The organism is Parvularculales bacterium, assembly GCA_036881865.1.
Lineage (GTDB): Bacteria > Pseudomonadota > Alphaproteobacteria > JAPOUT01 > JBAJNM01 > JBAJNM01.
In genome coordinates, this window is sequence record JBAJNM010000011.1 from 1 (window position 1) to 47299 (window position 47299).

At 50.7% G+C, this 47299-nt stretch carries 43 protein-coding genes; 23 read left to right on the forward strand and 20 right to left on the reverse strand.

The window, feature by feature from the left end:
* Positions 1–65 precede the first annotated feature (65 nt).
* Positions 66–1691 carry a malate synthase A gene (gene aceB / locus V6Z81_04155; protein MEG9861679.1) on the reverse strand — a complete coding sequence of 542 codons (1626 nt, stop codon included), beginning with the start codon at positions 1689–1691 and terminating at the stop codon, positions 66–68.
* A gap of 189 nt (positions 1692–1880) precedes the next feature.
* Between aceB and V6Z81_04160 the strand changes: the two genes are divergently transcribed.
* The 4 genes from V6Z81_04160 to hisG all read left to right on the forward strand — a co-directional run bounded on the left by V6Z81_04160 (position 1881) and on the right by hisG (position 6489).
* Positions 1881–2576 (forward strand): energy transducer TonB, encoded by a 696-nt coding sequence (locus tag V6Z81_04160; GenBank protein ID MEG9861680.1) that lies wholly within the window; start codon positions 1881–1883, stop codon positions 2574–2576.
* A 170-nt stretch (positions 2577–2746) separates the two neighbouring features.
* Entirely contained in the window at positions 2747–4270 is a 1524-nt protein-coding gene (hisS, locus tag V6Z81_04165) for a histidine--tRNA ligase (protein MEG9861681.1), read from the forward strand.
* A 19-nt stretch (positions 4271–4289) separates the two neighbouring features.
* Complete coding sequence (locus V6Z81_04170) at positions 4290–5477, forward strand: ATP phosphoribosyltransferase regulatory subunit (GenBank protein MEG9861682.1); 1188 nt, start codon at positions 4290–4292, stop codon at positions 5475–5477.
* A gap of 19 nt (positions 5478–5496) precedes the next feature.
* Positions 5497–6489 (forward strand): ATP phosphoribosyltransferase, encoded by a 993-nt coding sequence (gene hisG / locus V6Z81_04175; protein MEG9861683.1) that lies wholly within the window; start codon positions 5497–5499, stop codon positions 6487–6489.
* 182 nt (positions 6490–6671) lie between these two features.
* Here the strand turns inward: hisG and groL are convergent, their stop codons facing one another.
* Both groL and V6Z81_04185 read right to left on the reverse strand, forming a co-directional pair.
* Positions 6672–8306, reverse strand: a complete 1635-nt coding sequence (gene groL / locus V6Z81_04180; GenBank protein MEG9861684.1) for a chaperonin GroEL — start codon at positions 8304–8306, stop codon at positions 6672–6674.
* 85 nt (positions 8307–8391) lie between these two features.
* A complete protein-coding gene (locus tag V6Z81_04185; GenBank protein ID MEG9861685.1) occupies positions 8392–8715 on the reverse strand; it encodes a co-chaperone GroES in 324 nt (107 codons plus the stop codon).
* A gap of 314 nt (positions 8716–9029) precedes the next feature.
* Between V6Z81_04185 and V6Z81_04190 the strand changes: the two genes are divergently transcribed.
* Positions 9030–10217, forward strand: a complete 1188-nt coding sequence (locus tag V6Z81_04190; protein MEG9861686.1) for a DSD1 family PLP-dependent enzyme — start codon at positions 9030–9032, stop codon at positions 10215–10217.
* Here V6Z81_04190 and V6Z81_04195 read toward each other — a convergent pair.
* Together V6Z81_04195 and V6Z81_04200 are read right to left on the reverse strand one after the other, a co-directional pair.
* Positions 10211–10648: a PaaI family thioesterase gene (locus V6Z81_04195; protein MEG9861687.1), complete on the reverse strand. Its 438-nt coding sequence runs from the start codon at positions 10646–10648 to the stop codon at positions 10211–10213. The genes V6Z81_04190 and V6Z81_04195 overlap by 7 nt on opposite strands.
* A 22-nt stretch (positions 10649–10670) precedes the next feature.
* The gene (locus V6Z81_04200; GenBank protein MEG9861688.1) at positions 10671–11447 is read right to left on the reverse strand and encodes an SDR family oxidoreductase; all 777 of its coding nucleotides are present in this window, start codon (positions 11445–11447) and stop codon (positions 10671–10673) included.
* 137 nt (positions 11448–11584) lie between these two features.
* On the opposite strand from V6Z81_04200, the gene V6Z81_04205 reads away from it, so the two are divergent.
* The 8 genes from V6Z81_04205 (at position 11585) to mutL (ending at position 22404) form a co-directional block, all read left to right on the forward strand.
* Positions 11585–12499 (forward strand): TIGR01459 family HAD-type hydrolase, encoded by a 915-nt coding sequence (locus V6Z81_04205; protein ID MEG9861689.1) that lies wholly within the window; start codon positions 11585–11587, stop codon positions 12497–12499.
* Positions 12500–12524: 25 nt separating this feature from the next.
* Complete coding sequence (locus V6Z81_04210) at positions 12525–13499, forward strand: bifunctional riboflavin kinase/FAD synthetase (protein MEG9861690.1); 975 nt, start codon at positions 12525–12527, stop codon at positions 13497–13499.
* A 45-nt stretch (positions 13500–13544) separates the two neighbouring features.
* Positions 13545–16526 carry an isoleucine--tRNA ligase gene (gene ileS, locus V6Z81_04215; protein ID MEG9861691.1) on the forward strand — a complete coding sequence of 994 codons (2982 nt, stop codon included), beginning with the start codon at positions 13545–13547 and terminating at the stop codon, positions 16524–16526.
* A 4-nt stretch (positions 16527–16530) separates the two neighbouring features.
* On the forward strand, positions 16531–17043 hold the full coding sequence (gene lspA, locus V6Z81_04220) for a signal peptidase II (GenBank protein MEG9861692.1): 513 nt from the start codon (positions 16531–16533) through the stop codon (positions 17041–17043).
* Between the two features lie 18 nt (positions 17044–17061).
* Positions 17062–17475 carry a DUF3035 domain-containing protein gene (locus tag V6Z81_04225; protein ID MEG9861693.1) on the forward strand — a complete coding sequence of 138 codons (414 nt, stop codon included), beginning with the start codon at positions 17062–17064 and terminating at the stop codon, positions 17473–17475.
* Positions 17476–17714: 239 nt separating this feature from the next.
* Positions 17715–19115 carry a pitrilysin family protein gene (locus tag V6Z81_04230; protein ID MEG9861694.1) on the forward strand — a complete coding sequence of 467 codons (1401 nt, stop codon included), beginning with the start codon at positions 17715–17717 and terminating at the stop codon, positions 19113–19115.
* Positions 19116–19118: 3 nt separating this feature from the next.
* Complete coding sequence (locus tag V6Z81_04235) at positions 19119–20456, forward strand: pitrilysin family protein (protein MEG9861695.1); 1338 nt, start codon at positions 19119–19121, stop codon at positions 20454–20456.
* Between the two features lie 82 nt (positions 20457–20538).
* Positions 20539–22404: a DNA mismatch repair endonuclease MutL gene (gene mutL / locus V6Z81_04240; protein MEG9861696.1), complete on the forward strand. Its 1866-nt coding sequence runs from the start codon at positions 20539–20541 to the stop codon at positions 22402–22404.
* 5 nt (positions 22405–22409) lie between these two features.
* On the opposite strand, the gene rsmD is transcribed toward mutL, so the two are convergent.
* Positions 22410–22976, reverse strand: coding sequence for a 16S rRNA (guanine(966)-N(2))-methyltransferase RsmD (rsmD, locus tag V6Z81_04245; protein MEG9861697.1), 567 nt, complete (start codon positions 22974–22976; stop codon positions 22410–22412).
* A complete protein-coding gene (locus V6Z81_04250) occupies positions 22967–23719 on the reverse strand; it encodes a pseudouridine synthase (protein MEG9861698.1) in 753 nt (250 codons plus the stop codon). The genes rsmD and V6Z81_04250 overlap by 10 nt, the downstream gene beginning before the upstream one ends.
* Positions 23720–23810: 91 nt before the next feature.
* Here V6Z81_04250 and V6Z81_04255 point away from each other — a divergent pair, with 91 nt between their 5' ends.
* Both V6Z81_04255 and V6Z81_04260 read left to right on the forward strand, forming a co-directional pair.
* A complete protein-coding gene (locus V6Z81_04255) occupies positions 23811–24332 on the forward strand; it encodes a nucleoside deaminase (GenBank protein ID MEG9861699.1) in 522 nt (173 codons plus the stop codon).
* 57 nt (positions 24333–24389) lie between these two features.
* Entirely contained in the window at positions 24390–25634 is a 1245-nt protein-coding gene (locus V6Z81_04260; GenBank protein MEG9861700.1) for an acyl-CoA dehydrogenase family protein, read from the forward strand.
* 50 nt (positions 25635–25684) lie between these two features.
* On the opposite strand, the gene V6Z81_04265 is transcribed toward V6Z81_04260, so the two are convergent.
* Both V6Z81_04265 and V6Z81_04270 read right to left on the reverse strand, forming a co-directional pair.
* On the reverse strand, positions 25685–26092 hold the full coding sequence (locus V6Z81_04265; GenBank protein MEG9861701.1) for a GFA family protein: 408 nt from the start codon (positions 26090–26092) through the stop codon (positions 25685–25687).
* A 47-nt stretch (positions 26093–26139) separates the two neighbouring features.
* The gene (locus V6Z81_04270) at positions 26140–27390 is read right to left on the reverse strand and encodes a serine hydrolase domain-containing protein (GenBank protein ID MEG9861702.1); all 1251 of its coding nucleotides are present in this window, start codon (positions 27388–27390) and stop codon (positions 26140–26142) included.
* A 225-nt stretch (positions 27391–27615) separates the two neighbouring features.
* Here V6Z81_04270 and V6Z81_04275 point away from each other — a divergent pair, with 225 nt between their 5' ends.
* A complete protein-coding gene (locus V6Z81_04275) occupies positions 27616–28590 on the forward strand; it encodes an SDR family NAD(P)-dependent oxidoreductase (protein ID MEG9861703.1) in 975 nt (324 codons plus the stop codon).
* Between the two features lie 4 nt (positions 28591–28594).
* On the opposite strand, the gene V6Z81_04280 is transcribed toward V6Z81_04275, so the two are convergent.
* The 4 genes from V6Z81_04280 to V6Z81_04295 all read right to left on the reverse strand — a co-directional run bounded on the left by V6Z81_04280 (position 28595) and on the right by V6Z81_04295 (position 33207).
* Positions 28595–30718, reverse strand: coding sequence for a S9 family peptidase (locus V6Z81_04280; protein ID MEG9861704.1), 2124 nt, complete (start codon positions 30716–30718; stop codon positions 28595–28597).
* On the reverse strand, positions 30702–31097 hold the full coding sequence (msrB, locus tag V6Z81_04285) for a peptide-methionine (R)-S-oxide reductase MsrB (GenBank protein MEG9861705.1): 396 nt from the start codon (positions 31095–31097) through the stop codon (positions 30702–30704). The genes V6Z81_04280 and msrB overlap by 17 nt, the downstream gene beginning before the upstream one ends.
* Before the next feature lie 12 nt (positions 31098–31109).
* A complete protein-coding gene (locus V6Z81_04290) occupies positions 31110–31562 on the reverse strand; it encodes a MaoC family dehydratase (protein MEG9861706.1) in 453 nt (150 codons plus the stop codon).
* 85 nt (positions 31563–31647) lie between these two features.
* Positions 31648–33207 (reverse strand): AMP-binding protein, encoded by a 1560-nt coding sequence (locus V6Z81_04295; protein ID MEG9861707.1) that lies wholly within the window; start codon positions 33205–33207, stop codon positions 31648–31650.
* A 142-nt stretch (positions 33208–33349) separates the two neighbouring features.
* On the opposite strand from V6Z81_04295, the gene V6Z81_04300 reads away from it, so the two are divergent.
* Positions 33350–34252: a crotonase/enoyl-CoA hydratase family protein gene (locus V6Z81_04300; protein MEG9861708.1), complete on the forward strand. Its 903-nt coding sequence runs from the start codon at positions 33350–33352 to the stop codon at positions 34250–34252.
* Between the two features lie 31 nt (positions 34253–34283).
* On the opposite strand, the gene V6Z81_04305 is transcribed toward V6Z81_04300, so the two are convergent.
* From V6Z81_04305 to V6Z81_04320, 4 genes are all read right to left on the reverse strand, one after another.
* Positions 34284–35555, reverse strand: a complete 1272-nt coding sequence (locus tag V6Z81_04305) for an MFS transporter (protein ID MEG9861709.1) — start codon at positions 35553–35555, stop codon at positions 34284–34286.
* An 87-nt stretch (positions 35556–35642) separates the two neighbouring features.
* Positions 35643–35921, reverse strand: a complete 279-nt coding sequence (locus tag V6Z81_04310) for a hypothetical protein (protein MEG9861710.1) — start codon at positions 35919–35921, stop codon at positions 35643–35645.
* 17 nt (positions 35922–35938) lie between these two features.
* Positions 35939–38032: a DUF262 and DUF1524 domain-containing protein gene (locus V6Z81_04315; GenBank protein MEG9861711.1), complete on the reverse strand. Its 2094-nt coding sequence runs from the start codon at positions 38030–38032 to the stop codon at positions 35939–35941.
* Positions 38033–38154: 122 nt separating this feature from the next.
* On the reverse strand, positions 38155–38622 hold the full coding sequence (locus V6Z81_04320; GenBank protein MEG9861712.1) for a SufE family protein: 468 nt from the start codon (positions 38620–38622) through the stop codon (positions 38155–38157).
* Between the two features lie 121 nt (positions 38623–38743).
* On the opposite strand from V6Z81_04320, the gene V6Z81_04325 reads away from it, so the two are divergent.
* A complete protein-coding gene (locus tag V6Z81_04325) occupies positions 38744–39925 on the forward strand; it encodes a mechanosensitive ion channel family protein (protein MEG9861713.1) in 1182 nt (393 codons plus the stop codon).
* 51 nt (positions 39926–39976) lie between these two features.
* Positions 39977–41266: a D-amino acid dehydrogenase gene (locus V6Z81_04330; protein MEG9861714.1), complete on the forward strand. Its 1290-nt coding sequence runs from the start codon at positions 39977–39979 to the stop codon at positions 41264–41266.
* 92 nt (positions 41267–41358) lie between these two features.
* On the opposite strand, the gene V6Z81_04335 is transcribed toward V6Z81_04330, so the two are convergent.
* From V6Z81_04335 to V6Z81_04345, 3 genes are read right to left on the reverse strand one after another with little or no spacing between them, the layout of a single operon-like run.
* Positions 41359–41865, reverse strand: coding sequence for a DUF934 domain-containing protein (locus tag V6Z81_04335; GenBank protein ID MEG9861715.1), 507 nt, complete (start codon positions 41863–41865; stop codon positions 41359–41361).
* A complete protein-coding gene (locus V6Z81_04340; protein ID MEG9861716.1) occupies positions 41852–43510 on the reverse strand; it encodes a nitrite/sulfite reductase in 1659 nt (552 codons plus the stop codon). The genes V6Z81_04335 and V6Z81_04340 overlap by 14 nt, the downstream gene beginning before the upstream one ends.
* 6 nt (positions 43511–43516) lie before the next feature.
* A complete protein-coding gene (locus tag V6Z81_04345) occupies positions 43517–43837 on the reverse strand; it encodes a DUF2849 domain-containing protein (GenBank protein MEG9861717.1) in 321 nt (106 codons plus the stop codon).
* 168 nt (positions 43838–44005) lie between these two features.
* Here V6Z81_04345 and V6Z81_04350 point away from each other — a divergent pair, with 168 nt between their 5' ends.
* From V6Z81_04350 to V6Z81_04365, 4 genes are all read left to right on the forward strand, one after another.
* Positions 44006–44497 carry a YcgN family cysteine cluster protein gene (locus V6Z81_04350; protein MEG9861718.1) on the forward strand — a complete coding sequence of 164 codons (492 nt, stop codon included), beginning with the start codon at positions 44006–44008 and terminating at the stop codon, positions 44495–44497.
* Positions 44498–44582: 85 nt separating this feature from the next.
* Entirely contained in the window at positions 44583–45770 is a 1188-nt protein-coding gene (locus V6Z81_04355) for an acyl-CoA dehydrogenase family protein (protein MEG9861719.1), read from the forward strand.
* A gap of 5 nt (positions 45771–45775) precedes the next feature.
* Entirely contained in the window at positions 45776–46906 is a 1131-nt protein-coding gene (locus tag V6Z81_04360; GenBank protein ID MEG9861720.1) for an acyl-CoA dehydrogenase, read from the forward strand.
* Positions 46893–47299: nitroreductase family protein (locus V6Z81_04365; protein MEG9861721.1), on the forward strand; the 407-nt coding region annotated here is incomplete at its 3' end. The genes V6Z81_04360 and V6Z81_04365, both read left to right, overlap by 14 nt.

The following is a 47299-nucleotide window of genomic DNA, read 5'->3' on the forward strand; positions in this document are numbered from 1 at the left end:
ATAACGGGTTTTCTGTTTATACTCAAGGGTGGGGCGCTAATAGCCCCGCTAATTTGCACTTCTGCCTAAGCCTTGATGGTCTCTCCTTCCAGCAAAAGACCGTAAGCGGGCAAGGTAAGAAACTCCTCGCAATCAGAGGAGATCACTATCCGGTCAAAGAGGCTAATGGCTTTCTCAAAATGACCGCCCATCCATCGAGTTTCTCCCAAAGTCTTGCGCAGAGTGTTCATCTCATCGGTCAACAGATCATAGAACAACTGCCGGTCTACGGTACGACCATCTTCAAGGCTGGCCCCATGGAGCAGCCATTGCCATAACTGAGAGCGACAGATTTCTGCCGTAGCCGCATCCTCCATCAGATTGTAAAGCGGCACGGCCCCCCGACCCCCAAGCCAAGCCTCAATATATTGCACCCCAACGCGGATACATTCACGCAACCCCTCCTCGGTGCGAGTGCCTTCATGCACCTCCAGCATATCGGCCTGGGTAATGTTGACGTCGTCTCGCTTCTTATCTAACTGATTGGCGGAGGGCATCATTTGGTCAAAAACCTCCATTGCCACCGGTACAAGGCCCGGATGGGCTACCCATGTGCCATCATGACCATCGCGGGCCTCACGTTCTTTGTCAGCGCGCACCTTGGCGAAGGCAGCATCGTTGGCATCTGCATCACCCTTAACCGGTATTTGCGCCGCCATGCCTCCCATAGCAAAGGCACCACGCTGGTGACAGGTTTTAATCAGTAGCAGGGAGTACGCTCCAAGAAATGCTTTTCCCATCACTACTTTGGAGCGGTCAGGAAGAATATAATTTGGGTTGCGACCCAATCGTTTGATATAGCTGAAAATATAATCCCACCGTCCACAGTTCAACCCGACAATATGGTCGCGCATTTCATAGAGGATTTCATCCATCTCAAAAGCCGCCGGCAGGGTTTCAATGAGAATAGTCGCACGGCACGTACCAACCTCAACTCCTAACGCCTTCTGAGCATGGATAAACACATCGTTCCAAAGACGTGCTTCCAGATGGTTTTCCATTTTCGGAAGATAAAAATAAGGACCGCTTCCTTTGGCCTTTATGTTTTTGACGTTGTGAAAGAAGTAGAGGCCAAAATCAAACAAAGAACCAGACATAGGCCTGCCGTCTACCTCTAGGTGGGCCTCTTCTAAATGCCAACCTCGTGGTCGCACCAGCAGTGTGGCGGGATTGGGTTTAAGTGCGTAGTTTTTTCCGTTTGAAGGATCGGTGAAGTCGATAGTGCCGCGCCATAAATCCATCAGATTTCGCTGGCCCTGGAGAAGATTGTCCCACGTGGGCGAGCTGGCATCTTCAAAGTCAGTCATAAACGTCCGCGCACCAGAATTAAGGGCGTTGATTACCATTTTCCTGTCAACGGGGCCGGTGATTTCCACGCGCCGATCCTGGAGGTCGGCGGGTATGGGAGCTACTTTCCAGTCGCTTTCGCGTATGTCGGCCGTTTCCGGCAAAAAGTCAGGCAACTCTCCTGCATCAAACCGCTTTTGCCGTGCTTGCCGAGCCTCCAGAAGCCGTTTCCGTTCTGCACCAAACCTGCGCTCTAAGTCTGCTATAAAAGCTACCGCATCCGGTGTTAGAATGCTCTCATGGTTCTGTTTAACAAGGCCTTTGATGGAAATGCCGACATCATTGGTCATGGGTTTGCTACTCACTATGTTGATTTTCCTGAATTGAGTTTTTTCTTTTCGGTGTTACTAACTCCCGAAAATATGTCAGATGAGTATAGGTAGCCTTCCCCACAAAGCAACCATTAAGCCTGTCAGAAGGCGCTCTGATTTCACGAAGGTGCTGTGGTAGGGTTGGGATGTAAAAAATAACACTGAGAATACCAAAAAAACACGGTGAAAACGGAAACAGACATATCTCCATTGCCCCCTGATGGGCGTTACTTATGGCTTCTGGCGCTACTAGTAGCGATGGTGCTACATGGTGGTATCCTGTGGCTTCTAGCGGCTGTAATTACCTCCCCGGCAGGTTTGTCTTTGTCAGATAAAGGAGCAGGGCAGGTCATCCGGCTCTCTGTGTTATCATCTCCGATGCCATTTCTTGAGGAACCGGTGTCTGAAGAGGAGGGAGAGGTGTCTTTTGAGCTGCCTCCCCCCGAAATCCCGGCCCCTAAAAACCGGCCTGTCGCTCATGCACCAGCAAAAGAAACCCCACCACCCCCGGCCAGTGAAATCACCGCTACAATATCACCCCACAGCACCTTCTCCACAACAAACGCTCAAACACAAGATCAGCAAAAGAGAGATAACTATCTAGCCCAAGTGGAAATGCATCTCAGAAAATATCTACGCTATCCACGTATCGCTCGCATAAACGGCGTAGAAGGGACCGTCGTGGTGCGCTTCACCCTGAACCGGCATGGAGAACTGATAAAACATCAACTCATAGAAAAGTCAGGCGTTGCTCTGCTTGACCGTGAGGCCTTAGCGATGCTGAAGCGGGCATCTCCTATGCCGCCCTTTCCTGATGAACTTACAGTTTCTTTTGAGGATATTATCATGCCGGTGGTTTTTGCGCCGAAGGGAGAGTAAGCCATTCGTCAAGAGGAGGCGTGGGAGAAGGATGCACCGTATTCTTCATTGTCCTTCATCAGAAATAACATCAGGAACGCAAGCGGCAAGCATAGTTCGGACGAACGTCTTGCCCGGTCATGGCGGATAGGCTACCACGTGTTGTATTACGTCCGAAAAGGCGGTTTTCTATGACCCAAAAAGATACCATATCTCGCCCGAAGGCTCGCATACCACGGGGCCTAAGGGATATTGACGCTGACGAGGCCCGTGGCCTCTCGGCGATGCTGGCGGTCGTCTCACAGGTCTATGAATCTTGGGGTTTTGAGCCGCTAGACACCGCCATTCTGGAATATGCGGATGCCTTAGGACATTTTTTGCCAGACCAAGATAGGCCCAACGAGGGTGTGTTTGCCCTGCAAGATGATGATGGCCAATGGTTGGCATTGCGCTATGATTTGACGGCCCCTTTAGCGCGCTATGTAGCGGCTCACTATGATGAATTACCCAAACCATTTCGACGGTATCAGTGGGGGACTGTGTTTCGGAATGAAAAGCCCGGGCCCGGGAGATTTCGCCAGTTTATGCAAATTGATGCGGATTCTGTCGGTGCGCCAGTCATGGTAGCCGATGCTGAATTATGCGCTGTGGCCGCCGCCTGTATGGAATCGCTGGGGGTGCCAAGGAGACGTTACGTCGTGGGCCTCAATAACCGACAGGTGCTGGACGGGGTGTTGGAAACTCTGGGCCTTGACCCTAAGGCCGCGGATTTTGCTGCCCGTCGCCTTGGAGTACTACGTGCCATAGATAAATGGGATCGCTTAGGAGAAAAAGGTGTAGCAGATTTGCTAGGGGAAGGTCGTAAGGATGCCTCCGGTGATTTTACCCCCGGTGCTTGTCTTGACGCAGGCTCAATTGACAAAGTGCTAGCTTTCGTACGCCTCAAAGGAGTATCACACGGTAATCTCTGTGATCAGTTAGAAGCTCTAGTGGGCAATAGCGAAACAGGTCGTGCTGGAGTTATGGCTCTGCGCGAGATAATAGATTTGCTCCCTGCTTTTGGATGTGATGCTAGATGTGTGGCCATTGACCCCTCCATTGTACGGGGGCTGGGGTATTATACCGGACCAGTCTTTGAGGTGCGCTTGGGGGAGGGGCGTGTTCAGGATGCCGTTGGTGGTGGTGGCCGCTACGATGATATGGTGCGCCGATTTAAGGGGATAAGTGTTCCCGCCGTGGGATTCTCTATGGGAGTAAGCCGTCTTTATGCCGCCTTGCAAGAGCAGAAAATGAAAAAAGAAAACCTGCTTCAAGGGCCGGTTGTTGTTTTACGGCTGGGGGAGGAGAATGCCGCCTCCAGCGTTACCATGGCACAAGAACTCCGTGTAGCTGGCATTCGAGCTGAAGCTTACGTAGGTGGCGGAGGCATGCGTGCCCAACTAAAATATGCGGATAAACGCGCTGCCCCCATAGCCGTTATTGAGGGTGATGATGAGCGCGCCCGGCAATCTGTTACCGTGAAAGACCTAGCTCTCGGCGCATCTCTGGCCATCGATATCAGCGACAATGAAGAATGGCGTACCACAGGTGTAGCCCAGACATCTCTGCCACGAGCTCAACTGGTTGAGGGTGTGCGAGCCATCTTAGACCGACAACGCGAAACTGCATCATCTGTTGATAGCACAAGCACAGTTTCGTCTGATAAGTGCACTTGAAATTTAAGGAATTTTTGTCATGCCTAAAAAGGCGCACAACAAAAAAATATCAAGTGACGATATCATGAGCGATACGGTCAGCGATGAGGCCGTTCTCACGTCTGTTCGTAAGGTGTTTCACAACGCCGGATGCCAGCCTGTAGTACCACCCATGCTCCAGCCCTTGGATGCTTTTCTGGATTTGCTAGGTGAAGATATTCGCCACCGTCTCTACATGGTAACGGGCGATGGTGAGGAAGCCTGTTTGCGGCCTGACATGACCATTCCCACCTGTAGGCTTTATCTAGAGTCCTACACTACTGGAGAAAAAGCGCACTTATGCTATGAGGGAACCGTCTTTCGTCAGCAGCCTGATGGCAGTGAGCGCCCAACAGAGTTTCTTCAAACAGGTATTGAATGTCTAGGCGATGGAGACCGGGAGGCTATGGATGCCGAAGTAATGGCGCTCGCTGTAGATGCAGTGAAAGAGGCGGGGTTGCCAGAACTGAAGATTGAGATGGGCGACCTTGCTTTATTTGACGCGCTAGTAGAGGCGCTGGAATTACCTCATGTGTGGGGCGCCCGATTGCGGCGGTATACGCGCAATCCGTCGCGGTTTCGCGAAGTGTTGGCTACTATGGCCAGCGATAAGACAACGGCAGCGGAGGAAGGGTTTCTTCAGGCTTTGGCCTCTCTTGATGGTAATCAGGCGCAACGATTGGTGCAGGATATTTTGGGCTTTGCTGATATAGGCCCGTTGGGGGGGCGGACTATTGATGATATTGCTGAGCGATTTTTGGAGCAAGCCGTTGACAATCTATCATATGCTCTGCCGGAGGATGCTGCGGTTATGCTATCGCGCTTTTTGGAAATATCAGGCCCGCCAGAAGAAGCAGTCAAGGCGTTGCGTAAACTGTGCGCGAGAACCGGCGTTGCACTGGACAAAGCACTGGATGCTCTTGAGAGGCGACTCAGCTTGGTTACAGAGCGCGGTATATCCCTAAAACGGGCGCGTTTTTCTGCCGAATTCGGACGTAATCTGGATTATTATTCCGGTTTTGTTTTTGAATTACAAATTGATAAACCCGTGCGTGAGTCACGGGTTTTGGGTGGTGGTGGCCGCTATGATCGGTTACTCACGGTATTGGGCTCTCCGGAGCCAGTCCCGGCTGTGGGTTGTACCTTGCGGCCTGACAGAATAACCCTTGCCATCAAAAAAGACGCATAACACAAAGGCTGACCACCCTATGAATGACTCTATGAACAACGATACGCTGGTGATAGGGCTACCCTCCAAAGGTCGCTTGGAAGCAAATAGTCTAACCTATTTTGCTCGTGCGGGTTTAGGCGTCGTTAAGCAAGACGGCCGTGGCTATAATGGTCGCTTGCAAGGCGTTAATAATGTCGAGGTGGTATTTTTATCAGCCGATGAAATAGCCCAACGGCTCGGTAATGGCGGGTTACACATGGGAGTGACCGGCGAAGATTTGATTTATGAGCGCATTGAAAAGCCAGAGCTATCTGTAGAACCTATGGCGAGGCTTGGCTTTGGTCATGCTACCGTCGCCGTCGCTGTGCCAAAAAGCTGGATTGATGTGCGTCTTATGGTTGATCTTGATGAGGTCGCTTGGGGTTTTCGCACCCGCTATGGTCGCCAGATGCGAATTGCTACCAAATATACTCGCTTAACCCGCAACTTTCTTAGCCGACACGGTGTTACAAACTACAGAATTGTAGAAAGCGCTGGCGCTACGGAAGGCGCTCCCGGTATTGGCTCAGCAGAATTTATTGTGGATATCACTTCAACGGGAGCTACTCTTGCTGCTAACAATCTCAAACTCCTTGAAGATGGGGTAATCCTGAAAAGTGAAGCTGTCTTGATGGCTTGTCTTGTGGCATCATGGAGTACGCCGACTCTGACCGCTGCCGCCGAAGTTTTAGCCATGATAATGGCACGTAAGCGGGCTGCCAGTATGGTCGAAGTGCGATTTGTTCACAAAGGTGTGGATGTCGGCTTCTTATCATCCCTGACAGAGCGTTTTGGGGTCATGACGTCTTTTCCCCGAGAGGGCACAGCACAGGATGTAGTGATAGTTTATTGTCCTCGTGAGCAACTCCACCCATTAGTAGCGTGGCTACAGAAGGATGGGAGCCAAACTGTTACAGCATCGTTTCCTGATTATATTTTTACTGCAGATAATGAGGGGTATGACCGCCTTCTCGCTCGTCTTAACGGCTGAAACAAAAAACCACTGCCCAGTCAATGATTAGCGGTGGTTTATGTTTTTAGGTACTTCGGTTTCGTGTACAAGAAACTCACTAATATCTAATCTGAAATCCGACCGCTAATAATTTAGAGAAATAAAGGGGCGACGCTTATAAAACGCCGCCCCGAAAATTAATCTGGCTTTTGATGCCGAGTTTACATCATACCGCCCATATCCGGCATGCCACCGCCGCCCATCGGAGGGGCTTTGGGCTCTGGCTTATCGGCTACCATGGCCTCGGTGGAGATCATCAGACCGGCAACAGAGGCCGCATTTTGCAAAGATATGCGGACTACTTTTGTCGGGTCAATGATGCCTTTTTGCACCATGTCCACATAAGTTTCTTTTTGTGCGTCAAACCCAAAAGAGGCATCTTTGCCATCAAGGATTTTGCCGACAATGATAGAGCCTTCCAGACCGGCGTTTTCGGCAATCTGCCGAACCGGAGCCTGCAAGGCGCGAAGCACAATGTTGATGCCTGACTGAATATCAGGGTTTTTATCACTCAAGCGCTTGACGGCTTTTGTGCAGAGCAACAGCGCTGTGCCGCCGCCCGGTACTATGCCCGCCTCAACAGCAGCCCGTGTTGCGTTGAGAGCGTCGTCTACGCGGTCTTTGCGTTCTTTGACTTCCACCTCAGTAGCACCGCCAACCTTTATGACAGCTACGCCACCTGCTAGTTTGGCAACACGCTCTTGAAGTTTTTCCCGATCATAATCGGAGGATGTTTCCTCAATCTGACCTCTTATCTGACCAACGCGGGCTTCAATGTCCTTTTTGCTTCCGCTACCACCTACGATGGTTGTGTCGTCCTTGGTAATGCGGATGCGTTTGGCGCTACCAAGCATGGCCTGAGTTACATTCTCCAGTTTTATACCGAGGTCTTCGGAAACAAGCTGTCCGCCTGTTAAAACGGCGATGTCTTCAAGCATGGCCTTACGACGATCGCCAAAACCCGGTGCTTTGACCGCAGCGATTTTCATCCCCCCGCGCAATTTGTTGACCACAAGAGTAGCTAACGCTTCGCCCTCAATGTCTTCAGCGATGATCAGCAACGCACGACCCGCCTGCACCACCGATTCAAGAACCGGTAGCATAGACTGCAAATTAGATAGTTTTTTCTCGTGCAACAGGATAAGCGGATCATCCAACTCGGCTACCATCTTCTCAGCGTTGGTGATGAAGTAAGGCGACAGATAACCACGGTCAAATTGCATACCTTCTACAACATCCAACTCGCTCTCAAGGCTTTTGGCTTCTTCAACCGTAATCACGCCTTCGTTGCCCACTTTATCCACGGCTTTGGAAATCATTTCACCGATCTCCCGTTCGCCGTTAGAGGAAATAGTGCCTACTTGTGTGATTTCCGCCGGAGATTTAATTTTTTTGGAGCGTTTTTCCAAATCTTCAATGGCAACCTTAACGGCTATATCCACACCGCGGCGAATATCCATAGGGTTCATTCCCGCCGCTACTGCCTTGGCACCCTCACGGGCTATAGATTGAGCAAGAACGGTCGCCGTTGTGGTGCCATCCCCGGCTTCGTCATTGGTTCGAGACGCCACTTCGCGCACCATCTGCGCGCCCATGTTCTCAAACTTGTCTTCCAACTCAATTTCCTTGGCTACCGTGACGCCATCTTTGGTTGTCCGGGGGGAACCAAATGATTTATCAATCACAACATTACGGCCCTTAGGACCAAGGGTGACGCGTACCGCATCGGCTAATACGTCTACGCCATGCAGCATGCTTTCACGAGCTTCGGCGCTGAATTTCACTTCTTTTGGCATTTTATCCTCTCCAAAATATTCAAATGTTTACTGGCATGTTTCATCACGCCTGATGTTTAACGGGTAGGGCAGGAGTCAAGATGGCTTACGCAGCTCTTTTGCCTTTTCTACCTTTGCCTGTCCCCTCAACAATACCCATGATGTCGCTTTCTTTCATGATAAGAAGGTCGTCTCCATCAAGGGTAATTTCAGTGCCGGACCATTTGCCGAACAAAATACGATCACCGGCTTTTACATCTAAGGCGTGCGTCTTACCGTCATCGCCTGTGATGCCCGGCCCAACAGATACCACAAGGCCCTCTGATGGTTTTTCTTGCGCTGTATCAGGAATAATAATACCGCCAGCGGTCATAGTTTCTTCCTCTACGCGCCGAACCAGAACACGGTCGTGCAACGGACGAAATTTCATAATTGAATCCTCCTTCTCTATGGTGGATAAGTGAACCCCGTAGGCAATATCCGAAAAGCCGCCTTCTGTTGTGCCTTAATCTACTTTGTCTTATCGTCATATCCTGCAAGGGATAAGTATCTGAATTAAGACAAAAGAGCGGGTGAACAGGGTAGAAGACCTCGTCTTGCTGTAGGGGCTAAAGTTTGACGATCGCTGTTAGCGCTCACCGAAGGGGAGTGCTAACAGCCTCGCGGGGATACATAGGCATCCGGTGAATGTCTGTCAAGGCCTACAGGGAAAAAAGGTGAAAAAAGGAGAAAAGGGGGCAGGAAATGGCGAGAGAAAAAGAGAAGATAGTGAATAAAAGTCAGAAAAATACTCAATTTTTCAATAAGCCTATAGGAGAGGCTTTGATAAGCCAGTCCGGGTCGCGTTTTGCTTTGCCCACACCAGTGTTAGTGTTGGATTATGATATTTTTACCGCCAATGTGAAGCGGATGGCAAGGGTGTGTGGGGAAAAAGGCATGGCGCTGCGGCCCCATGCCAAAACACATAAATCGGCTACCATTGCGAAAATTCAGATAGAGGCTGGGGCGGTTGGGGTGTGTTGTGCCAAGATAGGGGAGGCTGAGGCACTGGCGGCCCAGGGCGTTGATGGCATACTGATTACTTCGCCGGTGGCCTCGGAGCAGGCTATCAGGCGGATCGTAGCACTCAACGGGCTGCTTGAGGAGTTGACTGTGGTGGTAGACCATGTTGCAACCGCCGAGGCTTTGGCACTGGCGGCCTCTCAGGGGGGCTTGCGGGTCTTGATTGATTTAGATGTGGGGTTGCACCGTACAGGGGTAGCCCCTGGGCCTGTAGCTCTTGATTTATTAGCAAGAATATCAACGTTGCCATCTCTTGCGTTTCTTGGATTTCAGGCTTATGCAGGCCACCTTATGCATGTGGAGGATTTCACCGAGCGACGCACTCACGCTCTGAAAGTATTAGCGCAAGTGGTGGAGATGCGAGATGCGGCTCGCTCAGCGGGCCATGAGTGCACCATTCTTTCCGGTGGGGGTACGGGAACCTATGACATTGATGTGGAGGCAGGCGTGTTCACAGAACTTCAAGCCGGATCTTATATTTTCATGGATGGGCAGTATGGTGCTGTAAAAGATGCAGAGGCTGCGGGATTGCCTTTTGGCGTAGCGCTGATGGTGCAGATGAGTGTCGTTTCTTCCAATACGGCGGGGTTGGCTACAACGGATGCGGGGTATAAATCATTTTCCGCCGATGCCGATGCCCCGCGTCTTCTCTCTGGCGTGCCGGAGGGTACGAAATACTTTTTCTTCGGTGATGAACATGGTGGTTTGAAACTACCGTCCGGCGTTAATGGCCTAACGCCGGGCCATATGGCTTCTGCCATCACGCCTCATTGTGATCCTACCGTTAATCTTTATGACTATTACCACGTTGTGCGTGGCGACACGCTGATAGACATCTGGCCTATTGAGGCCAGAGGACGCTCCTACTGAGGTTGTGTCTCTAATATCCGTTGCAAGGCGCTTGCCTTGACGGCTAATTTGCCATCATCAAGGGTAAGCAACGTCTCTATGAACAACTGGCTGCGGCTTTGGTTGATAATTTTAGATTCACACAAAAGACGTCCACTTAGCACAGGGCGAAAAAATATAACTCGTAAATCTTGCGTTGTGAAATCTTGATTGTCCTTTAACACCGTCATGGCTGTGGTAGCGCTGATATAATCCGCCAGCGCTGACAGATAACCGCCAAACACCACGGTTGGATTCTTATAGCGTTCATCCACCATCCAATCATATGTAACATGACCCGGCGCTTTGATGGCAATTTGCCCCGCACCAAAATTAAGAGTGTGAATATGAGGAGGGGCCTTGCTGACATCACCTGCCGCAAGGTGTTTCACAATACTAGACCAACGAGGCATAGCGTTTTAGGCCCGAGGGGTTTTATTCATCAATGCCAGCACCTGTGACGCCACCATCAATAACCATCTTTTGACCGGTCATAAAAGCTCCTGCGGGACTTGCCAGAAATACAGCTGCACCGGCAATTTCATCAGGCATCCCGATGCGCTTAAGCGGTGCGTTAGCCGTTGAGCGCCTAAGGATGTCTGGATTATCCCACAAGGCCTTGGCAAAATACGTCTTAATAAGGCCCGGGGCGATGCAGTTCACGCGGATGTTGTCTCCTCCATATTCTGTTGCCAGATTGCGGGCCAGTTGAAAATCAGCCGCCTTGGAAATACAGTATGCACCAATAATGGGCGAGCCACGCAAGCCTCCAATGGAGGAAATGATAATAATTGACCCATCTTTGCGTTCTGTCATCTGCGGTAATACCATGTGACACAGCCAATGATTGGAGCGCACATTGGACCCCATAATGCGGTCAAAGGCTTCATCGGGAATATCTTTTGACGGACCAAAATATGGATTAACGGCCGCATTGCACACCAGAGTGTCAATCCGTCCCCATGTGTTCATGGTTTTGTCTACCAGAGCTTGCAATTGCTCCTTGTGTGCAATGTTGCACGGAATAGCAATGGCTTGTTCTGGGTGATTCTCATTGATTTCTGCTGCTATCTTGTCGCAAGCGTCAGCCTTGCGGCTGGAGACAACAACCTTCGCGCCATGCTCCGCCATGCGTTTAACAATGGCCTCGCCAATACCTTTCGTAGAACCTGTCACCAGCGCAACTTTGCCGGTTAAGTCAAAAAGCGTCATGAGTTACCCCTCTCCTATCTTATTTGCTCATTCATTCATGCTAGATGTTTTCACAGAAGACCTCTCTTGACAACACCCCTCTCCGGGAGAAGGAAGCAGGAACTTGACGAAAGTAGCCGAGACGGTTAGAGCCGGTTATGGCTGAATATCCATCAAAGAGTTTCAGGTCGCCGTCTATCTCTCTGTTGGCGGGGTTGGCAGGGCTGGTAGGTCGCTACGAGGCCTTGTTGTGTGATGTGTGGGGTGTTGTCCACAATGGCGTACGGATCTGGCCTGAAGCGCTGGAGGCGCTTATCCGGTTTCGTGCGGGAGGAGGTGTTGTGTTATTGCTTTCCAATGCGCCGCGCCCGGGGGAGGAAGTCAGGGCGCAGCTCGTAGCCATGGGATTTCCCAACGAGGCCATAGATGGCTTGCTTACGTCAGGAGATGCAGTGCGGGTGGCTTTGGAAAAACAACTTTATGGTCCTGTGTTTTGGCATATAGGTCCGGCGCGTGATGTACCTCTCATGGCTGGGCTACCCTTCCGTCAAGCAGCAACGTCGGAGGAGGCCAGCTTTATTGTGTGTAGCGGGCTTTATGACGACACCAAAGAGACACCTGATGACTATAAGGCGTCTTTTGGGCCTCTCATTAAGCGCGATATACCCATGGTGTGCGCTAATCCTGATTTAATTGTGGAGCGTGGTGACGAGATAATCTATTGTGCCGGAGCGCTGGCGGCTCTCTATGAGACTATGGGCGGACGGGTGATATATTTTGGCAAGCCCCATGCGCCAATCTATGAAACTGCCCTTGCAAGGGTCGCCTATCTGGCCGGAGCACGAGGGTTGGCAGCACCTGATAAAACGCGAGTGCTCGCGGTGGGAGATGGTATGATAACCGATATGCGCGGAGCACATGCTCAAGGATTGGATGCTCTTTTTATCACTGGTGGCATATTAGCTGATGAACTGGGCGAAACACCCCTGACCCCAGACCCGCAGCGTCTTGCTGACTTATGCGCTCAGGAAGGGGTGCAACCTATCGGCGCTTTGGCTCGCCTTGTTTGGTGATGCCTAATTTTACAGCGTAGGGATTATGAAAATCATCCGCCACTTTGATACTGTAGCGCCCGACCTGAAGGGGGCTTGTTTTGCGCTAGGCAATTTTGACGGCGTTCATCGGGGGCATTGCGCAGTTATTCGTGAGGCTGCTACAGCCGCCCGCTCGCGCAGCGTTCCTCTTGGGGTGTTGGTGTTTGAGCCTCATCCACGGCGCTATTTTAAGCCTGACGAACCATTCTTTCAGCTGACACCATTTCGGGTGCGTACTCATCTGTTAAAACAACTCGGCGTGGATATACTGGCCGCCCTGCCGTTTGACCACTCCATGGCAACCCGCAGTGCTGAATCTTTTGTGTGCGATGTATTAAGCAATGGTCTTGGTGCGTCTCATGCAGCGGTGGGGTATGATTTTGCATTTGGTCAGGGGCGTGATGGGGATAGCGCGGCTCTTGAGAAGCTCGGCAAGCAATACGGGTTTTCGGTTAGCGTGTGCAAACCGGTTAGCGTGAACGGAATGGCGTATTCATCAACGCGCATCCGGGTCGCTCTGCAAGAAGGCAGGCCTGAAGAGGCCGCTCGTCTTTTGGGCCGCTGGTGGCGCATAGAAGGGCGCGTCATTAAAGGTGATCAGCGTGGCCGCACATTAGGGTTTCCCACCGCCAATGTATCTCTGGAGGGGTATGTAGAGCCGGCTCACGGTGTTTATGCGGTGCAGGTTGATATTATGGACGGCCCCCATAAAGGACGACAGGTAGGTGTTGCTAATCTGGGGCGGCGGCCCACTTTTAACAAAGATCAAACCATGCTGGAGGTTCATCTGTTTGATTGGGATGCGGACATATACGGAGCGCATCTCTCTGTAGCCTTTGCTGGCCTTTTGAGGCCGGAGCGCAAGTTTGATGGTCTGGAGAGTCTCAAGGCGCAAATCGCTGAGGATAGCATCAAAGCACGTGCTCTCATGGGCGGTATGGCTGATGAAGAGACACTATTTGGCGCGTTTGATCTGTAACTTGGTCTGTAACAAAGATCGGGTGTGTGTTAAACCTTGTCCGCTATGGCTACTTCATCTGGAACGAACTCTGATAAATCTCACTCCTCTGGAGAGAGCGACGGCGATTATCGCGATACATTGTTTCTGCCACGCACTGATTTTCCTATGAAGGCGGGGCTTACGCGCAGGGAGCCGGAACTTTTAGCACGCTGGCAAGCCATGGGCCTGCATCAGAAAATGCGTAAAGCCACAAAAGGACGAGACAAATATATTCTCCATGATGGACCGCCTTACGCCAATGGTAACCTTCATTTGGGTCATGCCCTCAATAAGATATTGAAAGATTCAGTTGTGCGCTCTCGTCAGATGATGGGTTATGATGCGGTTTATGTGCCCGGGTGGGATTGTCATGGTCTTCCTATTGAATGGAAAATAGAAGAGCAATACCGCGCTCAGGGAAAAAACAAAGACGATGCACCGGTGTTAGATTTTCGCGCTGAATGTAGAGCCTTCGCCGAACATTGGATTGAGGTTCAAAAAGAAGAATTTCAACGTCTTGGCATAGAAGGTGAGTGGGAGAACCCCTACACCACCATGTCTGCTGACGCCGAAGGGCGCATCATTTGTGAATTACATAGGTTTATCGCCAACGGTTTGCTCTACCGTGGTTCGCAACCGGTTATGTGGTCTGTTGTTGAAAAAACCGCCCTTGCTGAGGCAGAGGTGGAATATCATGATTATGTGTCTGATACGATTTGGGTGAAATTTCCGCTTGTTGTTGACGGTGGGTCGGGTCTTGCTGAAAACTCTTTACGCTCCAGTGCTATCATTTGGACAACAACGCCGTGGACGATACCTGGCAATCGTGCCATCGCTTTTTCCGACACCATGGACTATGGCCTGTACGCTATCAAAAGTTTGTCGTCTGATAGCAAAGCGCAAGCAGAGGTGGGAGAGCAGGTTGTGGTGGCCATGTCACGTGCGGATATTTTGGCTGAGACCGCCGATGTTGAGTTGTCTTTGGTAAGAAAGGTTGAATCTTTTGAGTTGGCGCAATGTCGGTGTGCGCATCCTCTGCGGGAGGCAGGGTTGGGGGGATATGATTTTGATGTGCCTCTCTTGGCTGCTGCTCATGTAACAGATGATACCGGAACGGGGTTTGTTCATACCGCCCCGGGTCATGGTAGAGAGGATTTTGAACTCTGGATGGCCAGTGGTGCACTTTTAGACTCGTGGGGTGTATCGCGAACTATTCCCGCCACCGTAGATGCCGAAGGTTGTTTTACAAAAGATGCCCCTGGGTTTGAAGGAATGTGCATTTTTACGGCAGAAGGTGAAAAGGGCGATGCCAATAAAAACGTAACAATAGCCTTGCATGAGGCCGGTTGCTTGTTGGCACGGGGCCGGCTGCGTCATCAATATCCTCATTCCTGGCGCTCCAAAAAGCCGATCATTTTCCGTAACACACCGCAATGGTTTATCGCCATGGACAAACCGTTTTCGCCACAGCCTGATATGCCCGCTAAAACGCTACGCGAGTATGCTCTCGAGGCTATTGAGGCTACGGCCTTTACACCGGAGACAGGACGTGCACGACTCTTAGCTATGGTTAAGAGCCGTCCCGATTGGGTGATTTCCCGGCAGCGAAGCTGGGGGGTTCCAATTGCAGTTTTTGTTCACCGCGAGACAGCACAAGTGCTCGCTCATGAGGGTGTTAATCAACGCATTGCGGAGGCTTTTAAACAAGAAGGCGCTGATGTGTGGTTTAAGCCTGATGTCCGTGCGCGCTTTCTTGGTGGTCTGGATGATGTGAACCCTGACGAATGGGAGCAGGTGATAGATATTCTTGATGTGTGGTTTGAGAGCGGATGCACTCATAATTTTGTTTTGGAGCATCGCCCGGATCTTGCATGGCCTGCCAATCTTTATCTGGAAGGCTCGGATCAGCATCGCGGTTGGTTTCAATCTTCATTGTTGGAGTCGTGTGCTACCAGAGGTCATGCGCCCTATGATGGCGTACTCACCCATGGCTTTTTTGTGGATGAAGAAGGTCGCAAGATGTCTAAATCGCAGGGCGATGCGCTGGCGCCACAAAAAATAATCGATCAGCATGGCGCCGACATTCTCCGCTTGTGGGTGGTGAATGCCGATTATAGCGAGGACATGCGCATCAGCCAGAAAATAGTTAAGTCCAACGTTGATGCCTACCGAAAAATACGAAATTGTTTTCGCTTCTTGTTGGGTAATCTTGCCGATTTTGATGGCACACACACCATGTCCGTTTCTGGTATGCCCTCCCTTGAGCGGTGGGTCCTGCACCGTCTGGCCGAATTGGACCAGAGTGTGCGCGGCAATTATAAGTACTTTGATTTCAAACGTGTCATTCAAGCCGTTTTCAACTTTATAACGTTGGATTTATCGTCGTTCTATTTTGATATCCGTAAAGATGCTCTATATTGCGACGAGATGAGTGCGCCTCACCGTCAGGCATGCCAGATAGTACTGAACGAGGTTTTTCATTGCCTAACGGCGTGGCTTGCACCTTTGTTGTGTTTTACGGCAGAGGAAGTGTGGCTTGCACGTTTCCCTGATGACAAGGGCTCAGTTCATCTGCGTAAATTTCCTGATATACCGGCAGACTGGTTTGATAAGAGTAATACTCTGGTAGAACAATGGCACAGAGTACGAACAGTGCGGCGGGTTGTCACAAACGCTCTTGAAATTGAACGGCGGGAGAAACGTATAGGCTCAAGCTTGGAGGCCGCACCGGAAATTTACGTAAGCGATGTGCAGGATGCAGAAGCTATAGCGGGTCTTGATATGGCTGAGATTTGTATTACATCGTCCGTTAGCCTTAAACGGGCTTCCCCTCCAGCGAATGCGTTCAGGTTGGAGGAGGACGATACCATGGCCGTTGTTCCCCTTAAAGCATCTGGTGAAAAATGCGCCCGGTGTTGGAAATATCTGACGGACGTAGGGGACAACAAAAGCCACCCGGATTTATGTGGTCGTTGCATTGGTGTTGTCAGTTCAGATAACGGGTGACAAAGTGATAGTCATAAACCGGATGTGGGGGCCTGCAAGTCCAACAGGATTTTTAATTGCAAGTCTCGGTTTTGTCACAGACTGGCTCTCAAAATACTGGCTACTCTCTGTGTTGCAAAGCAAACCAATAGGCACACGTATCACTATTACTCCCTTCATGGATGTGGTTCTGGTATGGAATACCGGTGTTAGCTACGGCCTGTTTACCAACAATAGCGAGGTGGGGCGATGGTTTTTGATCATCCTCATTGTGGCCATCATAGCGGTTGTTATTGTATGGCTGGCGCGAGTTCAGGGGTGGTTGCTGGCTTTGGCATTGGGTTTAATTATTGGAGGGGCTTTGGGTAATCTGTATGATCGGCTGGTTTATGGTGCGGTGGCTGATTTCTTTAGTTTGCATGCATGGGGCTATTATTGGTATGTGTTCAATCTGGCTGATGTTTGGATTGTAGTTGGGGCCGCTCTTATGGTATGGAACAGTGTCAGGTTGTTTTCTGCCGGTGAGAATCAGAATTAAAAATATGAGAAAAAAGTCATGAAATCTATTCAATACCCTTTGCCTTATCCTTTGTCATTGTGGCAGGCAGAATCAGGTAAGACCGCCTATGCCATAGCCATATTGGCAAGTTTTGCGCTGGTACTAGCAGGGTGCGGGGGAGGAGATAGCCTGTTAGGATACAGCAAGAACGCTCCCGACGAATTTTCCGTGACCACTTATAATCCTCTTGTTTTACCTCCGGATTATAATTTACGCCCCCCAAAAACTAAAACAGAAAATGGTGGGAATGGAACTGGGGCCGGAACTGACGAAAGTGAGACAGGTGCCACAAACAATGAAGTACCGATAGTACGGCCTACCTCTAAAGCACCTGCCAGCAAAGGAGAGTTAGCGTTGTTGAAGCAGGTTAAGGCTTCTACGCTCACCCCCACTCCCGAACCGGCTCCGTAAGTCTCTACTCCCTCTGAAAACAAGAAAGAGATGAGGTTGCTGAAACGCCTAAACTTAAAAGAGCCAATCCTTCTCAGCGATGGCACTGGCGGTTAAAAAATAACGTGATACTAGGATTTCTGATCTTATGGAGAAAATAATCTTCATTTTTGTTTAAGGGGCCGCAAGTCATAAATAAATTAAGTGTCACTCCAGCACTAATGCGTAATACCGAACGCACTCCATAGATAAATACAACGATGACTTCTCGCCATAGCCGCTTCTGGATAAATCTTGCTGCCTTATCGGGTCTCGCCATGGGGGGGCTTGGCTGTGGGGCAGTGCAGAATACTCAGCCCTACGCCAGGTCTCATGACGGTTCTATGCCAGAGGTGCAAAACTTCACGCTGGACAATGGCATGTATGTCATTGTCATCCCCGACCATCGCGCACCGGTTGTAACCCACATGATCTGGTATCGTGTTGGGGCTGCCGATGAGCCATCTGGCCAATCAGGAGTGGCACATTTTTTAGAACATTTGATGTTTAAAGGTACGGAAAAAACACCTCAATGGGAGTTCTCTAAAACCGTTGCTCGTCAGGGCGGTCAGGATAATGCGTTCACAGGACAAGATTTCACGGCTTATTTTCAGTTGATTGCCCGCGACCGTTTGCCTTTGGTTATGGACTTGGAAGCTGACAGAATGACCAACATCAACCCCACAGAGCGTGATGTGACTACAGAGCGTGATGTAGTGTTGGAGGAACGCCGGGGCCAACTGACAGATCGTCCTTTGACTTTATTGGGTGCAAAAATGCAAGCGGCTCTCTACGGAGACCACCCTTACGGCATTCCTGTTATAGGTTTTACTGAAGAAACGGCAGCCCTTACCCGTGATGATGTGTTATCTTTTTATGAAATTTTTTACGCACCGAATAATGCGGCATTGGTTATAGCGGGTGATGTGACCGTTGATGAAGTGCGTGCGCTGGCGATGCGTTATTATGGTCCTATTCCGGCGCATAAAGGGATCCCCCTGCGTGAGAGAGGGGATATCGCAGAACTCAGTAAGCCAGTGCATATTGTTCACCGCGACCGGCGGGTTAAACAACCCTCATTGCAACGCATATATCTGGCAGACAGTTACAACAGCGCAGGCTTGCCTCAAGCGACAGCCATTGACATGCTAGTTGATATTTTGGGTGGAGGCACAACAGCGCGTTTATATCAGGCGTTGGTGGTAGATAAAGAACTTGCCGTTGACGCGGGGGCGTGGTCTGTCACTGAGGTTGAAGATAGAGGGCGGATTGGCTTTTATGCTACTCCCCGTGAGGGCATAAGTCTTGAGCGGCTGGAAACGGCTCTTGATGAAGAAATTAATCGGCTGCGCACTGAGGGCGTTAGACAAGAAGAGGTGGAGCGCGCCCAACGTCGTATTGTTGCGCAACAGGTTTATGCGCGGGACAATCAACAGGATAGAGCGCATACTTATGGTATCGCATGGGCAACCGGCACATCTCCGGAAGAGATGATGAGATGGCCTGAAGTAGCCCGCACGATAACGGCGGATAAGGTGACCGAGGCAGCACGGCGTTATTTTAACCCTCAACAGGCGGTTACCGGTTGGCTCATGCCGGAAGATGAAAGAGGGGGGCGGTGAGTCATGAGTATGGTCCCTCTAGTGTTTTTGAAACAGAGTGTAGTGACAGCGGCAGTACTTCTGTCATTGACGGGTACAGCGCATGCAGTAGATATTCAGCGCATAGTAAGTCCGGGTGGTATTGAAGCGTGGTTGGTGGAAGATTATAGCGTACCGCTTATTGCTTTGCGGGCTGCTTGGGACAGGGGATGGGTTGCAGACCCTTCTGATAAAGTGGGGTTGACTAATCTGGGAATTAATCTTTTGTGGGAAGGGGCGGGAGATTACGATGCAACAGAGTTTCAGGAACAAGTTGAAGGGTTGAACATTCGGCTTCGGGTTTCAGCCGGACGGGATAATATACAGGTGGGGTTGGAGATTTTGGTGGAAAATCAGAATGTAGCTTTTGGCTTGTTACGTCTGGCCTTAACGGACCCCCGCTTTGATGATGATGCTATTGGACGGGTGCGTGACCAAATCGTGACATCCATTAGGTGGGATGAGCAAAATCCGGGCCGCATTGCCAATCAGGAATGGTTTAAGGCTTACTTCGGGGATCACCCTTATGGCCGTGATGGACGAGGTACCGAGGAGAGTTTAGCGACTCTTCAAAAATTTGACCTCAAAGTATGGCATCAAGAGGCTTTAACGAGGGATAACTTATATGTGGTTGTGGTGGGCGCGATTGATGCAGATAGCCTCAAGCCGATTCTGGATGACGTTTTCGGGGGGTTACCTGCAACAGCACCTCCTCTCGCAGTGACAAACATAACCCACAGCGAGCCCCGAACGATTGTTGTGCCTCTTGATACCGCTCAGACGGCCATCACCTATGGTGCGTTGGGCCTTAAGCTGGATGATCCGGATTTTTTGGCGGCATTTGTGATGAACTACATTCTGGGGGATGCTGGTTTGTCGTCCAGACTTATAGAAGAATTACGTGAAAAACGTGGGATCGTTTATGAGGCGTATTCATATCTTTCGCCTTTTGATCAGGAGGGCGTTTTTATAGGGTTTATGGCAACGGAAAACGATAACGTATCTGAGGCTATGACCGTTGTGCGTGACGAACTCGCCCGCATTGCTGAGGAAGGTGTTAGTAAGGAAGAACTTAATGATGCCAAAACCTATCTTACGGGCGCTTATCCCTTGCGGTTTACCTCTAATATTGCCATAGCCGACCAACTTATCGGTATTAGGGTGGAAAATCTCGGCATTGATTATGTAGCCCGCCGCAATGATATGGTGAACGCTGTAAGCCTTGATGACATTCAACGGGCAGCACAGCGTATTCTGGGTTCGGGCGACTTGACGGTTGTTATGGTAGGCGCACCGGAAGGGGTTTCTGGTTCTACGCCATAACTTCAATTATTCACGTAAGGCCCTACCCGTGGTATGCTCTGACTCATGATACACTAAAAGTCAGAACGAAAGAGGGTCTTCTATGTCTGTTATTAAGCGCCTGTCTGAAGATGCCGTTAATCGTATCGCCGCCGGTGAAGTGGTGGAGCGCCCGGCAAGTGTGGTGCGAGAACTCACAGAAAATTCTCTGGATGCCGGTGCACGACAGATTGATATCACCATAGAAGAAGGTGGCCTGCAGGCCATCGTCATTGACGATGATGGTTGCGGTATGGATAAAGACGATCTCGCTTTATGTGTTGAGCGTCATGCAACGTCAAAATTGTCTATTGATGGTGGTCGCGATGACATTTTGAATATCCGCACGTTGGGATTTCGCGGTGAAGCGTTGCCCTCTATTGGGTCTGTAGCGCGGCTTGTTATCATCAGCTGCACTAGCCGGGAAGAGACAGCCTATAGTATCACGGTGGACAATGGTACGGCGCATTCTGCCCGGCCAGCAGCCGGTGGACGGGGGACTCACGTTGAGGTGCGGGATATTTTTCGTAACTTACCCGCCCGCCTTAAGTTTATGAAATCCACCCGCGCTGAGGCCGGGGCTATTGGCGATGTAGTGCGCCGTCTTGCTATGGCTCACAATGAGGTTGGTTTTAGGTTGATGTCCGGTGGACGGGCCATCGTGGATTGTCCTCCTGATGACAGTTCTGAAGAACGCCTCAGGCGCATCATGGGGGCTGAGTTTATGGATAACGCTCTACCGGTAGATGCCACCCGCGAGGGAATCCGGTTTAGCGGATATGCAGGACTGCCTACATATAATCGGGCCAATGCTCAAATGCAGTTTTTGTTTGTTAATGGGCGTCCTGTTCGTGACCGCTTGCTGGCGGGTGCTGTGCGGGGGGCATATGCTGATGTGCTGGCTCGCAATCGGCATCCGGCATTGGTTATGTTTCTCACCCTGCCACCCCATGAAGTGGACGTTAATGTGCATCCCACTAAGGCTGAGGTGCGGTTTCGTGTGCCCGCTGCGGTACGAGGGTTGGTGGTAAGTGCCTTGCATCATACGCTGGTAAGTGCTGGACATAAAGCCGCTACCAGTGTTAGTCAGGCAGCCGTTGGAGCTTTGCGGCAGGGCGGGGGTGTGCCTTATTCAGGTCATCGTGGTGGGAGGGCAAGGGGTGCGTCGCCTAATCTTATGGGGTTGGGTGAACAGGCCTCTGTTGGGGTGCCGGGTGGGGAGCAACAACCAAATTTTGGTATGTCTTCTGCTCCCGCTATGCCTGGCCTTGAGCGGGCAGATATTTATAGTGGTCGTGTTGAGGGTGATGGCGGAAATGAAGGAGTTAGCACACAAGAATTACCGGATGGTATGCCTTTAGGGGTTGCCAGAGCGCAGGTGCATGAGACGTATATTGTAGCGCAAACCCATGATGGCATTGTTATTGTTGACCAGCATGCAGCTCATGAAAGACTTGTTCATGAGCGCTTCAAGCATTCTCTTGCTGTGTCTGGTGTTGAGCGTCAGACATTATTAACACCGGAAGTGGTTGAGTTGGATGCCGCTGTGGTAGAGCAGTTGATGCAGCGGGCTGGTGAGCTAGCAGATCTGGGGTTAGTGATTGAACGGTTTGGGGAGGATGCCATTGTGGTGCGGGAGACGCCGGCTTTGTTGGGGCCGTGTGATGCTGCGGCTTTGGTACGTGATTTGGCCGACGATGTAGCGGAGTTAGGTGAGGCGTTGAGCTTAAAAGAACAGTTGGAGGAGATTTCAGGAACCATGGCTTGTCACGGCAGTGTGCGTGCAGGTCGTCGGTTGAGTGCTGATGAGATGAATGCTCTTCTGCGGGAGATGGAGGCAACGCCGTTGTCCGGTCAATGCAATCATGGTCGTCCTACGTATGTAGAGATGAAATTGGGCGACATTGAGCGCTTGTTTGGTAGGCGCTGATTTCATTAAGAAGGACGCATCAAAAGAAACTGCGTGGTGCCCTGCACTCGCCTGTCAATCAACTCAAACTCCGGCGGTGGGTCAAGAGCGACGTGGGCAGCCTCTTCCAGAACACACACGGCGTTTGGGCTAAGACACCCGCCTTTATGAATGGCACTCAATGCCCTATAACCAAGATTACGCCGCCAGGGAGGATCACAAAATACCAAATGGAATCCCTCAGTTGGGGCAATTCTGTCGGGGAGCGTTCTTAGGCGGCTCGCATCACGCCTTAGAACATGTGCACTATCAAGCAGAGATAAACGCGCAAGATTTTCTTCTATAAGAGAGCAGGCGGTTTTATCTTGCTCAACAAACAGAGCAAACGTCGCCCCGCGCGATAAAGCCTCAAGACCCAAAAGACCTGTACCTGCAAATAAATCCAGAACAGAACAGGGGGTAAAATCATCAATAAGCCCATGGGCTAAAACATTAAACAAACTCTCCCGCGCTTGGTCGCGGGTAGGCCGGATATGTTTCCCACGGGGAGCCTTTACCGGCCTGCCGGCAAGTCGTCCTCCGGTTAAGCGCATGAGTTTGAGGTAGCTTTCAAAACATCGCGCAGGGCGCGAGCGGGAACTATAGCAATCTCACCGGAAGCCAGACGCCCCAACTGGTAAGGCCCGTAAGATGCGCGAATAAGACGGTTAACCCGCAATCCCAAAGACTCCATCAAACGTTTTACTTCGCGGTTTTTGCCTTCGGCCAGATTAACTGTCAGCCATAAATTAGAACCTTGAGCACGGTCAAGACGCGCCTCAACGGAGCCAAACATAAAACCATCAATGTTCCCACCGTCCTTAAGGCTATCCAGCGCCTTTTGGGTGATAGATCCAAACGCCCGCACCCGGTAGCGTCGCATGAAGCCATTTGACGGGCGCTCCAGCGTTCGCGCCAACCCCCCATCATTGGTCAGGAGTAATAATCCTTCGGTGTTGATGTCAAGCCGGCCCACGGTCATCAGACGGGGTAGATCTTTGGGTAAAGCATCAAATACTGTCGGACGATTTTGAGGATCACGGTTGGTGGTCACAAGACCACGCGGCTTGTGATAACGCCACAAGCGGGTCGGCGGGGGCTCGGTCAAAGGGGTGCCATCAACTATTACCGCTTGATCAGGTGTGACAACCACCGCTGGAGAGGTGAGGATGACATTATCCACCGTGACCCGTCCTTCCATAATCCAGCGCTCGGCCTCACGTCTGGAGCACAATCCTGCCCGTGCCATGCGTCGGGCAATGCGTTCTCCATTTCGGGCTGTTTCAGGCGAGGTCATCCTGTGTTTTGACAGGGCACAGAAATCAGGTCAAGAGGCAGGGGATGCTTGATTTACCATCAGGATTTGAACAAGATAGGGTGATAACTCCATGAAACATTCTACTGCTCCCCATATTTTATCTCTGCCTGAGCCCATGGCGCGGGCGCTGGCCGAGGCGCAGGCTGCCGGTCTGCGGGGTGAAGTACCTGTTGGGGCCGCTGTGGTTGACGGACAGGGCAATATTATAGCGGCAGCGGGAAACAATCATCACCGGTTATATGATCCCACCGCTCATGCGGAAATACTGGCACTACGGGAGGCTGCACATTATTTAGGTTGCACCCGCCTTGATGGTTGCGATTTATACGTAAGTTTGGAACCATGCGCCATGTGTGCAGGGGCTATATCTTTGGCGCGTATTCGGCGGCTTTATTATGGGGCGGAGGATATCAAAGGGGGCGCTGTGGATAACGGTCCGCGTTTTTTTGAGCAAACAACCTGTCAACATGCGCCGGATGTTTATGGTGGTATAGGGGCGCAGGAGGCAGCCCACCTTTTGCGGAATTTCTTTGCTGGATTACGCGATAAATCCGGAGTTTCTAGACCAGACTCGCCTTGGCAGCCCCAGTAATGCTATAGTGCTAACGTTAGATTTTGTTGGAAGAGAATAACGAGCCGGAGGCCTCTCATGATTTTTGAGCATAACGAAAAAACCCGTGAACTGATTAGTCGGGTGCAGAGTTTCATGGATGAGCATATCTATCCGGCGGAGCCGGTATATGCTCAACAGATGGAAGCATTTGGCGATAATCGCTGGCAGGTGCCTCAGATACTTGAAGACTTGAAACCCAAAGCCAGAGCGGCGGGTTTGTGGAACTTGTTTCTGCCGGAATCATCTCTGGGCGGCGGCTTGACCAATATGGAATACGCACCCTTGTGTGAAATCATGGGGCATGTAGGGTTTGCTTCTGAAGTCTTTAACTGCTCGGCGCCTGATACCGGCAATATGGAAGTGCTGGAGCGTTACGGCAGTGAAGAGCATAAAAACCAATGGCTCAAACCTTTGCTGGAAGGAGAAATTCGTTCAGCCTTTTTGATGACAGAGCCGGGCGTTGCCTCCTCGGATGCCACCAACATCTGCACCCGCATTGAAAGAGATGGTGATGAGTATGTCATCAATGGGCGCAAATGGTGGTCGTCAGGTGTGGGTGATCCTCGATGCAAAATTGCCATTGTTATGGGCAAGACAGATCCTGATGCTCCACGGCACAAACAGCAATCTCAGATTTTGGTGCCTCTGGATGCCCCGGGCGTTGAGATTGTGCGTATGTTGCCGGTGTTTGGTTATGATGATGCACCCCACGGTCATGCGGAGGTTATACTGAACAATGTACGCGTACCGGCCTCTAATCTTATTTTGGGCGAAGGTCGTGGTTTTGAAATTGCCCAAGGGCGTCTTGGGCCTGGCCGCATTCACCATTGCATGCGCACTATTGGTGTTACCGAGAGGGCGCTGGAGAAAATGTGTCACCGGCTTCTAACCCGTGAAGCGTTTGGTAAAAAAATCTCCGAGCATTCTGTCTGGGAGCAACGTGTGGCAGAAGCCCGTATTGATATTGAAATGACGAGGCTTCTAACCCTCAAGGCAGCCTACATGATGGATACGGTGGGCAACAAAGTAGCGCGTGCCGAGATTGCCATGATTAAGGTGGCGGCCCCTCGTGTTGCTCTTAAGGTGATTGATGATGCTATTCAGGCCTTCGGCGGAGCAGGGGTTACAAGCGACCCGGGCTTGGCGCGGTCTTATGCCTCTATGCGCACACTGCGTTTAGCGGATGGTCCGGATGAAGTCCATTGCCGCACCATTGCACGGTTGGAATATGCCAAGCACGCCAATCCGGGCCCCGATGAGAGGCGCGCGGCGGCTGAGTAACAGGATAGCCATCTAAGGAGCGCATTTGGTGGCACTCCTGTTAAGTTGTGCTAACCGGGGAAAGTTTCAAAAGCGGGAACACCCTCCGGCAGGACGTGAAAGTCTTGCTTGTCTTTGGTGTAAATAACCGCCTGAGGGCCTTCGAAGACGGCGGGGTTATCCAGAGAGCCTATTTTCAGCAAGACAACACCCGGCACTCCGGGGGCTAGAGAGGCAAGAGGAGTTCCGCACTCGCCGCAAAACTCACGGGTTACCGGATTTTCCAGATCTGACCGGGAGAATGTCTTAGGCGTTCCTTGGGTGTATTCAAAACCACTCTCCGGAATACCCATAGTGAAATTATGTGCACCACCTGCAATGTGCTGACATTCCCGACAATTACACTGAATTTTCATGGCTGGCTCGCCCGTGATTTTATAGCGCACCGCGCCACAATAGCATCCACCTGTTTCGTTCATAATGAGTCTCCTTTACAAAAGTGCCACAAGGGCATGGTGAGGTGATATTAGTCGTCAATAGCCGCATACGCCAGTTGCTGAAGTTGGGGCCTCAGAGGGTAATAGTCAGACGGCATGAACTGGGTCATCAGAATGGCGATGAGTTCTTCCTCCGGGTCTATCCAAAAATAAGTACTGGCTGCCCCACCCCAGGAATACATGCCGGGAGAGCCGGGCATACGGGCGTCTGACGGGTCCATGACCACCGAGAAGCCAAGGCCGAAACCGGTTCCCTCAAAACGGTTTTCGGTAAACGATCCTATGCCAATGTCTTGCAGGGTGGCGCCATTGGGCAGGTGATTGGCAGTCATGAGTTCCACCGTTTTGCGAGAGATTAAGCGTGTGTCGTCCAGCGTGCCGCCGTTTAGCATCATCTGGCAGAAGCGGTAATAATCCGTGATAGTGGAGACTAGCCCCCCACCGCCGGATAAAAACTTGCGAGGGTGAGCGTAGGGGCTTTCTGTGCTGCCGGGGTCTACGGTGCGGAGCTTTTTGTTTTTTGGGTCACGCTCATAATTGGAGGCAAATCGGGAGAGTTTATCCTCCGGCACCATAAAGCCGGTATCGTTCATGTTGAGGGGGTTAAAGATTCGGGTAGAGAAAAATTCGTCCAGCGTCTGTCCTGAGAGGACCTCTACGAGACGGCCGCACATATCTGTGGCGATGGAGTAATTCCAGTGGGTTCCCGGTTGAAACATGAGGGGGATTTCGGTCACGCGTTCAGCCATTTCGCCGGATGTCATATCGGGGTTGGCGCTGGTTATTCCGTTACGGCGGTAGAGTCTGTCAACGGGATGCCAGTTCATGAAGTCATACGTTAGACCGGAGGTATGGGTCATGAGGTCCAGGATGGTTATTTCGCGCAAGGCGGGCTCGGTTGCGTGAATCATGTTAGTTCCGCTTTTCCAGACGCGGCAGTTGGCAAAGGACGGAATGTATCGGGAGACGGGGTGTTCCAGTAGAAAGCGTCCTTCTTCAAACAGCATCATCAGGGCGAGGGAGGTGATGGGCTTGGTCATGGAATAAATGCGGAAGATAGTATCCGGCTTTATAGGATCGGTTGTTGTTGTGTCTTTGACACCTTGGCATGAGAGGTGAGCGACTTGTTCATCGCGGGCGATGAGGATAGACAGGCCGGCGAGTTTGCCTTTATTTATATAATTACTGAAGAATTGAGGGATGCGGTCAAGGCGTTCGGCTGAGAGTCCGGTTTCTTCCGGGCTTGCGGTTTGTTCTGCGAGTAGCGTTACGGTGCTCATGATATCTCTCTCTCCTGTATGTTATGGGCATCATAGCCCGCCTTTAGGGCTTTCGCATCTTTTTTGTGGGGAGTAATGAGTATGTGGAGGTGTAAGTGCCCTCCGGCGGTGTTTCTGCCACTCTGAAATCTCACTCGGCGCAAAAATACTGACCTGCGGTGTAGACATCATTACCGCTCAGCATCATACTAGAAACAATCAAAAAAACAAAAAGAAGAAGTCAGCATGACGATCTCCCCGCAACAAAAACCTCTTAACTCCGGCTTCGGCCCGAAATCCGAACCGGAAGATATTCTGGCCAATGTAGACCTCAGCGGAAAAAATGTACTCGTAACCGGCGGATACTCCGGTATCGGCTTTGAGGCCGTCAAAGCGCTTGTGGGTGCAGGCGCTCATGTCACCGTTCCCGCACGAGATAAAACACGTGCCGTAAAAACCCTTCAGGGCATTCTCCCTGCTGACGACATCCCCGAAATGGATCTTAGCGATCTTACATCCGTTGATCGCTTTACAAAAGAATTTGCCGAAAACTGTGGAGCCCTTCACCTCATCATCGCTAATGCCGGTGTTATGGCGTGCCCAGAACAAAAAACTGCGCAAGGGTTAGAATATCAACTTGGTGTCAATCACTTCGGTCACTTCGTCATGATAACCGGCCTTCTTGATAACTTAATCGCGGCCGAGGGAGCACGGGTGGTTAACCTCTCATCCATTGCTCATCGCGTAAGCGGTATGATTTTTGACGACATGCAATTCTCCAGCAACAAATACGAAAAATGGACTGCATACGGACAATCAAAGACCGCGCAATCCCTTATGGCAGTCCATATGGACAAACTATATCAAGACCAACATATCAGATGCTTCAGCGTGCACCCGGGTGGAATCTTCACGCCTCTACAACGGCATCTGCAAAACGAAGAAATGGTCACACTCGGCTGGACAAAAGAAGATGGTTCTCCAACCGACCTCGCCGCTCAATTCTTCAAAACCCCTACACAGGGCTGCACAACAAGTCTGTTTTGTGCAACTTCAGGTCAGTTGGACAATATGGGTGGTGTTTATTGCGAAGATGCCGATATTGCTAAGCAGGTTCCTGCCGATGACCAGTCTCCCATGGGGGTGCGTCCATGGGCCGTTGACCGGAACGATGCAGAGCGCCTATGGGCGGAAACTGAAAAGACTCTGGCCACCCTGTAATGCTCTAATCTTTGGAGTAGGGCATTGTCTCCATGCGGTTGTGAATCATAAGGGCGAATGCATAAAGACGCGCCACCTCTTTTAAACGGTCAAACCTCCCCGAGGCTCCCCCATGGCCCGCACCCATATTCATGTGCAGCAGGGTAAGACCATTATCGCTGCGCGCGGCACGTAAGCGCGCTACCCATTTGGCAGGTTCCCAATAACACACACGCGGGTCTGTTAGGCCACCGGTTGCAAAAATATGCGGATAGGCCTGTTTCTCTACATTATCCACCGGCGAATATGATGCAATCACCTCATACGCTACTTTATCTGTTATGGGATTACCCCACTCAGGCCATTCCGGTGGGGTAAGGGGTAGTGTTTCATCGAGCATGGTGGTGAGCACATCCACAAATGGCACCTCCGCAATAATGCCGCAAAAAAGATGCGGTGCACGATTGGCAACCGCTCCCATTAACAGCCCGCCGGCACTGCCTCCGTGGGCGGTTAGGGCACCCTCGCGGGTTAGACCTTCGCTTACCAAATGATGCGCTACCGCAATAAAGTCTCTAAATGTGTTGGTTTTCTTGTTCCCCCGCCCCTCCATATACCAGTGATACCCTCGCTCCATACCACCACGAATATGCGCTATGGCATAAATGAAACCACGATCTGTCAGGCTAAAACGAGTCGTGGAAAAACTGGCCGGAATGGTAATGCCATAAGCGCCATACCCATAAAGCAACACCGGTGCCGAGCCATCCAGAGGAGTATCCTTATGATACAAAAGAGAGATAGGAATACGCTCACCATCCTCTGCTTGCGCCATGAGACGGCGCGTACAATAGGAGTTGGGATCGTGACCGGCTGGTATCTCCTGAACTTTAAGCAAAGTGCGCTGGCGCGTGCCCATATCATAGTCATACACATGAACCGGCGTGGTCATGGAATCATAACAAAAACGAACAATTTGCGTGCCATATTCTAGGCCGGACATGAGGTCTAAATCGTAAGCATCTTCTTCAAAGGCCACCGGATGCATGTCGCCGGTTTTCAGATCTGTAATAATGAGACGGGGAAGACCGTCAATCTGCTCAATGTGTGCCATGTGACCGGCATAACAAATGTGCTCCAGAATAAGCCGTCCGGGTGTGTGGAGCACTATATCGCGCCAGCCTGAACGTGCCGGATGAGAAACATCTACCTCACAGATTTTGAAATCTTCTGCGCCATCGGCATTAGTCAAAACCAAAAAACGGTTTCGTAAACGGTCGTGCTCCAGACTATATTCAAGACCGGATTTGCGTGGTTCAACAAGAACAAAAGAGCCTGCCGGATTATGAGCATCGATCAACCTCACTTCTGAGGTGGTGTGATCATGGGAGTCTATAAGAATAAAATCTCCGCTTTGAGTTTTGCTCAGAGACACAAAAAACCCCGGGTCCGGTTCTTCGTAGACCAGATAATCATCTGCCGGATTATCGCCAATATGATGGCGAAACACACGGGAGGGGCGGTGATTGTCATCCAGCCGGGTATAAAAAATCGTCCTTCCGTCCGCAGCCCAGACAAAATCACCGGATGTATTCTTTATACTTTCACCATAGGCCTTGCCCTTGGCCGCCTCGTAAATATGAACGGTGTAAGACTCTCCACCGATTGTATCAACACCCCAGGCAATATAAGTATGGTCAGGTCCATGGTCGCAAGCGCTTATTCTAAAATAATCGTGGGGAGCGGCTTCTTTATCGCCATCAAGAAGGATCTTTTCTTGCCCTGACCCCGTTCTGGCGCGCCGAGCATAGATAAAATGCTGACCGCCCTCCCGGGTGCGGGTGTAATAGAAAAACGGCCCGTCCGGTGCGGGCGTACTTTCATCTTCCTCCTTGATACGCCCCTTCATCTCCTCAAACAAAGTCTCTTGAAGGGACTCGGTCGGAGCCAGAACAGAACGCATATAAGTATTCTCAGCCTCCAGATGCTGCCGGATATCATCCGGCAGGGTGGAGGGATTCTTCATAACCGCCTGCCAGTCCTCAGCACGCAACCACCCGTACTCATCCCGGCGGGTGATGCCGTGATGCGTTTCCGTTACAGACCGCCGCTCAGCGTGAGGGGCAGACGGGTTAATCGTCTCGGTCAAGGCGCAAGGCCGTACCGTTCATGCAATAGCGTAGCCCTGTCGGGGCGGGACCATCAGAAAACACATGACCCAAATGGGCATCACACCGGTTGCACACAATTTCCGTCCGGCGCATAAACAACTTCCGGTCATCGTGCTCGGCAACTGCCTCCGGCTCTATGGGCGCCGTGAAACTGGGCCAACCCGTGCCACTGTCATATTTAGCCTCAGAGCTAAATAATGGCGCATCACAGCAAACGCAAGAATACGTCCCCGCTGCCTTTTCATTGTGATACGGGCCGGTGAACGCACGTTCCGTTCCTGCCTTGCGGGTGACGTTATATTGCTCCGGTGTTAGCTGAGAGCGCCATTCATCATCACTTTTGGTGATTTTTTCCATGGAGGTACTTATCTACTCATAAAGTAAAGACAAAGTTTCCGCTACCATGGCCGGACGCTCCTGACCCTCAATTTCCATGGTCACTTCAGTGGTTGCCTGAAGGCCACCGGCCTTTGGGGTAGTATCTTTAAGCACAACCCGCGCACGTACTTTTGAGTCTACCGGCACCATGTTGGTAAAGCGAACTTTGTTGGCTCCATAGTTGATGCCTCGGGTAACACTTTTAATTGCGCTGATTTTGCCCGACAACATTGGCAAAAGAGATAGTGTCAGATACCCGTGAGCAATGGTGGGCATGCCCAGTTCTTTTTGAGTGCGCTCGCCGTCAAGGTGTATCCATTGATGATCGCCGGTAGCATCCGCAAACTGATTGATGCGGGATTGGTCTATATCAACCCATTCGCTCACACCAATTTCTTGTCCGGTGCAGGCGCTATATTCTTCAAGATTTTCAAACGTTCTCATGAGAGCCTCCTTTTGTCAGATTTATCACTTCCATCATACAAAATACCTATGTTCTTCGGAACAAAAAAGAGCAAAGGTGCAGATGCTATACAATTTTTGAGTCATGTTTTCCCCAATAACGATCGCGAATAAGGCGTTTATACAGTTTACCCGTGGCATGACGGGGCAACTCCTTCTCAAAATCAATAGAGCGCGGACATTTAATAGCCGACAAAGACTGTTTGCAATAATCAATCAGTTCGGCTTCTAAATCCGGTCCTGCCTGTGACCAGTCGGCAGGCTGTACCACCGCCTTTACCTCTTCACCGAAATCATCATTAGGGACACCGATAACTGCTACGTCGGTTACGGCTTCGTGAGTAATCATCACATTCTCCGCCTCTTGCGGATATATGTTCACACCGCCGGAAATGATCATATATGCCTTGCGGTCCGTTAGATAAAGATAGCCGTCTTCATCCACCCGGCCAATATCGCCCAGTGTCGTCCACCCTTTCGGGTGGCGTGACTCTGCAGTTTTCTCGGGAGAATTATGGTATTCAAACTCGGTCTCACTCTCAAAATAAATAACGCCCTGCTCGCCAACCGGCAGTTCCTCTCCGCTGTCATCGGCGCAGATGTGAACGATGGCGTTAAGCGCTTTACCCACCGAGCCTTCATGGGCTAGCCATTCTTCACTGTTAATGGCACAGAATCCATTGCCCTCGGTTCCTGCATAATACTCGTTGATGATGGGGCCCCACCAGTCAATCATCTGCCTCTTGATGGGGGGCGGACATGGGGCGGCAGCATGAATCGCGCACTGATGGCTGGATAAATCATAGCGTGTGCGCACCTCCTCCGGCATTTTTAACATGCGCACAAACATGGTCGGCACCCATTGACTCGCGGTAACTTTATAACGCTCTATCAGTTTGAGAGCCTCCTCTGGGTCAAATTGCTCCATGACAACGCATGTTGCTCCAAGATGTTGCAAACTCATCGAAAAAGCCAGGGGAGCTGCATGATAAAGTGGTGCCGGAGACAGATAGACTGTCTCGTCATTCAGGCCATAGAGAAGACTGACAAGATTAATCAATATAGATGGTTCATCAATAGCCTCGCCGGTGATGGGATGTTTGACACCTTTAGGACGGCCCGTTGTACCGGAAGAATAAAGCATGGCCGCACCCCGCATCTGGTCGGCAATCGGTGTGCCAGGCATGGCATCACGGGCCGGTTCGTATGCCTCGAATCCTTTGGGGGTACTATCTCCGGTGCGGCTTGTCACGGCAAGAAAATGCTCAACGCCTGACATCAGGGGAGGGAGTTCTTCTGCCATAGGCATCATGGCCGTTGAGGTAATAAACAACTTCGCACCACAATCACCCACAATATAACCTGCTTCTCCTGCCGTAAGGCGCGAGGAAATCGCCGTATAGTACAATCCTGATCGTTGCGCTGCCCAGCATATCTCCATAAAGCGGGCATTATTCTCCATAAACAACGCCATGTGATCACCCGGCTTTAATCCCCGGTCCCGAAAGAGTTGTGCCAACTGATTGGAGCGTTCATCCAATTGCTTATATGTAATAACCTCTCCGCTACCGGCCATAATATAGGCAGGCTTGTCGGGGGCGGTGCGGGCATGAATGGAGGGGTGCATTTATTTGCCTTTCTCTTTTATTCGGCCTTTTATCCGGTTTTGTACTTAGCGCAGACTCGGCAACCCTTGATTGCCATCCCCACCCGCGCTATCCAATACGCCTGTAACGATAAAACGCCTTGAAGAAGGGAGCAAGCCTGTCATGTCTTTTGAGACCATACGTACCGATATTAGCGACCGGATTTTGACCATTACCCTCAACCGGCCCGAAAAACTTAACGCCTACACCGGAAAAATGATGTTTGAGTTGATTGAGGCTCTTGATCTGGCGGATTCTGATGACAACATCGGAGCGGTAATTTTTACCGGAGAAGGTAGAGCCTTTTGCGCCGGTGCGGATTTATCGTCCGGCGCGGATACATTCAACTATGAAGCCCGCACCGACCAGCCCCATCGTCAGGGAGCTCTCAAAGCCGATGGCACGGTGGATTGGTCCAACGAGGCCGTCAGGGACGGCGGTGGACGTCTGACGCTACGCATTTTTGAATGTAAAAAACCGGTTATTGCAGCCGTCAATGGTCCTGCCGTCGGTGTTGGTATTACCATGCAACTACCTATGGATATTCGACTCGCCAGTAACACGGCGCGTTTTGGCTTTGTGTTTGCCAGACGCGGTGTTGTCCCGGAGGCTTGCTCCAGCTGGTTTCTGCCTCGCATTGTCGGCATCTCTCAGGCTTTGACGTGGTGTTATTCGGGCCGTGTGTTTGAGGCTCAGGAAGCTCTTGAAGGTGGGCTGGTTAGTGCCCTTTATGAGCCTGACGATCTGCTACCTGCCGCCCGTGCTCTGGCTTCGGAAATTATTGAGAATACGGCGCCGGTCTCTGTAGCTCTCACACGGCAGATGATGTGGCGTATGATGGGAGCCGATCATCCCATGGAAGCGCACAAGATAGATAGCCGGGGTATTTTCTCACGGGGTCGGTCAGGGGACTCCAAAGAAGGCGTGGTGTCGTTTCTGGAAAAACGTGCCCCAAACTTTCCCTGCACCGTGTCTGAAGATATGCCCGAGTATTATCCGTGGTGGCCGGATCGCCCATACGGTTAGGTACGGGCGAACGTATAGCCAGGCGCAATATTTAGGTGTTCGATGGTGCATCAAGGTCTGTTGCCGTGATGCTGATTAGTCTCGTGCGGGCAATAATATAAGTAAGCATGAGGCCCATTGTAAGGGCCGGTACAAGAGTGACAATGGTGATGCCCAGCGCATCAACCAGATATCCCATAGTCAGAGCACCGATAGGGCCGCCCCCGGCAAACCCCAGCTGATAGACCGAAAGAATACGCGCCCGGTGGCTGGCGGGAGACGCCTGCTGAACAATCGTGCGTGTAAGAGACATGGTGATACCCGCGCCCATGCCCCAAAAAATGCACAAAATGCAGAGAATGGTAAAACTGGAGGGAATAGCCATCAATGCCAGCACCACGGCGCCTGATGATACGGAAACCGACAACACGCGTCCGATATGGTGTACGCCGCCAATGCGCAATAAAGCCGCCGTGATGAAAATCACCCCGCCCCAGAAACATATGTTGATAATGGCAAGACTGCCCGAGTCTCCTTCATAGATATCGCGTACCATAAGAGGCAAAACCACTAAAAAAGGACCAATATAACACACGCCAATAGCCGCCATGAGCATGACAACCGGTAGCAAAAGGGGAGAGGAGGTTACTTCTGTCAGACCGTCTTTTATCTCCTGAAAGCGGGCGCGTAGGGGAGTGGTCTCGGCGTGAGGCGGGAAGGAGGGCATCCGGAGAGTAGCCACGGCACCTAACGCCATAACAACCGCTTGTCCGAGAAGAAAAGGAACAGCCCCCGCCTGATCTGCTAGCCCTGCAATAAGCATACCCACCAACTGGGAAGAAAATTGCATCATCATGGCAAGGGTTACAGCTTTTTGAATGGCGCCTCCGGCAATGCGTGTGAGCAAAGCATCCCGTGCCGGCATGGCAAAGGCTCCCAATGTTCCCATAGCCAGAGCGTAGGCGATAATGGCGCTATAACTTAAACTGTCGGCGCTCATCACAAGAGCAAGACCAAGAGGGGGCATTATGGCGGCGGTATGCAGCCAGACGAGCAAACGCCGTGCATCGTTTTGATCGGCTACCGCCCCTCCAAATAACATAAACACCAAAGAAGGTGCCATCAGCGACATTTGCGCGATGCCCACAAGGTGCGCCGGTACCTCCAGAACAAAAGCCGCCAACCACGGAAACAGCACAAATTGTAATCCGAGGCTCATATACCAACTGCTTTGTCCCGTCATATAAAGGGTCATCAGGGAGGGAAAAGGTTTGTGCCTTTCTTCCGTAGCAGAGGAAGTCGAAAAGGAGCGGTCAGTATTCATGAGTTATCTGTTTATTGGGTGCTATCTGTTGACTTGAGTCCGGTTATTAAACATCCGGCCATCAGCTCTCTCAAGTCTAAAGAGTGGTTACCGGTCAAAATCTGACAAAATGGCCCGCATGGGGTCATTTCTGTTGGCGTTTTCATTGTGGCAAAGGCCGTAGCCATTGTTCCAGCCCGATTTATAAGCCGCATTGGTTTTGTAAAGTGTATCATCACGAAAGCGCTCGCGGGCACCCAGAGCTGCCGTCTGGCATCCCTGATTATAGCCGACATCATAATCCGCACTATAAACAGGGGCTGTTGAGGGTGCTACGCATCCACATACTATAGCCACAAGGGACAGGGAGGTCGGCAATCGGCTCATGGGTTCCTTTTTTGATCTTATTCATCTCCTCCGTTTCCAAGCTGTCTTTCTAAGGATTGCCGAACTAAGCTGAGTATATAAGGAAGTTCGTCAAGACCACTGTATTTGACCTCAACATCTCCGTTCCCCCAGCGTCCCAGACCGGTGATATTCCTGCAAAGTCTCTTTGGATCGCTTATATCCATAAACTCCATATTTAGTATCAACTGGAGTCCTTTGGCTTGGGGGATTACATCAACGAAATTGGTCTCGGCTTTATAAGCGATGTAGTGCTTAAGAATTTCCTCACTAACGCAGGGGTCAAGATTGAGAATCTCGCGTTGTAATGATTCAAACAGCTGTTTCGTCGGTGAACTCGTCAAATGACGATGATCCTCAAACGAATAAGTAGAAGGGCTAACTTCCTTAGGTCGATAGGTCTCTAGAATATCTTCTGAAATATATGGAAAACGCCACACGTTGATGGCTTTTTCAGCGAGGCTATTGGCACGATTGATGATGGTTTTGTCTGTCCATTCATCCAGTTCTCCAAGGCCGGAATTGACCTTGAGCGGGCTATGCCGAAATCCTCCTTTCATGTCTCTTTTTTCAACAAACGGCCTGTCGCTATACTCGGAATTGTAGCCAGTTAGAGTCAGATTTCCCAAAGTGTGCAAATACCGCTCATGGATTTGCTGCCAATCCTCACCCAACACCGTCTTCCATTCTTTGGTAAGGCTTTGGGGCATTATGTGTTCAATCGTATATTCACCAACTGGCACCCTCTCTTTGCGCCCAAAATTCTCAAACCGACGCAACCAATAACTTCGACGTGGGAAATTGTAGAGATTACGTAGCTTGATTTTTTCTCGAAATTCTTCATCCGAAGGAAATCGCCGATAGGAAGGCATTAGAAGGAAATGCGCTATAATGCTTTCAAGGTAGCAATCCTTTTTCAACGCTTTTGCAAACGTTGCAAATGTCTTGTTCATTGAATTCGTTGGAATTTCGCAAACGGCACGTCTGAAGACATAGGTTTCAACCAGCCGAACAGCTTCAAGAAAGTCATCATGTTCCAGCACTTCACTCTTGAAGTCAGCGTAAAGCACTAGCAGGAGCGGATATGCAACATCAACACGAAGCTCGCGAAGGTCGTTGAAGGCTGCCTTCAGGTCAGGATCAGATTCTTTATCCAGAGCCATTGCGCAGAAATACCGAGAATATTGACAAATATCTTTAACCAGTTCCTCGATGCGCTGCGTATCTATTTCCTCGGGCCGAGCATAGTCTTTGAAGGCCGTGTAAACGTCATCTAACCTTGGCATGTTACCTGTTTTTACGATCAGGAAATAGCGCATGAATTTGTCGAAATGTTTATCGTAAGCTTCTTGTCCAAATGCCTGTTCCATTGATCGCCAATATTGATTGTACAATCGCTCCTGAAGGCCGGTATCCAACCCCATTAGAACAAAATTTCGGATGAGGTCAGCTTGACTGAGTTCGCGCCCCGTCGAGTTCATGCTTTCAAAGATCAGTTGGGGATTGTCCCCTTTGCGCGAAAGGGCGACATAGACAACGAGAAGCTTTGATAGTCCTCGGCATACACTTTCCAAGTCATTCGCATATTCTTTGATACGCTCCTCGAAAAATAGAAAATTATCCTTTATTCGATGAGAGTAATTTTCTGGGAGATCCCGGGTATCTTGACCGTCAATAACAGCAAAAAGAGTGTCTCTGTCCGTCTCAGACAAAACCAACTTTCGACGCATATTGCCGGTTTCGGGCTCGTTGATAAGATAGTAACCCTTCAATTTCTTCTGTGAAAAACCATTATATGGTTCTTGCTCCCCCAAAGCGTAGGATAATGCCGAAATCAGTAGCGTTAGGGTTGTAAGGCGTTGCTGGCCATCGATTACTAAAAGCGGAGCGTTATGCGCGTCAGTATCTGCGACATAGACGATGGAACCAATGAAGTGGCTTTCAATACTGTCGCCTTTACCAGCTCGAATAATATCATTCCAAAGCTGCTCGCACTGAACGCGATCCCATGAGTATTTTCGTTGATAAATGGGGATCAAGAACTGGAAGGAGCCGCCAATAAAATTTAGAAGATTTGTATGTTTTGCATCCATGAGGATGGTCTTCCCCTGTTGATTGATTCAGTGTGAATGATAGTAAACAGGAGTATATGATTTAGGAAAGTTTACAAGAAAAATTAATTTCAAGCCTTTAAATGATGAAATCCCGTTCAGAGTTATGATGCATCACGACCTTCTGCTTCTGATAGAAGGGCTTTTTCAGCTTCCATTTGAAGACGGGTGGTCATCGCATAAAAGCCGTTGGAACGTTGGGGGGTTAAATGTTCCGCAAGGCCGAGGCGTTGAAAAAGGGTGTGAGCCGCATCGCTTGAAATTTCATCAACGGGCTGTCCGTTGTAGAGTATGGAAAGAATGGCAATGAGGCCGCGCACAATACGCGCATCACTATCGCCCTGAAAATAAAGATGCGGCGTACTAACACCCTCATGGGCACAGCGAAAGGAAAGCCAGACCTGACTGACGCATCCTTCCACTTTATTGCCCGGGATTTTATGCGAGGCATGCATAGGCTCCAGAGCATCGCCCAGATCAATGACATAGTGGTAGCGCTCTTCCCAATCGTCAAACAGGGAAAAGTTGGCGATTAATTCGTCAAGATCAGGCAGGGGCACGGTAGCAGGCATAAGAATAGCGGGCAGGAGAGGGATGATAGATTAGAAACGCTGCTGGCAAAGCGGGCAACATATACTATTATACACTATCTCATGGTGGGGTGGACGTTATATATGGTGTTAGACGGAGAGCATGAGGCTCCGGCAGGGCTTTATCAGTCTAGGGATTTTTGATGTGATACAGGATTTTCAGAACATCGTTTACGACATCTGGACCGAAGGTGTTTTCGGTTATGACATAGGCGCTTTTTTGATAGCCCTTGGCGTTTTGGTTGCCTTTATCATCTTTCGGGGGTTGATAACACGTTTTGTTCTTAACCGGCTGGAGGCTCTGGTTAAGCGCACGGAAACATCGCTGGATGACGCCCTGTTAGAAGCTCTGCGTGATCCGGTGCGGATGGCTATTTTGGTGATCGGCTTGTTTTTTGCCATCAATATTATGCCTCTGGAAGGTGTGGCCAATGAAATTGCCAACAAGATTGTTCGCAGTCTTGTGGTATGGGCTATCTTTTGGGGTCTTTATTCTCTCATTGATCCGCTCATACGGGTTACCCGCTTACTCAATAATATCCTGACCAACGAGACACGGTATCTGGTTAGCATGACCATGCGGGTTTTTGTCGCAGCCCTTGGGGGTGCCACCATATTAAGTGTCTGGGGCATCAATGTAGCACCTCTTATTGCGGGCCTTGGGGTCGGAGGACTGGCCGTTGCGCTGGGCGCACAGGATTTGTTCAAAAATCTGGTAGGCGGAATTTCTATATTGCTTGAGAAACGGTTTCGCATCGGGGATTGGGTATTCGTTGATGGCATTGTGGAAGGTACCGTTGAAAAACTCGGTTATCGTTCAACGCTAATACGCCGCTTTGATCTGGCACCGGTTTATGTGCCGAATAATTATCTTGCCGATAATGCGGTAACCAACTTCTCTGCCATGACGCACCGTCGTATTTATTGGAAAATAGGCGTTGTCTATGAAACGGGCGTAGATCAGCTGCGTCAAATCCGCGATAACATTGAAACTTACATTCTCAACAATGATGCCTTTGAAAAACCACCTGCCGTATCAACCTTTGTGCGGATTGACTCATTCTCTGAAAGTTCCATAGATATTATGGTGTATTGTTTCACCAAGACCACCGTGTGGGGTGAGTGGCTTGCCATTAAGGAAGCCCTTGCTTATAAAATTAAAGAAATTGTTAAAGAGTCCGGTTCAGGGTTTGCGTTTCCCTCACGGTCTGTTTATGTGGAGAGCATGCCTCATGGCACGCCTGCTTCTTTCGCTGACCCTGCTAAGCAGGGCGGTGACCAATAACCGGTTACAACCGGCATCGTTAAAACTCGTTATGATAAATAGAGTGTCCTTATGCGTATCCTGATACTCGGTGCAGGGCTTATGGGGGTTACCAGCGCTTTTACTCTGGCCCGTGAAGGTCATGAGGTAACGGTGCTGGAGCGCTGCGAGGGTGTTGGCCTTGAAACCAGTTTCGCTAACGGCGGTCAGTTATGTCCGTCTGAAACCATGCCGTGGCTTGGGCCTCATACACCAGGTCTGATCATGGGCTGGGTCGGCCGCAAGGATGCGCCGTTTCGTTTGAGATTAAGTGCAGATGTTAATCAATGGCGCTGGTTGGCGGCATCCGCTTTGAACTGTACTTATAAAGCGCAACGGGCGGGGATGGCGCGTAATTTTTCTTTGGCGTGTTATTCACGTGATGAGTTGGGGAAGCTTGAGAGCCTTGCTCAAAAAGAAGGACGCTCTTTAGCTTATGATGCGGCGCATCGGGGTGTCTTGCGTATCTTTCACGATGAGACGGCATACAATCATGCCTGCGAAGAGGCTACGGCGCTGATAGCGCTGGGGGAAAACCTTGCGTTTCACGATTCTGATGGTTGTGTTGCCATAGAGCCGTCATTGCAGGCGGTGAAGGGAGATATTGTTGGCGGCATTTATGCACCTGATGATCAGACGGCGGATGCTCATTTGTTTACCCGCGCCCTTGCGGAGTGGGCCGATGATGAGGGGGTGCAGTTTACCTTTAATATTTCTGTAGGAAAAATGGAATACAAAGCCGGAGAGTGGCGTGTCTATTGCGGAGAAGACGTCTTTACAGGTGATGCTGTTGTGGTGTGCGCGGGGGTTTTCAGCCCGTCCGTTATGAGGGGGTTTGGACGTTGGCTTCCTGTGTGGCCCCTAAAAGGATATTCGGTCACCGTGCCGGTTAAGGAGAACATGGATGCACCTCAGGTTGGTATTACTGATGAGAGCAGGCGTCTGGTGGTCTCTCGTTTGGGAAATCGGTTACGTGCTGCGGGGTTGGCAGAACTAACAAAGCGGCCGGATAAAGATAAAGGATTTGATGAGGCGCGTGCGCGGGTTGTTCTGCGGGGCTTGCGAGCGCTTTTTCCCAGATGTGATGTTGCCGAACAGGACGTGCGTTTTTGGCATGGCTACCGTCCCATGACACCGGACTCAAGCCCTCTGATTGGGCCTGTGCCCGGGGTTCCGATGATGTTTATCAACACGGGCCATGGGTCTTTAGGGTGGACATTGGCTATGGGATCGGCGGCTTTGTTGCGGTCTCATATTCAGGAGACAGCACCTGTGATTGATCCTGCGGGGTATGGTCCGGCGCGATTTAGTTGGCGTGGGTGAACTGGCGGTTTCCGGGCAACACCAAAGCGTCAGGTGAATACGTCCTACGGTGGATTTCATATAGCGCTGCGGGTGCCGTGATAAATCCGGCTTTAACCATCGGTGTGCGGGCTGCGTAGGGCCATAACGGGGGTACGGTTGTCGGCGGCGGGCTGGTAGACAACGTCAAACTCTTCAAAAGCGGAGTGCCATTTTTCTCTGGTAAAGCGCTCAGGGTCTACATCAAAGGCGTTAAAACCGCAGCGTATCATAAAAAACAATTGATCGCGCAGCACATTGCCTACGGCACGGATTTCTCCCTGATAATTATATCGCTCCCGTAACAAACGCGCCGAAGAATATGCGCGGCCATCTTTGAAAACAGGAAAAACCAGAGCCACAAGTGCAAAAGATTCAAGGTCTTGAGCTATATCTTCCACCTGCTCATGGCTTTCCAACCGCACACCAAGAGGTGCTGTGCGGCGAAGTAAGCTTTCGCGCTCGGCGGTGAACTGCTCAAGGCCAACAATGACGGGCTTATCTTCAGGGATTTCCTCATCAAGTTCCACCATTACCCATACATCTTCAACCGGACCGTCTTTTCCCTTAATCAGTGCCATATAATTTTTCCTTAAACGGATCCATGCCACACCGGCGGTAGGTCTCAATAAAACTTTCTCCTTCATGACGAAGGGTAATATAAGTATCTACAACCGTCTCTACGGCATCCACAATTTCATTTTCCGTAAACGATGGTCCCGTAATGGCAGCCAGAGAGGTGTTCTCATCTGCCGAGCCGCCAAGGGAGAGTTGATAATGCTCTGTCCCTTTTTTATCTACCCCCAAAATGCCAATGTGCCCTACGTGATGATGGCCACAGGCATTGATGCATCCGGAAATTTTAATCTTAAGCGCACCAATATCGTGTTGCCGTTTCAGGTCGGCAAACCGCTCTGATATATTTTGCGCTAACGGAATAGAGCGGGCATTGGCCAGATTGCAAAAATCAAGACCCGGACACGCAATCTGGTCTGTTACCAACCCAATGTTGGCGCTGGCAAGGCCGTGGGCGCGTAGGGATTCATAAAGAGCCGGAATATCCTCCGCCCGAACATGGGGCAGGGTAAGGTTTTGTTCATGGGTGACGCGTATTTCATCAAAAGAATAACGCGCTGTCATCTCTGCAAGAGCATCCATTTGGTCGGCGCTGGCATCTCCCGGTGCTCCGCCTGTTGGCTTAAGGGAAACGTTGACAATCTTGTAACCCGGCATCCGGTGGTCACTTACGTTTGTTTTTATGAAATCCGCTAAATCGGAAGATGCCGCCCGTGCCGCATCCAGAACCGGCGTATCTGCCGATAGATCCTCAAAAGACGGTGGCGCAAAATAAGCCTCAATGCGGGACATTTCTTCTTCCGGCAAACGCAGACTATCTTGCGTACGGATAGCGGCGAACTCTTCTTCCACCTGATGGCGCATTTCTTCCGCGCCAAGAGCATGAACCAGAATTTTAATACGCGCCTTGTATAAATTATCCCGCCGTCCATAGCGGTTATACACCCGCAAAATAGATTCCAGATAAGACAGTAAATCCTCGGGTGGTAAAAAATCACATATTTTCTCTGCAATCATAGGCGTGCGACCCTGACCTCCGCCCACATAAATCTGGTAACCAGTATCTCCCGCCCCGTTACGCACAACTGCAACACCAATATCATGAACCCGTATGGCGGCCCGGTCATGAGGTGAACCGGTAACGGCAATCTTGAATTTGCGGGGCAGAAAAGAAAATTCCGGATGCAACGTCGACCACTGCCGTATAATCTCAGAGCAAATACGGGGGTCTTCCAATTCATCTGCTGTTGCGCCTGCGTAATGGTCGGCAGTAACATTACGGATACAATTACCGGACGTCTGCATAGCGTGCATCTCAACAGAGGCCAGATCTTGCAAAATATCCGGCACATCCTCAAGGCGCGGCCAGTTATACTGAATGTTCTGACGAGTGGTGAAATGGCCGTATCCCTTATCATAAACACGGGCAATGTGAGCCAGCATTCGCATCTGCCGCGAGGATAACACCCCATAAGGAACCGCCACCCGCAACATGTACGCATGAAGCTGAAGATATAGCCCGTTCATCAACCGCAGGGGCTTGAACTCATCTTCATCAAGAGCACCCGAAAGTCGCCGTTCTACCTGACCGCGAAATTGCTCAACACGTGTGCTTACCAGCCGGTGATCAAACTCATCATAACGATACATGGGTCTCTACTCCCGTGCCTGCTTACCAAGATCAAGACGGGTGGTGGGTCCCGCCATACGGATTTGCTCGCGCACACTTACCGGCACGAAACACCCGTTTTGTTCCACCACAGCGAACAAATAGGGTTCCACCACCTCACGAGCCTCTACAGAGGGCATAGCACGGGCCAGCAAAGCCTCTCCCTCATCACGGCCTTTGCTGACGGCACCCTCTTCAAGAACTTCCGTCCATGTGCCCTCAGACGTCAGATAAACGACTTCCCCATCCCGAAGGCGATTGGCGGTCACCATTTGAAGGTGAACATGTTTACTGGCGTGTTGAACCATGGGGTTACTTTAGCGCCTTCTGTGGTGGTGCTATAGGGCTTATAGCATATTTCATAGTATATTTGTGTGAAAATGTAGTTTTTACATTTAATAAATGTTTTATTAATCCCTTACGATCCTGAGAAATAATTTTCAACAGGGGGAGGGTTTTCCCGTACTCTTACCTTCATGACTGATCCGTTCTGGAAGAGTAAAACACTGGGAGAGATGACTCCGCAGGAGTGGGAATCTCTATGCGATGGATGTGGGCGGTGTTGCCTTGTCAAGTTGGAGGACGAAGATTCGGGAGAATATTACTACACTGACGTAGCGTGCCGTCTTTTGGACCAAAGTAATTGCCGATGCACCCGCTATGCCGAGCGCACCCGTCTGGTTAAGGAGTGTATTGCCTTAACTCCTGATACCGTAACGGATCTGTTCTGGATGCCTCGTACGTGTGCCTATCGGTTGATAGCGGAAGGGCGTGATTTATATTGGTGGCATCCGCTGGTATCAGGAGACAGCAAGACGGTTCACGAAGCGGGTGTTTCTATTCGTGGTCAGGTAGTGGAAGAAAGAAGTGTTCCTGATGAGGCGCTTGAAGATCATATTGTAGAATGGCCTTCTGAGGATTATGTAGATCTCAAAGAGGGTAATAATCAACTACGGCCAAAAAATTAAAAAAGACTTAAACCGGAACCATGACTTGATTTACCAAGTAGCCATGGCATCATAGAGAGATTGAAATTTAGAAATCCGGATGTTCATGTCGCCCTTTAATTTTGACCTTCACCATCTCCCTCCAAAAGCAGAAAAAATGCGTGCGGAGGTACGCTCGTTTCTTGATGAATGGGGATTACAGAAAACGCCTCTTGCGGTGCGGGCAGAAACATGGATGGGGTATGATGCCGATTTTAGTCGGGCTATGGGCGAGCAGGGCTGGATTGGAATGTGCTGGCCCAAAAAATATGGCGGTCATGAACGTTCCGCCTTTGAGCGCTATGTAGTACTTGAAGAAATGTTAGCCGCCGGAGCGCCGGTAGGAGCACATTGGGTCGCCGACAGGCAGAGCGGTCCTTTGTTGCTTCGCTTTGGTAGTGAGCATCAACGGCAAACTCTTATGCCCGCTATTGCTAAAGGGGAACTCTTTTTTAGTATTGGTATGAGTGAGCCGGACTCAGGCTCTGATTTAGCCTCGGTGCGCACCCGTGCCACTCCCGTTGAGGGGGGCTATGAGGTAACGGGAACAAAACTCTGGTCTTCTAATGCTCACCGCACCCATTATATGATAGCCCTTGTGCGCACGGCTCACGATGAAGACAATCGTCATGCCGGTTTGACTCAGTTGCTGATAGATTTGTCATCATCGGGCATTACCATTCGTCCTATCACGGATCTTGCCGGACAAACTCATTTTAATGAGGTGGTGTTTGAGGAAGCCTTTGTGCCTTCCGCCAATGTTATTGGCAAGGAAGGGGAAGGGTGGGATCAGGTACGCGCCGAACTGGCCTATGAACGCTCGGGACCGGAGCGTTATTTGTCTAGTGCTCTCCTGTTAGCGGAAATGGTACGCCGCTATGCAGATAAGGGACAGGGCAATGTTGCCGATACGGAAGCCGCAGCCCTTGGTCGTCAAATTGCTCACATGGCAACCCTGCGCCATATGTCTGTTTCTGTGGCAGGCATGCTTGAATCCGGGCAAAAACCTGATCTTGAAGCCGCTGTAGTTAAAGACCTCGGCGCTGTGTTTGAGCAGCAACTACCCCAGTTTGCCCACGATATGATGCCCGTTGAGCCATTACCCGGTGTGCAGGATGATTTAAATTTCAATAATGAGAATGAATATGCGCAAGCGCTGGGTTATCTTACTCAGGTGACGCCGTCTTTTTCTTTGCGGGGCGGCACTCGTGAGATATTGCGCGGTATTATCGCCCGTGGCCTTGGGTTGCGATAACGTCCATGACTGGCAACAACCGCAATAATGGTGATGTACAACGTATCTTGTCGGATACCATAAGCCGCTTGCTGGCTGATCATGTAAGTGACCGCGTACGCCATGAGGCGGAGCAGGGGCAGTTTCCGACGACCACATGGCAAGCACTGGTTGAGGCAGGCTTGATGGACGTTCTGGTATTTGAGGGTGCAAGCACCCCCACAACAGGATGGCCGGAGGCCTCCTTGTTGATGCGCTCGGCGGGAGCTTTTGGGATACCGGCTCCTTTTGTGGAAACAATTATAGCGCGGTGGATACTCTCTTCGGCAGGGCTTGATGCGCCGGATACCCCATTAACAATAGCAGGCTTGTCAGGAGCAGGGGCAGGGCTCGTGCTTGACGGAACAAAAGGCAGTTTCACCGTTTCAGGAACCCTGTCACGGGTACCATGGGGACGGGATGCAGAAGCTGTGGTGACAGTGGTGATAAAGGAGGGGGTGCCTTATGCTGTGTGTGCGCCTGTAGCGCAATCCCATGTGACCCATAGTGTTAATCTGGCTCGCGAGCCACGTGATAATCTTTCCTTTGATAAAGCACCGGTGATGGCTGCAGCAACTCGCCTGATGCCGGACAGTGTCATGATGGCAGGTGCCCTGGCACGAGCCGGCCAGATGGCCGGAGCGCTTGACCGGGTGGTAGCTCTGACTGTGCGCTATGCCAGAGATCGCGTACAGTTTGGCCGTCCGATTGCTGCTTTTCAGGCCATTCAACAGGCGCTGGCAGTATTGTCCACACAAGCTGCGGCAGCAGACATGGCGGCAGAGCAAGCCGCCCAAGCGATGCACCTTGCAGAAGAAAGTGATGCCATCTTTGCGGTGGCGGTTGCCAAGACCAGAGCAGATGATGCTACCGGTATTGGGGCCGGGATGGCTCATCAGATTCATGGTGCCATTGGTTTTACTTACGAACATGAGTTACAGTTTTCCACCCGAAGGCTGTGGTCATGGCGGACGGAGTTTGGGTCCGGACAGTATTGGGCGGCGCGTCTTGGACGTGCAGCTCTTGATCATGGGGGTGACGCCTTATGGCCTTGGCTTGTGGCTCACAAAACTGTCGGGATTGATGAATTAAAGGAGAGAAATTATGAAAGTGTCTGAGGCAATCAATACACGCCTTTCAGTGCGTGCTTTTTTGGATAAGCCTGTACCGGAAACAATCATCCGCAATATTCTTGATGTTGCCCGTCGTGCGCCTTCCGGCGGTAATCTGCAACCGTGGCATGTTTATGTGCTGGGTGGTGAAAAACTGACCGAGTTTGTTGATATGGTTCAAAAGAAATTACCTTCTCAACCCGCCGGAGAGGGAACGGAATATAATATCTATCCGCCCTCCCTTAAGGAGCCTTACCGAAGTCGCCGCTACAAGGTCGGGGAGGATATGTATTCTCTGCTTGACATACCACGGGAGGATAAAAAACAGAGACTGCAGTGGTTTGCACGTAACTATTCTTTTTTTGGCGCTCCGGCGGCTTTGTTTTTCGCTATTGATCG

What these genes read in the sequence shown, in the direction of transcription:
- hisS (MEG9861681.1), top strand. Translation starts at nt 2,747, where the DNA reads ATGACCCAAAAAGATACCATATCTCGCCCGAAGGCTCGCATACCACGG.
- V6Z81_04170 (MEG9861682.1), top strand. Translation starts at nt 4,290, where the DNA reads ATGCCTAAAAAGGCGCACAACAAAAAAATATCAAGTGACGATATCATG.
- hisG (MEG9861683.1), top strand. Translation starts at nt 5,497, where the DNA reads ATGAATGACTCTATGAACAACGATACGCTGGTGATAGGGCTACCCTCC.
- groL (MEG9861684.1), bottom strand. Translation starts at nt 8,306, where the DNA reads ATGCCAAAAGAAGTGAAATTCAGCGCCGAAGCTCGTGAAAGCATGCTG.
- V6Z81_04185 (MEG9861685.1), bottom strand. Translation starts at nt 8,715, where the DNA reads ATGAAATTTCGTCCGTTGCACGACCGTGTTCTGGTTCGGCGCGTAGAG.
- V6Z81_04190 (MEG9861686.1), top strand. Translation starts at nt 9,030, where the DNA reads ATGGCGAGAGAAAAAGAGAAGATAGTGAATAAAAGTCAGAAAAATACT.
- V6Z81_04195 (MEG9861687.1), bottom strand. Translation starts at nt 10,648, where the DNA reads ATGCCTCGTTGGTCTAGTATTGTGAAACACCTTGCGGCAGGTGATGTC.
- V6Z81_04200 (MEG9861688.1), bottom strand. Translation starts at nt 11,447, where the DNA reads ATGACGCTTTTTGACTTAACCGGCAAAGTTGCGCTGGTGACAGGTTCT.
- V6Z81_04205 (MEG9861689.1), top strand. Translation starts at nt 11,585, where the DNA reads ATGGCTGAATATCCATCAAAGAGTTTCAGGTCGCCGTCTATCTCTCTG.
- V6Z81_04210 (MEG9861690.1), top strand. Translation starts at nt 12,525, where the DNA reads ATGAAAATCATCCGCCACTTTGATACTGTAGCGCCCGACCTGAAGGGG.
- ileS (MEG9861691.1), top strand. Translation starts at nt 13,545, where the DNA reads ATGGCTACTTCATCTGGAACGAACTCTGATAAATCTCACTCCTCTGGA.
- V6Z81_04225 (MEG9861693.1), top strand. Translation starts at nt 17,062, where the DNA reads ATGAAATCTATTCAATACCCTTTGCCTTATCCTTTGTCATTGTGGCAG.
- V6Z81_04230 (MEG9861694.1), top strand. Translation starts at nt 17,715, where the DNA reads ATGACTTCTCGCCATAGCCGCTTCTGGATAAATCTTGCTGCCTTATCG.
- V6Z81_04235 (MEG9861695.1), top strand. Translation starts at nt 19,119, where the DNA reads ATGAGTATGGTCCCTCTAGTGTTTTTGAAACAGAGTGTAGTGACAGCG.
- mutL (MEG9861696.1), top strand. Translation starts at nt 20,539, where the DNA reads ATGTCTGTTATTAAGCGCCTGTCTGAAGATGCCGTTAATCGTATCGCC.
- rsmD (MEG9861697.1), bottom strand. Translation starts at nt 22,976, where the DNA reads ATGCGCTTAACCGGAGGACGACTTGCCGGCAGGCCGGTAAAGGCTCCC.
- V6Z81_04250 (MEG9861698.1), bottom strand. Translation starts at nt 23,719, where the DNA reads ATGACCTCGCCTGAAACAGCCCGAAATGGAGAACGCATTGCCCGACGC.
- V6Z81_04255 (MEG9861699.1), top strand. Translation starts at nt 23,811, where the DNA reads ATGAAACATTCTACTGCTCCCCATATTTTATCTCTGCCTGAGCCCATG.
- V6Z81_04260 (MEG9861700.1), top strand. Translation starts at nt 24,390, where the DNA reads ATGATTTTTGAGCATAACGAAAAAACCCGTGAACTGATTAGTCGGGTG.
- V6Z81_04265 (MEG9861701.1), bottom strand. Translation starts at nt 26,092, where the DNA reads ATGAACGAAACAGGTGGATGCTATTGTGGCGCGGTGCGCTATAAAATC.
- V6Z81_04270 (MEG9861702.1), bottom strand. Translation starts at nt 27,390, where the DNA reads ATGAGCACCGTAACGCTACTCGCAGAACAAACCGCAAGCCCGGAAGAA.
- V6Z81_04275 (MEG9861703.1), top strand. Translation starts at nt 27,616, where the DNA reads ATGACGATCTCCCCGCAACAAAAACCTCTTAACTCCGGCTTCGGCCCG.
- msrB (MEG9861705.1), bottom strand. Translation starts at nt 31,097, where the DNA reads ATGGAAAAAATCACCAAAAGTGATGATGAATGGCGCTCTCAGCTAACA.
- V6Z81_04290 (MEG9861706.1), bottom strand. Translation starts at nt 31,562, where the DNA reads ATGAGAACGTTTGAAAATCTTGAAGAATATAGCGCCTGCACCGGACAA.
- V6Z81_04295 (MEG9861707.1), bottom strand. Translation starts at nt 33,207, where the DNA reads ATGCACCCCTCCATTCATGCCCGCACCGCCCCCGACAAGCCTGCCTAT.
- V6Z81_04300 (MEG9861708.1), top strand. Translation starts at nt 33,350, where the DNA reads ATGTCTTTTGAGACCATACGTACCGATATTAGCGACCGGATTTTGACC.
- V6Z81_04305 (MEG9861709.1), bottom strand. Translation starts at nt 35,555, where the DNA reads ATGAATACTGACCGCTCCTTTTCGACTTCCTCTGCTACGGAAGAAAGG.
- V6Z81_04310 (MEG9861710.1), bottom strand. Translation starts at nt 35,921, where the DNA reads ATGAGCCGATTGCCGACCTCCCTGTCCCTTGTGGCTATAGTATGTGGA.
- V6Z81_04315 (MEG9861711.1), bottom strand. Translation starts at nt 38,032, where the DNA reads ATGGATGCAAAACATACAAATCTTCTAAATTTTATTGGCGGCTCCTTC.
- V6Z81_04320 (MEG9861712.1), bottom strand. Translation starts at nt 38,622, where the DNA reads ATGCCTGCTACCGTGCCCCTGCCTGATCTTGACGAATTAATCGCCAAC.
- V6Z81_04325 (MEG9861713.1), top strand. Translation starts at nt 38,744, where the DNA reads ATGAGGCTCCGGCAGGGCTTTATCAGTCTAGGGATTTTTGATGTGATA.
- V6Z81_04330 (MEG9861714.1), top strand. Translation starts at nt 39,977, where the DNA reads ATGCGTATCCTGATACTCGGTGCAGGGCTTATGGGGGTTACCAGCGCT.
- V6Z81_04335 (MEG9861715.1), bottom strand. Translation starts at nt 41,865, where the DNA reads ATGGCACTGATTAAGGGAAAAGACGGTCCGGTTGAAGATGTATGGGTA.
- V6Z81_04340 (MEG9861716.1), bottom strand. Translation starts at nt 43,510, where the DNA reads ATGTATCGTTATGATGAGTTTGATCACCGGCTGGTAAGCACACGTGTT.
- V6Z81_04345 (MEG9861717.1), bottom strand. Translation starts at nt 43,837, where the DNA reads ATGGTTCAACACGCCAGTAAACATGTTCACCTTCAAATGGTGACCGCC.
- V6Z81_04350 (MEG9861718.1), top strand. Translation starts at nt 44,006, where the DNA reads ATGACTGATCCGTTCTGGAAGAGTAAAACACTGGGAGAGATGACTCCG.
- V6Z81_04355 (MEG9861719.1), top strand. Translation starts at nt 44,583, where the DNA reads ATGTCGCCCTTTAATTTTGACCTTCACCATCTCCCTCCAAAAGCAGAA.
- V6Z81_04360 (MEG9861720.1), top strand. Translation starts at nt 45,776, where the DNA reads ATGACTGGCAACAACCGCAATAATGGTGATGTACAACGTATCTTGTCG.